The following is a 56,619-nucleotide window of genomic DNA, read 5'->3' as shown; positions in this document are numbered from 1 at the left end:
CCCGCAGCGCCCGCTGCACCTCGGGCCCCAGCGGCTCGAAGGCGTGCTCGGCCAGCTCCGCCGGGTCGATGCTCACGAGATAGCGGCCCGGGATGATGACATCGGTGTTGACGTTGTCGCCGAAGGTGATGGCGGGGCCCCCGACACGGGGCGCGGCGCCCCCGCCGTCCGGGGGCGGTCCAGGGGCGGTGATGTGTGCGGTCATGGTGCGCTCTCTCCTCCTGCCGTACGGGTCCGTGGTGCCCGGGGCGTGCGCCGCCGCGCTCACGGGCTTGTCTCCTCCAGCAGCCACTCCGTGGGCACCTCGTGCCCCAGTCCCTGCTTCTCTGCGAGCGCGAGCGCCCGCGCGCACACGGCCGCGAACTGCACGCCCATACCGGTGTTGTTGGCGAACACCGTGATGTCGTCCCGGGAGGCGCGCCCGGGGGCCTCGCCGAGCAGCAGCTCGCCGAGTTCCCTGATGTCCTCCCAGCCGAGCCGGCCACGCTCCACCGGGCCGAGGATGTCGAACTGCTTGTCGTGGTGGACCTGTTCGCGCGAGAGCACGGTGACACGGTCCGCCCGGTCGAAGGTGGTGTCGTCCAACTCCCGCCGGGTCGCGGTGCCGTCGGGCGAGGTGATCGCGGTGACATGGGTGCCCGGGTCGAGCCAGGCACCGTCGAAGCAGGGCTCCATGGCGGCCGTGGCACAGGTGACGATCTGGCATCCCGCCACCGCGTCCCTGCGCTCGTCCACCGCGACGACCCTGCGCCCGGTGCGCTCGCTCCACACCGCCGCGAACCGCTCCCGGTGCTCGGGCGTCGGGCTGTACACCCGCACCTCCTCGATCCCGGGCCGCACCAGCAGCAGCGTCTCCAGGTGCGCCTCCGCCTGCCACCCCGAGCCGAACATGCCCGCCACCGTGGCGTCCTCCCGGGACAGCTCCCTGATGCCGAGCGCGGAGGTGGCGCCCACCCGCATCTTCTGCACATAGCTGTCGTGCAGCATCGCCAGCGGCTCCAGGGTGGTGAGGCTGTACAGCGTCACCAGGCCCACGTAACGGTCCCCGGGCGCCGCCGGGATCAGCCTGCGCCGCCGCACCCCGCTGGGCAGGGTCTCCACCCCCGCCATGTCCGAGGTGATCCGCAGCGCCCACACCCCGCTGGAGACATTGCCGCCCTCCTGCGACTTGAAGCGGAAGCCGAAGCCGGGCCAGCGGTCGTCCCGCACCGGGAAGTAGGTGTGGTTGCGGGGCCGGTTGGCGCCCTCGCCGGTGGACAGCTCGCGGTACGCGGTGGCGAGGGTGTCGAGGCACTCCTCCGCCGTCAGCACCTTCTGGATGTCGTCGTTGGACAGAATCCTCACGCGCCGCCCTCCCCGCCGTCGCCCGCGGCGCCCGTGAGGCGTTCCGCGCCGTCCCGCGTGACCCGTACGGTGTCGGCGGCCTCCGCGTAGCCGCCCGCGCCGAACAGCACGTCCACCCCCACCGCCACCACCGCGCCCGCCGCCAGCGCCTCGCCCGGCGGGCGGCGGTGGTACTCGCCCGCCGAAGCCAGGTCGGCCTGGTTGGTCCAGCGCACCCGGGCGTCCGCGTCCCGCGGCAGCCCGGCGAGCGCGGGCGCCGCCGCCTCGGCCAGCGTCCGCGCGCTCGCCCCCTCGCGTACGGCGGCGACCGCCGCGTCCAGGGCCGCCCGCAGCGCGCCCGCCCAGGGGCTCGCCCCGGCGTCCGCGATCCTGGCCGCGTGCAGCCAGCCCGTCCTGAACTGCCCCGTGGCCGCGACCGTCGCCGCACCGTCGGGGGCGCCCGCCGTCACACACTTCACGTCGAGGAACCCGGCGCCGCGCACAAGGCGCTCCACCGTCGCCACCCGCTCCCGTTCCCCGAGCCCGTCGGCGGCGGCCGCGTCGACCGCGGAGCCGACGACCGCGCCGCCGCGCCGCAGCAGCGCAAGTTCCGCGGGCGACACCACCGCGCGCCTGTCCCGTACCAGCGACGGCAGTTCACGCACCGTCAGACCCGGTAGCGCCGCGCGTACTTCGGCCACCACGGGGGCGGGCCAGCGGTCCGCGTCGACCAGGCCCACCGTGGCGCCCGCGCGCCCGCCGAGCAGCGCCGACACCAGCGCGCCGAAGCCGCGCCCGCTCTCGATGCGGTCCACGGTGGAGATCCGCCGCATCCACGGGTGCACCCGGGGCGACAGCTTCGTCAGGAACACGCTCTCGCCGCTCACCGGCACCGCGAGCACGCCCTCGTTCCAGTAGATGCAGAGGTTGGTCAGATACGCGATGTCGTCGGACGCGTACACGTCCCCGTACACCAGCGCCACGTCGACACCCGCCCCGGCCAGGTCGTGGCGGAGCGTGTCCATCCGCCCCCGCCACTCGGCCCCGGGCACCTCCGCCTCGTCGAGCACCACGAGTCCGCGCTTCACGCCGCCACCCCCTTCTCGCTGTGGAACAGCCTGCGTTCGGTGTCGATCAGGACCTCGCAGCCGTCCGCCGTCACCCGCACCGGATCGCCCAGCACGTGGTAACCGGCCAGCGGTGTATAGGTGTTGGGGTGGATGATGAACACCGCGTTCTCCGGCAGCACCGTCTCGTTGCCCTCGATGATCGGGGTCTCGTCCAGGTGGAGACCGTGGCCGTGGCCGCGGACCCTGGTGTACTGGCTGGTGCAGTACTCGCCGAGGCCGTGCGCGCGGAACACGTCGTTCTGCGCCTTCGCCACGTCGTGCGCGGTCACCCCTGGCCTGGTGGCCGCGATCCCGGCCGCCACCGCCTCGTCGAAGAGCGCGAAGGAGCGGCGCTGCCCGTCGCTCGGCGGGCCCACCACGGCGGAGCGGCAGATCTGGAGCCAGTAGCCGTCCATCTGCGGGGTGAGTTCGGTACGCACCATGTCGCCGGCCTCCAGCACCCTGGGGGTGGGCGCCGTCATGCCGCGCACCTCGTCCTTGCCCGAGGCGATGAGCATGAAGTTGTCCTCGGCGCCCAGCAGTTTGATGCGCGCCTCCACCTCGGCGACGATGCGGTACTCGGGCAGGCCGGGTTCGAGGACGTCCACGAACGCCTCCCAGCCCGCCGCGCAGACCGCGGCGCTGCGCCGCATCCTGGCCAGCTCCCAGTCGCTCTTGACCATCCGCACCCGGTCCATGAGCGTGGTCGCCGACACGAACTCCACACCGGGCAGGGCCCGTTCGAGCGCGGCAGCGAGCACCGCGGGCAGCAGCTCCGCATGCGCCACCCCGACACGGCGCGTCCCGAGCGCACGCAGCGCCTCGACGAGCGGCGCCGGGTCGAACACGTCCACCTCGGCCGCGGCGTCGACCCAGCCGCGCCCCGAGAGCACCGGCAGGTCGCCACGGCGAGTCGAGAACGCGGTGACCGGAGCCCCGGGCCCCGCGGGGAAGAGCACGAGGGACGAGGAGCCCTCGGCGCGTGCGTCCGTGAAGTAGCGGACGTTCTCCCTGCGCCAGCCGGGCCCGTAGGCGAGCAGCGCGTCGAGGCCCTCGTCGGCCAGCGCGGCCCGCACCTTGGCGTGCCGCAGCGCGCGCTCGGCGGTGTCGGCAGCGTTGTCGGTGGCGTCGGGGGTGGGGGAGGCGGTCGGGTCGGTGTTACGAGACGGTGCGAGCGGTGTCGCTGCGCGAGCCGTTGACATCCTTCACCTGCCTGATTCCTGGTCGTACGGTGCGGTGAACTTCGGTGCGAGTACGGGGGGTTCAGGGGCCCTGGCGGTACGCGGCGGGCGGCCGGGCGCCGGGGCGGACGGCGACGGCGGTGCCATCGCGTCGGCGATCTGCTCGATGGTCCTGCCGCGGGTCTCGAACACGGCGAGCAGTCCCGCCGTCCCGGCGAGCGCGGAGACCACCGCGAACAGCACGAAGAAGAGGTAGCTCGACGAGTGCAGCGCCAGCACCCAGCCGATGACGGTGGGGATCACCAGACCGCCCACCTTCTGCCAGGCCGCCGCCCAGCCGAGCCCGGTCGCCCTGCGCACGGTCGGGTACAGCTCGCTGGCGTACACGAACAGGGTGCTGCCCGCGATGCCGCTGCCGAAGAACGTGGCGACGCAGCCGAGCACCACCACCGTGGTGGTGCCGTCCGCCGCGCCCCACCACAGGCAGAACCCGCCGCTGAGCAGCAGTCCGAGCGCGATGGTGGGCCGCCGCCCCGCGCGCTTGGCGGTGAGGCCCGCGAGGAGCGCGCCCAGCACCCCGGCCGCCGTGATGATCGCGGTGTAGGTGAGGCTGCCCAGCAGCCCGATGCCCTTCTTCTCCAGCACCGAGGGCAGCCAGGTGGAGAGCCCGTAGAGGAAGGCGCCCGCGCACAGCTCCATGAACCAGAGCGCCACGGTGTGCCGCAGATAGCGCCCGCGCAGCAGCGCGAGCACGGAGCCCGGGGTGTCCCGGGGGGTGTGTTCGCTGCCGGGAGCGTGGGTCGTCGCGGGGTGTGCGGTGGGTGCGGTGGGTGTGGTCCCGGCTCCGGTGGGGGTGGCCGTGGTGGGTGTGGTCCCGGTGAGTGAGGTGACGACGGTGCGGGCGCGCTCCGTCCTGCCGCTGCGCAGCAGGTAGCGCACGGACTCCGGCAGCACCGCCGGCATCACGGCGGCCACCAGCACCGGCGCGGTGCCGATCCAGAACATCGCCCGCCAGCCGAGCGGCGGCACCACCGCCGCGCCGACCAGGGCCGCCACCGGCAGCCCGATGAGCCAGGCGGCGGTGGCCGCGGTCACCAGCGGCGCCCGGTGCCTGGACGGCACGAACTCCGTGATGTACGGCAGCACGACGGCGATCTCGGCGCCGAGCCCGACGCCCTGGCAGGCGCGCGCCGCCATCAGCGAGGGGTAGTCCCAGGCCAGCGCGGCCATGACGGAGAACCCGGCGAACACCAGCAGACAGCAGGCCAGCGGGAACCTGCGGCCGAGCCGGTCGGAGAGCACCCCGGTGACGGCGGCGCCGACCAGCATGCCGAGGAAGAGCGCGGAGCTGAGGTAGCCGGCCTGCTTGCTGCTGAGGCCGAACGCGGCCACCGCGCCCGGCAGGATCACACCGGTGGTGTTGATGACGAAGCCGTCGAGGAAGTGGCCGGTGATGGCGGTGCCGTAGATGAGGGCGTGCCGTCTGGTGAACGCCGAGCCGTCGAGCGCGGCGAGCAGTTCCGGGCCTGGATCGGTTGGGGAGTGTGGGGTGGGGTGGGATGAGGTGCTGGGGTCGGTGTGCGGTGCGTCGCTGTCCGGTCCTTGACCGGCGGTGCGATCGTGCGTCACGAACGTGCCACCTCCTCGTGGCGTGCGCCCCCCGTTCAGCGGTCGTCGAGGTTTCCCTGGACGTCGGTGTAGAGCTGCCGGAGTGCCGGGAGGACCTGGTCCTGTAGCTCTCGCGGCATGTTGGTGGTGAGTTCCGAAGTGAACTTCGCCAGTGCCCCGTCGGCGGCCTCCAGGGCCGCCGTGCCCGCCTTGGTGAGTGCGAGCCGCATGGTCCTGCGGCTGGTCTCCGAGGGGGCGCGGGTCAGCAGTCCCTGGTGGACGAGCTTGTCGACGCTCTCCGACATGGTGGAGAGATTCCTCCGGGCGAGCTTCGACAGGGCCGTGAGCGAGGTGTTGCCCGCGTCGACCCTGGCGAGGATGCGGTACTGCCTGATGGTCAACGGCTGGCCGAGCGAGGCGAGGATCTCCGTCTGGAGCCTGGTCAGCCGCCCCCCGAGCGCGAGCAGCACCTCGCCAAGCGTGTCGCCCGGGGCGGGGGATGCGGGGGTGGATTCTTCACGTGCCATCAGTTTGGCTCCCGTACTGTCCGGTGCCCGAAGTATTGCCGATGCCGTGGAAGCTACAACCGCCTCGGGACGGGCGGCAAGGGGTCGTCGGCAACTTCTCGGACATCGCCGCAAGGCCGTTGACCCCGGCGGTGGGCGGGCCGACGATGGCGCCATGGCAGCACCACGAACGACGCGGGAAGGACCAGGGCACGGCGCCGCGAGCCCGTCCGTGACCAGCCGCGCCCTGCGGGTGCTTGAAGTGTTCGCGCCCAGCGCGCCGGTGCGCACCCTCACCGACATCGCCCGGCACACCGGGCTGCCGCTCACCACCGCCCACCGCCTCGTCGGCGAACTGACCCGCTGGGGCGCCCTGGAGCGCGACGGCGAGGGCGGCTACCGCATCGGGCTCAGGCTCTGGGAGGTCGCCTCGCTGGCGCCGCGCGGCCTCGGGCTGCGCGAGCTGGCCCTGCCGCAGCTCTCCGACCTGGTCCATGTCACCGGTGAGAACGCGCAGTTGGCCGTGCGCGAGGACCTGTCCGTGGTGTACGTGGAACGGCTCGCGGGGCGCGGCGCGGTGCCCGTGCTGACCCGGGTGGCGGGGCGTTTCGCGCTCACCCCCACCGGCGTCGGCAGGGTGCTGCTCGCGCACGCGCCGCCCGAGGTGCAGGAGCGCGCCCTCAGCGGCCCGCCGGCGCGCTGCACCCCGCGCACCGAGTGCGACCCCGGTGCGCTGCGCCGTGCCCTCGCGGAGGTGCGCCGTACCGGCGTCGCCATCTGCGAGGGGCAGGTCACCCTGGACAGTGTGTCCGTCGCCGCGCCGGTCCACGGCCCCGAGGGCACCGTGGTCGCCGCGGTGTCGGTGGTGGCACACCTGGGCCGGGTGGAGCCGCACACCCTGGTGCCGCTGGTACGGGTGGCGGCGCGCGGCATCTCGCGGGCGCTGGGCGCGGACACCGCGCCGGACCTCACAGGTCCAGTACGAGCCGCCCCGAGCGGCAGCGCGACACACAGATGAACATGATGTCGTTCGCGGCCCGCTCCTCTGGCGTCAGCAGCGAGTCCCGGTGGTCCACCTCCCCCGCGACCACGTCCGTCTCGCAGGTGCCGCAGATGCCCTCCCGGCAGGACGACAGCACCGGTACGCCCGCCTCCTCCACCGTCTCCAGCACCGAGCGCCCCGGCGGTACCGTCAACGTCAGCCCGGACGCGGTCAGTTCGACCTCGAAGGAGCCGTCCCCCGCGGTCGCGGAGGCGTCGGCGGGCTTCGGTGCGAAGCGTTCGGTGTGCAGCGCCCCCTGCGGCCACCCCGCGCACCGCTCCTCCACGGCCGCGAGCAGGGGTTCGGGGCCGCAGCAGTAGACCGCGGTGTCCTCGCGCGCCGGGGTGAGCAGCGCCGCGAGGTCGAGCAGCCCCGTCTCGTCCTGCGGGCACAGCTCCACCAAGTCGCCGTACATGGCGGTGAGTTCGGTGGCGAAGGCCATGGAGGCGCGGGTACGGCCCCCGTACACGAGCCGCCAGGGTGTGCAGGACGCGGCCACCTCGGCGATCATCGGCAGCAGCGGGGTGATGCCGATGCCGCCCGCGACGAACAGATAGCGGTCGGCCGTGACCAGCGGGAAGTTGTTGCGCGGGCCCCGCACCCCGACCGCGGCGCCCTCGGTCAGCGTCTCGTGCACATGCCGGGAGCCGCCCCGCCCGTCGGGCTCGCGCAGCACCGCCACCCGCAGCGCGGAGCGGTCGCCCGGGTCGCCGCACAGCGAGTACTGCCGTTCGAGCCCGGGCCCGAGCAGCAGGTCCACATGGGCGCCCGGCTTCCACGGCGGCACCGGTGCGCCGTCGGGGCGGGTGAGGGTGAGCCGTACCACCCCGTCCGCGACCGTCTCGCGGCGGGCGACCACGGCCGGGAAGCCTCCCGGACCGCCGTCGAACCCGCCTTCCCCCGGGGCCTGTTGGGTGTCCTCTGTCGCCGTGTCCGTCACCGTGCCGACCCCGCGGGGGCCGCCGCGGCGCCCGCGGTGCGCAGCCGCTCCAGGATGCGCCGGGCGGCGAGGCCCCCGGTGTCGATGTTGATGCTCAGCTCCTGGTAGGCGTCGGCCTCGGCGGCGACGGCGCGCTCCAGCACGTCGAGCGCCTCGACGTCCTGGAGGACGACGGTGCGGTTGTTGTCGTGCAGGAAGGACGAGACACGTGCGTCGCCCGGCGCGAAGTCCCGTGCCACGGCCCAGAAGTCGTGGGTGGAGTTCTCCGTCTCGGGCACGATCGCGTACACCACCTCGACGTGGAAGGCGTCCGGGTCGGAGCCGTCGGGGCCCGGCGGCGGGGTGCCGACCGGGGCGATCCTGCTGTGCAGCAGGTACAGGCAGGGCGCGTGGTACTCGATGTCCTGCCAGCGGGTGATGCGCCCGGTGATGCCGGTGGACTCGGCGTAGAACGGCGGGCAGGCGGCGTCGTCCATGTGCCGGCTGACCCGTACGATGCCGGCGGCCTCGTCGGTCTCGGTGGTGATCGGGGTCTGCGCGACCTCGGGGGTGCCGATGTAGCCGCCGTGCAGATAGGTCTCGTGGGACAGGTCGAGCAGGTTGTCCACGAGGAGTTCGTACCGTGCGGCCAGCGGCTCCATCCCGGAGACGGTGGTGTAGCCGGGGTCGGCGAGCCAGGGCGCGCGGGGGACCAGCTTCTCGTCGGCGGCCTCCCGGTCCCCGATCCACACCCATACGAACGAGTCCGACTCCACCACGGGGTACGAGGTCAGCCGCGCCGACCGCGGTACCCGCTTCTGCCCCGGCACCGCCACGCACACCCCGTCGGCGCCGTAGGTGAAGCCGTGGTAGCCGCACACCAGCCGGTCGCCGACGAGGTGGCTCGGCTGCTGCGACAGCGGGAAGCGGCGGTGCACACACCGGTCCGACATGGCCGTCACGGCACCCGCCTCGGTGCGCCACAGCAGGACGGGCTCCCCGCACACGGTCCTGGAGAAGGGCTCCCTGCCCACCTCGGAGCCGTACGCGGCCACGTACCACTGGTTGCGGATGAATGAAGACATCGGTGACATCGGTGACGTCGGTGACATCGGTTCCGCCCCTCTTTGCTGGTGTCCCAGGCTCTGCGGCGTCCCCGGCGCGGAGCGGGTCGCGCGCCGCACGGACACCTTCAGCGTGCCCGCCGGGGGCGTACCGGCCCAGGCGCACTTCCGCTCAACGGAAGCAAAGGGGGGCGGGCCCGCCTCAGGGCACCACCGCGACCGGCACCGGGCAGCGGTGCATCACCACATGGGTGGCGTGGCCGGTGCGCGGCGGGGCCATCCGGCTCCCGGAGCGGCGCCCCACCACCAGCAGCGACGCGTCCCGGGCGGCGCGCACCAGCTCCTCGCCCGGGTCGCCGTCCAGACACCGCGCGGTCACCGGGACCCCGGGGTAGCGGTGCCGCCAGGGCGCGAGCGCCACGGTGAGCCGGTCGGCCTCCTCTCTGGCGTGCCGGGCGTCGGCGTCCGGGATGCTGGTGGTGGCCGCGGCGCCGCGGCCCACCGCGACCACATGGAGCGGCGCGGAGCGGTACGCGGCCTCCTCGAAGGCGAACGCCACCACGTCGTTGCCGGGGAACTCGGCCCCGAGGCCGAGGACGACGGGCCCGTGCCGCGCCGCCTCCCCGGGGCCCTGCGGGCTGTCGGGGCGGACCAGCACCACCGGCCGCTCCCCGCGGGCCACCACGGACTGCGCCACGGAGCCGACCAGGAAGCCGTGCACCCCGCCTATCGCCCGCGACCCGAGGACCAGCAGCTCGGCGTCCCGCGCCGCCGCGAGCAGCACGGGCACCGGCGGCCCCGTCACCATTTCGGAGTGCACCCTGAGCCCCGGGTGCTCCGCGCGCAGCAGCGCGGCGGCGGTCCTGGGGGTGGCCTCGACACGGGCGCGCTCGGTGCGGGCGTCGGTCAGCGCGAGGCGGCGCGGCTGCCACTCCCAGGCGTACACCGCGTGCACCGGGAGGCCGCGGGCCACCGCCTCGTCGGCCGCCCAGCGCACCGCGGCCCTGCTCTCCGGAGACCTGTCGAATCCGACGGTGATGGAGCGCGACATGAGCGCTCCCCCTTCCCTGCGGCCGGGGATCGCGGCGACGCCACTTCCATGGTTGCGCGCCGGGCGCCCGGATGCCAGGCCGTTCGCCCCCGGGCCCGCGCCTCCCCGTCGGCAGGGGCGGGTGTCTCCCCTCTGTACGGGGCCTACCGGCCGGTACGGGAGTCGGCGCCCCGGTCCGCGGTGGCTCCGCCCGAGGCCGCTTCCTCCGCACCGACCCCCTCAGCAGCCGCCCCGGAGTCATCCTGCCCCGGGAGCGCCGCCGCCCCTGGCGGGTCGGCCACCCCCGTGTCCGCCGCCACCCCCGTGTCGGGATACAGCACCTTCCGCGCCCGGTCCGCGTCGAAGTCGCCCTCCCACTTGCCGATCACGATGGCCGCGATGGCGTTGCCCAGGACGTTGATGAACACCCGTCCCTCGTTGAGGATGCGGTCGATGCCGACGATCAACGACAGCGCGGCCAGCGGCACATGCCCCACGGAGGTGATGGTGCTCGCCAGCACGATGAACGCGCCGCCCGCGATGCCCGCCGTCCCCTTGCTGGTCAGCATCATGATGCCCACCATCACCAACTGCTGCTGCCAGGACAGGTCCACGCCCACCGCCTGCGCGAGGAACAGCGACGCCATCGTCAGATAGACCGCGGACCCGTCCAGGTTGAAGGAGAACCCGGAGGGCACCACGATGCCCACCACGGGACGCCCCACGCCCAGCGTCTCCAGCTTGCGCACCAACTGCGGCAGCACCGCCTCGCTGGAACAGGTGCTCAGCGCCACCAGCAGTTCCGCCCTGAGGAACCGCATCAGCGCGAAGAGGCCGAACCGGCACACCCGCATCACCGCGCCCAGCACCACCAGTACGTAGACGACGCAGGTGGCGGTGAACAGCACGATGAGGAAGCCGAGGTGCTTCAGGCTCTCCGCGCCGTACGTGGCCACCACCGTGGCCAGCGCGCCCAGGGTGCCGATCGGCGCGAGCCGCATCACCCACCCCACGATGCGGAACACCACCTCGGACAGCGCGCGGATGCCGCTGGTCAGCGGCGCGGCCTGCTCTCCCGTGAGGTTGAGCGCGACCCCGAAGACGATCGACACCATCAGCGCGGCCAGGATGTTGTCCCCGGTGACCGCGCCGAGCAGGTTGCCCGGGATCAGCGAGGAGACGAAGCCGGTGAAGCTGGTGTGCTCCTTCGCCTCGGCGGGCACCGCGGAGGCGTCCAGCGTCGACGGGTCGACATGCAGCCCGGAGCCGGGCTGGAAGACGTTGGCGACGACCAGCCCTATCAGCATCGACACCAGCGAGAACACGATGAAGTAGCCGATGGCCTTGACGCCGATACGGCCCGCGGCGCGGAGGTTGTCCATGGCGGCGATGCCGGTGGTGACCACGCAGAACACGACCGGCACCACGATCATCTCGACCAGGCCGACGAACCAGTCGTTGAGCGGCTTCAGCTCCTTGGCGGTGCCGGGGAACAGCAGCCCCACGGCGATTCCGACGGCGGCGGCGAGCACCACCTGGAACCACAGCTCGCCCAGCAGCCTGCGCGGCAGCGGGCGGCGCCCGGCGCCCGGGGGCGCGGCGGTGTCAGTCATCCTTGGTGCTCCCTTGCACGAGGATCGGACGGGGCCCGGCGCCATGGCGGCTCACCCCTGGGTGGGTTACTAGCTGTGCAGCGCGCGCAGCACGCGGTGGAAGGCGGCCTTGCGTTCGAGGCCGATGCCGGGGGTGTCGGTGAGGGAGACCCGGCTCCCCGACACCACCGCGTCGTCCGCGAAGCCGCCGGTGGGCTGGAACTCGCCCGGGTACGACTCGTTGCCGCCGAGCTTCAGCGCGGCGGCGATGTGCAGGGAGAACTGGTGGCCGCCGTGCGGGACGCAGCGCCGCGACGACCAGCCGTGCGCCCGCAGCATCTCCTGCACGCGCAGGTACTCCACGAGCCCGTAGCTGAGCGCGGGGTCGACCTGGATCACGTCGCGGTCGGGGCGCAGCCCGCCGTAGCGGACCAGGTTGCGGGCGTCCTGGAGGGAGAACAGGTTCTCGCCGGTGGCGATGGGGCCCCGGTAGTGCTCGGCCACCGTCGCGTTCAGCCGGTAGTCGAGCGGGTCGCCGATCTCCTCGTACCAGAACAGCCCGTACGGCTCGATGGCGCGCCCGTACTCCAGCGCGGTGGCCAGGTCGAAGCGGCCGTTGACGTCGACCGCGAGGCGTGACCCGTCGCCGCCGAGTACGTCGAGCACCGCCTCGATCCTGCGCAGGTCCTCGGCGAGCGGGGCGCCGCCGATCTTCATCTTGACCACGTCGTAGCCCTGGTCGAGGAAGCCCCGCATCTCGTCCCCGAGGTCGGTGAGGGTCTTCCCCGGCGCGTAGTAGCCGCCCGCCGCGTAGACGAAGACGGAGTCGTCGGGCGCGCCGTCGCCGTAGCGGTCGGAGAGCCAGCGGTAGAGCGGCTTGTCCGCGATCTTCGCGGCGAGGTCGAACAGCGCCATGTCCACGACACCGACCGCGACCGAGCGCTCGCCGTGCCCGCCCGGCTTCTCGTTGCGCATCATCACGTCCCAGGCCTTGGCGGGGTCCAGTTCGCCGCCCTCGTCGAGCAGGTCGTCCGGCTCCGCGGCCAGCAGCCTCGGCAGGACGCGGCGGCGCAGGATCTCGCCCGCGCTGTAGCGCCCGTTGGAGTTGAATCCGTACCCCACCAGGGGCCGGCCGTCGCGGACGACGTCGCTGACGATCGCGACGACGGAGCAGTCCATGGTGCTGAAGTCGATCCAGGCGTTCCGGATCGACGAGCTGATCGGGACGGTGCCCTCGTGGACGGCGGTGATCTTCATCGGTGGTTCCCTCATATCTTATAAGATGCGAGCGCTGTTAGGGTGGGATGATCAGTGGGAGATGTCAAGGGCCCCGTCGCGGATCGCGGGCCCGGCGCGCGGAAGGACTCGGGGCATGGCGGGCGCGAACCTCTTCCTGAGCAAGAGCGATCTTGCCTATGCGGAGCTGCGCGGCAGGATTCTCTCCGGCGCGCTCCCGGCCGGCTCCCGGCTCGCGCAGTACGACCTCGCCGAGTCGCTGAACATGAGCATCACCCCGCTGCGCGAGGCCATCAGACGGCTCAGCAGCGAGGGCCTCGTGGAGGTCGAGACCCACCGGGACGTACGCGTCTCCGCGATGAACTCGGTGGAGGCCCGCCAGCTCTTCGAGGTGCGGCTCTCGCTCGACCCGACCGCCGCCGAACTCGCCGCGACCCGCCGCACCGACGAGGACGTCGCCGTGATGCGCGCGGCGGTGAACGGACTGCTGCCGGTCACCCGGCAGTGGGGCGAGGAGGCGCTGACCGCGCACCGCGCCTTCCACCAGGCGCTCTACCGCGCCTCGCACAACGACGTCCTGATCAGGCTGCTCGACGACCTCTGGGACAAGTCCGACCGCTACCGCCGCCTCGGCCTCGAACTGCCCCCGGGCGACGAGCCGCGCACCCGCGACCTGGACGAGCACCACCGTCTCGTGGACCTCGTCGTCGAGGGCCGCGCGCGGGACGCGTCCCGGCTGATGCGCGCCCACGTCGCGAACAGCCTCACCGCCTCCGCCATCAGCGCCCTTGAGGACCGCGAGGGGCGTGGGGACGGGTCCCGGGCGGGGTGAGGAGACTGGCCCCTGGGGACCGGGTCCCCTGACGTCCACGCGAAGGAGCGCCGGAATGGGCCTGTTCGGACGCAAGCGCCCGTCGTCGAGGAGCGCGGGCCAGGGCGGTGACGCCATGGCGGTACGGACGTTCGACCGGGCGAAACGGGAGTTCCTCGCGGGCCGCTTCGAGGCCGCCGCCGCGCTCTTCCGCGAGGTGGTGGCCCTCGCCCCGGACTCGCCGAACTCCCAGTACCTGCTGGGTGCTTCGCTGTTCAAGGCGGGCGACTCCGGTGCCGCGGCCGCCCCGCTGCGCCGCTCCGTCGAGATGCGCCCCGAGCACGCCGAGGCGCGGCTCGTCCTGGGCATGTCCCTCGGCAGGCTGGGCGAGTTCGCGGAGGCCGAGGTGCACATGGCGAAGGCCGCCTCGCTCGGCGACCGGCAGGCGCGGGGGCTGCTGCCGGGGATCGGCATCGACTACTGCCGGGCGTGCGGCGGCCCGGCACACTTCCGCGCGGGCGACAACGGCGACGGGGGCGACGGCGAGGGCGGCGAGGGTGTGGGTGGCGAGGGCGGCGGGGGGCCCGCCATCATCGTCACGGACATCAACGCCGGTATGAGGTGCGCGCGTTGCCACACGGTGCGCTGCGGCCCCTGCGCCACGGGCGGGCGGCTCGGCCCGATGATCCTCGACTGCCCCGACTGTGGCGGCCCGCTCGAAGTGCTGACGCGGTGAACACCGCGGCTGTACGGCGCTGAGCGCGCAGGGGCGCGGGGGAGGGGTCGCCGACCGCGCCCTGTCCTCCACGCCGCGTTCTGATAGAAAACCGCTGTCCACATACTTGTCCCTGCACCGCGCCCAAAGCTAGCCTCATTTCGGAAAGCGGAAGAACAGTTCAGCCACGCGAAAACCTTCTGCCGCATCGAGGAAGGCACGTACGTGAGGGAGAAGCCGCTCAGCCGTCGCACTTTCCACCAGTTGGCCGCCGCCACCTCGCTGGCCGCGGCCCCCACGGTCCCCCTGCTCGCCACACCGGCGCGGGCCGCGGAGCCCACGGGGGCGCACATCACCCGGGCCCGGGTCCGTACGGCCATGCGCAGAGCCGCAGTTCACATGGATGAACAGGTGTCCTACCGTGGCGCCTACGTCTGGAACTACCTGCCCGACCTGTCCGTCACCTGGGGCGAGATGGAGGCGCGGCGCACCATGTGCTGGGTGCAGCCGCCCGGCACCCCCTCCGTGGGCCACAGCCTGCTCGACGCCTACCACGCCACCGGCGACGCGCGCTTCCGCAGGGCGGCCGAGCGCACCGGGCTCGCCCTCGTCGAGGCCCAACTCCCCGTCGGCGGCTGGAACTACATCCACGACTTCGCGGGCGAGGAGTCCCTGCGCGACTGGTACGCGACCATCGGCGCGAACGGCTGGCGTCTTGAGGAGTTCCAGCACTACTACGGCAACGCCACCTTCGACGACGCCGGCACCTCCACCGCCGCCCAACTCATCCTGCGGCTCTACGTGGAGCGCCGCGACCCCCGCTTCAAACGCTCCCTCGACCGCGCCATCGCCTTCGTCCTCGCGGCCCAACTGCGCGGCGGCGCGGCCGACGGCGGCTGGCCGCAGCGCTTCCCCGCGCACCCCGGCTCCGTCAGCCGCACCCCCTGGCCCGAGCACCGCCCCGACTGGCTGCCGCGCGACGCCCAGCACGGCATGGAGGACGGCGACTACACCGGGTACGCCACCTTCAACGACGACGTGCTCGGCGAGAACATCAAGTTCCTGCTGATGTGCGTCTCCGCGCTCGGCCGCCGCGACCTGATCGCCCCCGTGCGGCGCGCGATGGAGTGCCTGCGCCGCCTCCAGCAGCCCGCGCCACAGGCGGGCTGGGGCCTCCAGCACCTCTCACGGGCGCGGGGCGGCAGGCCCGCGGGCGCCCCTGCGGGGGCACGCTCGTACGAGCCGAGGGCGCTCGCGAGCCACACCACCCAGACCAACGTCCAGCAGCTCTTCCATTACTTCCGGCTGACCGGCGACCGCACCTACCTCGACGGGGTGCCCGCCGCCCTGGACTGGCTGGACACCTGCGAACTGACCGCACGTCAGATCACGGAGAACCCGCTGCTCGCCGGGAACACCCACCCCACCTTCGTCGAACTCGGCACCAACCGCGCCAAGTTCACCCACCGCTTCGGCTCCGGCATCCGCAACGGCGCCTACTACTACGACTACGACCACCACGACACGCTGAGCCACTACTCCTCGGGCCGCAAGATCGATACCGCGGGCATGCGCGCCACCCACGAGGAGCTGGCCGCGCTCAGCGACGCCGAGGTCGCCGAACTGCGCGCCCGCTCACCGCTGACGGGCCACGGCCGCATCCCGCTGCCGCGGTACTACTCGCTGCGCGACATCACCCTGTCCGACCTGCTCAGGGACGCCCCCCTCGACCCGCCCGAGGTCCCGGCGGCGGAGGCCGCGGAGCTGGTGGCGGGACTCGGCGACCGCGACTACTGGCTCACCCCCCTCGACCAGATCACCAACCCCTACCGCGGCCCCGGCACCACGAAGCCCTACGACGGCCGCGCCTACATGAGCAAGAACGTCGGCGACACCCGGGACACCTCCCCCTACGACCCGAAGGACCCGCCCACCGAGCGCCCCTACGAGCCCGCCGACCCCCCACTCGGCATCAGCACCGAGGCGTACGCCGCCAACATGGCGCGGCTGATCGCGTACGTCGACCGGCACTGATCGCCTGCGGCGGCCGGCACCGAGCGTGTATGTCGACAGGCACCTGGCACCCCTCGCCCCGGCGCCGGGCGCAGCGCGCCGGGGCGTTCGGAACCGAGGGGCCCCGGGCGCCCTCGGCCGCGGCCCCCGGCACCGGGCGTAGTAACTTGAGGTCCTGCCCGGGGCCGGGCACTGCCGACGCCGCGGTACGCCCCCGTCCCGCCCCGCCTCACGCCGCGCCGCGCCGACCGGAGACCGCCATGGACCGCACCACAGCCGCCACCGCCGAGCGTGCCGAGTACCCGCGGTGGCGGGACGCCGTCTCCCCGGCGGCCCAGCGCGAGCAGGCCCGCGCGGACGCGCTCGCCGCGGTGGCGGGGGAGCGGGCGGCCGTCGAGGAGCGCTTCGCCGCGGACTGGGGCTTCGCACTCCCCGACTCCCTCTTCACCTACCGCGCCTTCCTGCACGCCTGCGGCCCGCTGGAGACGGAGGTCCTGCACGACCTGGACCTCGCCCCGTACGGGATCATGGACCTCTTCGACGCGCCGGGCCGCGAGCCCAGGGACGGTGTCGACGTGCGCGTCCACGGCCGCTACTACCGCGACCCGCCGGAGTTCCTCACCTTTATGCACGGCGGCAGCGACGGCCTCCACTACGGGCTCTGGTACGACGACGGCCGCACCAGCTCGGGCGTCGTCTCGTACTACAACAACGACGGCGGCGGCGTGGGACTGCCCGCCGGCACCCCGCTCGAAGCGGTGCGCGAGCGGCTTGAGCGGCACTGGCGCGACATCACCGACGCGCGATACGTCGACCCGGACGGCAGGGACGTCTACGGCACCCTTCCCGGCGAACCGGAGTGGGCGCAGCGGCGGCACCGGGTGCGGCTGCTGCGCGAGGTCCTGATGGCGTTCGACACCGGCGACCGCCCCGAGGAAGGCGCCGCCTACCACGAGCGCCACCGCCCCTCGCCCGAACTCTTCGCCCACGGCCACCCGGACCGCGCCGAGACCCTGGACGGCGCGGGCGCCCTCGCCCCCGGTGACACCGTGGCGCCCCGCGGCCGCCAGCGCCCGTACGACGACCACGCCTTCTGCTCGCAGTTGCGCAAGGAGCTGTGCGAGGACGCCGCCGCCCGCGAGGCCCGTACCGCCGAGGCGCTGCGCGCGTGCGCGGCAGGCCACCCGGCGGAGGCGCTGGCGCTCGGCCGCGACCTGCACTGGCTCAGCGGCGTGGGCGAGGGTTTCCAGACCGCCGCCGGTGAACTGCTGGCCGCCGCCTACCGCGCACTCGACCGCCCCGCCCTGGCCGCGATAGCCGGGGCACACCACCGCCACCGCGACCTGCCGACGGTGGACGCGCTCAGAGCGGAGTGAAGGGGCAAGTCGACAGGAAGGCGAACCGGCGCAATGACGAACCCGGCAAGCCGGCACCGAGGCAAGTGAGGGAGAACCCCGTGCCACACCCCACGTCCCCCGCCACCTTCGTGGTGGTCGACCTGGAGTTCACCACCTGGCCCGACGCGCTCGTCACGGACTGGGCGGGGCCGGGCAGGCGCCGCGAGATCGTCCAGATCGGCGCGCTCAGGCTGGACGCGCGGTGCACGGTCGTCGAGGAGTACGAGGCCCTGGTGAAGCCGGTCGCGAACCCGCGCCTGTCACCCTTCTTCACCGAGCTGACCGGCATCGACCAGCACACCGTCGACCGCGAGGGGCTGGAACCCGCGCAGGCGCTCGGCGACTTCCTCGGCTTCTGCCGCGGCCAGTCCGTGCTCTCGTACGGCAACGACATGATGGTGCTCGCGGAGAACACCGCGTGGGCGCGGGCACGCGGCGAGGAGATCAAGAACGGCTTCCTCGACCCCGCCTTCCTGAACATCCGCCCCTGGCTCAACACCCTGGCCCCGGCCACCGCCACGGCCAACTCGGGCCGCCTCTGGCAGGCGCTCGACCTGCCGCGGCCCGCAGAGGGCGCCGAGCACTCCGCCCTCTTCGACTGCTACTCCCTCGCGGCCGCCCTCGGGCATCTGCACACCCTCGGGCACCCGCTGCCACCGGGATGCGTACGGCCCACGGCCGGATGAGAACCGCTCCCCACCGCTCCCGCGGCGCCGCTCGCGCCGCGCCATGCTCACCGCTCCCGCTGTGAGGCGGCGAGGCCCCGGTGCAGCATCGGGCGGATGTGCTCGTCGAACTCCCCGTCCGCCGCGCCCTCGACCACCAGCGAGGCGACCTTCCTGACCTTGGTGTTGGTGTGCATGGACACTTCGCGCAGCACATCCCAGCCGTCCTCGGGCGAGACGCCGCCGAGAGCCACCAGGACGCCGATGGCCTGGTCGATGGTGGCGTGTGAGACCACCGCCTGTTCGAGCTGCGCCACCTTGTCCAGAAGGGCGAGACAGGTGGTGCAGGAGGGGGCGTCGCCGGGGGAGCAGGGACCTTTCACATCGCACACGGGTTGTGTAGTCACCTCTCCCAATGTGCTCCCCGGAACCGCTTCTTACAACCGTGTACCCCCCTCGATCCCCCTCGGACCTCCCTTCACCCGTCCTCCGATCGTGCCCTTGGCGTGCACGTTTCGCCGAATGTCACACTCTCCCGGTTTCACCTCCGCCGCGCTGGATAGTCGACCTGCACCGTGCCGTCGAGGGCGGCACGGGCGCGTCCCACCGGTTGGGCAGTCAGCCGGTGGGACGCGCACACTGTCCTGCCCCGCCCCGGGCACCAACTCCACCCGCCGACCGGCCCGTTCCCATGCCGGTCGGCCAACTGTCGTGTCACCGGGGCCACTTGCGCTGTCAGCCGGTCAACTCCGGCGTCTGCCAGTCGCGCCACTGGCCCAGGTCGCCCGACTTGCCCGCCGAGACCCTGAACACCCCTGGCGCGCTACCCGTGTTGAGCAGGAACTTCTGGATGCTCTGCTGAAGCGGCGCCTTCCACTCGCTCCTGACCGCGCAGTGCGTGCCGTCCTGGATATCGGACCAGTACGAGATGTTCGCACCGGCGCCGAGCGCCTTGTAGACCTCCGCGCCACCGAGCGCCGCCACGCTCCCCGACCTCGCGCCGAGCCAGTCGATGTGGGGGTTCTCCATGAGGAAGAGCCCACGCGGCGCGACCATCCCGATGATCTCGTGGGTGTCCACCGGCAGCCCGTTCGGGTTGCCCGTGTACGGGTTGAACGCGTCGCCGAACCAGGGCTGCTCCGAGTAGGCGCTGCTCAGCGGCTGGGACCCGCTCTCCCCCGGGATGCCGCGGAAGATCGGCGCGCCCGCGGTGCCTGACTCGATTGGCATGGTCAGCGCGATCCGCTGGTCGAAGGCGCCGGTGACGAAGGCGCCCTTGCCGTAGCGGGAGCAGCCGGTGACACCGGTCGCGCCCGCGTCGAGGACGCTGCCGTCGGACTGCTCGATGACGTCGATGATCCGGCTCACACCCCAGGCCCACGCCATGAGCAGCCCGGTGCTGCTCGACGAGCCGTAGAGGCTGTAGTAGGCGCCCTGCTTGTTGTTGCGCGGGGTGCCCTCCTTGCCGACGGCGAGCGGGTCGTAGTTGATGACGGCGGCACCGGAGGCGAGGATCGTGGCGGTGTCGGCGCCGAACCCCCCGAACACCACCACGGCCGGGAACGGCCCACTGCCGCTCGGCAGTTGCACACTGGCCGAGAAGCCGGCGCTCTTGCCCTGGTCGGAGACGTTCACACTGATGCCGGTGCGGCTGACACTGCCGCTGACGCTCTGCGGCGCACCGTGCTTCTCGCCGTAGACATAGGTCTCGGCGAGCTTCTTGATCTCCGACCGGCGGCAGCGCCAGTCGTCCTTGGTGGTGACACGGGTGCCGTCGATCCTGGTGAAGGGGTCGGGCAGCTTGGCGTTGCCGCCCGGATTCCCGGGACTCGGCACCGCACAGTCCGCCCCGTCGTCCTCACCGCCGACAGTCGGTACTGCGGCCTGCGCCCCGACGGCGGTCGTCATCAGACTCGCGACGCCCAACAGGGCGGCGACCATGAGCATCCGGGGCCGGTATCTCTGAAAACGCATGTGGGGGTCCTCTGTGAGAGGGCACGACCGGAACGATGGCCCCTGGTGAACGCCAGACCGACAAGCACGCCATGCCCCTGACAACCCTTGCCACCAAAGAGAGGCACAGCCATCAGAGCCCCAAACGCACCCACCGACCCCGCCCACACGCCCCAACCGCAACCCGGTGTGTATGGGAGCGCTCCCAATGTAGGGGGGTGGCGGAGGGGGCGGCAAGCGGGCGTTTCGGCCCAACCCTTGGTACCAGGCAACCGCCGCCACCGAACGCATCCCCCACCGCCTCGACCAGGACGACGATCAAGCCTCCCAGGCCCACCTCACCGCCCTCGGTGAAGCCCTCGATGCCCTCCCGCTCCTCGCGCCCCAGGCGCTGCGGCCCCAACTTCGTGAGGCGGCGACCGCATTCGAGCGTGCCACTCGCTCCCGCATCCAGGCCGAACACCATCACGCCCGCGCACTGCGCGGCGCCGTGCGGGCGATGGTCCGCGCACCGGCACCCAAGGACGGCGCCATCCTGGCGATGCTCCTTGACGCCGCGCTCCTCGTCGTGATCGCCGCCGCCCGCTGGCACCAGCTCCGCCAACACGACCAGCAAGTCGCCGCCGCCCAGCAGACCCTGCTCCACCTCCAGGCCGCCTACGACCAAGCCGCAGCCGCACCCCTGGCCGCTCTCGCGCAGCGCCAGCCACCCCATCAGGCCGTGGACCGGCACATCCGCCGCCTACGCCAGATAGTGCCCGAGCACGCGGAGCAGATCATCGAAGACCCCGCTTTCGCAGCCCTCACCACCGCCCTCGCCGAGGCAGAAACAGCCGGACACGACCCGGAACGGCTCCTCCAGCAGATCGCCGACCAACGTGCCCTGGACGACGCCCGCCGCCCCGCACGAGTCCTGACCTGGCGCATCCAACGCCTCAGCGCAAGGCCGGCACCCAGCGCACGAGCCCGTGCAGCACAGGCCCGAAGCACCACACAGCGCCCCACCGCCCCGGTCCACCCGGCAGCCGCCGTCCCAGCCCCGCAACCGTCGCACACACGGCGGCGCTGACCACGACCCCGTGGAAAGCCTGGGACTCCGGCGGCCTGACCCCATAGGCCACTCTCCATCCCCGCACCAGCGGCCCCGGTCTCCCCTCCCCCAAAGGCCCGGGGCCGCTGCCTTGTGCGAGGGCCCCGAACATCCTCCATGGGGAGAGCGGACAACCGGGATCCGAGCTACGGACGACGCCACGAGGGGTGGAAAAGGCGGCCGGTCCAGGTCTACTGCCAGCCGTGTTCTGTGAGAGGGCCGCTGTCGTCGAGGTAGCCGCGCAGGCCGGCCTCCGGGTACTCGATGATGTCGTCGGGCAGGTCGTGCACGGTGAACCACTCAAGGGCGAGGCACTTCTCAGGCTCCTTGTTGACGGGCTGCCCTTCCCATTCGGTGGCCTCGAAGAAGAAACCGATCCGCTCCACCTGCGTGTCCTGCCGGTGGTGCACGGTCTGGACCAGGCGAAGGTGAACCGGGTCGACGGTGATGCCGGTCTCCTCGTACAACTCCCGGGCGGCGCCGTCGGGAAGGGGCTCGCCTTGGTCGAGCTTGCCCGACGGCATGTGCCATCGGCCGTGACCGTAAGGGCCGCCACGTTGCGAGAAAAGGATTTTGTCGCCATCGCGGAGGATGACGTGGGTGTCGATGACGGGCTGTGCCGGTTGTCCGCTCATGTTCCCTGGGGGGTTGGATGGGTGGGTGCGGTGACCGACGCTATCGGCAGAGCCGGGATGGCGTCGGCGATTCGGCGTGCTACGTCCGATGGGGTGGCATTGTCGGTTTCGAGAAGCAGCACCTTTACCCCCTGCCTCGTCAGCTGGGATGCGGTATCGGCGTAGAGCTCGACTTCCCGGCCGGGCGCCGAGGGGTCGAGATGGAAGCGGTGGGTGACGCCGCGCGTTGCGATGCGTTCGGTGATGAGTCCCGGTTCCGCGGTGAGGATCACAGCGAGGTCCGGCAGCAGCGCGTGACGGTTGATGTCGAGCAGGAATTCCGAGGGCACCCCGTCGAGTCGTTGCAGGACCAGCGTCGAGGACAGGTAGCGGTCACTGATGATCAGTTCGCCGGCCTGCAGCGCAGGTTGTATCTCGCTCTCGATGTGCTCGTAGCGGTTGGCGGCCACCAGGCAAGCGAGCGCCAGGCCGTGGATCTGGTCGGCGTGGCTGCGGATGAACTGGCCCAGGTCGCTGGTGGTCGGTTCGACCGTCCGCCGTGCGGGACGCCCCTGGGCGGTGAGATGGTCGTGGAGCGCCTTCACCGTCGTGGACTTGCCGACCCCGCTGGGACCGTCGATCGTCACGAACCATCCTGTGCGCCTGCCCGTCACGCGGCGGCTTCCTTGGCCCCCTGGTTCCGGTCGTGCTGCTCTCTCGTGAGCATCGCCAGCGTCGCCCGGATCCGCTGGAGCGGCACGTCACCGAACTGGATGCCGACGGAGAAGTTGAACTCGTCGCGCTGTCGCATCGACTCGTCGGCGCCGTCACCCGTGAGATCGACGTCGCCGTATGCGAGGAGGGCTTCCGGGTCGTGGCCGGTCTGGATGAGGGTCTGCCAGATGGGCGTGCCCGGGTAGGGGCGGAATTCGAAGACACTGGCGCGCACGTCACCCGGGTGCTGGTCGGAAATCTGCCACAGGTTGCGGATGTGGCGGACGGTCGCGTCGAGGTCTTCCTGGCTTTCACCGGGAAAGCCCAGGATGAAGTAGCCCTTGACGCCGATGCCGTGTTTGACCAGGCGGCTTGCGACGCGCTCGGTCATCTCGGCGTTGATCCGCTTGTCCATCGCCTTCAGGATGCGGTCACTGCCTGATTCGATACCGAGGGCCACTTCGCGCAGCCCGTTGGAGACGAGGCGTTCGAGCTCGCTGTCGGAGACCCGGTCAAGGACGTTGATGCGGCCGGTGGCGTCCCACACGTACCGCTCGCCGATCCGGTGCCGGGTGAACGCTTGCATCTGCTCCTCGATGACGTTGCGCACGCCCAGGAACAGGTCATCGACGAACCGGAAGGCGGTCACACCGTACTTGTCGTGCAGCTGGTCGAGTTCGCCGATGATGTTCTCCGGGCTCCGGACCCGGATCGTGACGTCGGGGTTGGCGCTCCAGGCGGCACCGCAGAAGGTGCAGTTGTAGGGGCAGCCACGGCTGCCGACGATGTTCGCCTCCATGTGCCCGCTGCGGGCAGCGACCTGAACCCAGTCGGCGGGGCGGCGGGCAGCGAGGCGCCGGTCGGTTGCAGTGGGCGCGGCCTGGTAGGGGTCCTGGGGGAGGAAGGCGCGGTTGACGTACGGCAGGGCGTTGATGTCCGGGCCGAGCATCTGGGCGCTCGTCTTCGAGTCGGCGATGCCCGCGGCCCGGGTGCCGAGCAGCGGGTCACGCCAGAGCACGCCGGGCAGCTCCCGCCGACGCGTTCCATCCTCCAGGAGCGCAGTGACGCGCAGCTCCCCTTCGCCGAGGACGAGTGCCCGGAGGTTGGCCATGCGTGGGTCGGCCAGGACGCGGTCCGGCATGGCCTTGGCGTGGTGCCCGCCGACCATGAGAGCAATGGCGGGGTCGATCCGGGTGGCGATCCGGGCGGACATCTCGTAGGTGGGTGCGAGGAGGTTCATCGCGGCCCACCGGGGCTTGGCCCCGTTCACGATCTGCGCGGTCTCGTCGATGCCCAGACCGTGCGCCTCAGCGTCGAGGACGCCGACGTTGAAGCCGGCCTGCTGGGCGTAGGTGGCGATATAGGCCATGCCCAACACGGGAAGCGTGTAGTCGTTGGTGCGCGGTCGCAGGGTGTAGTCGCGCAGCGGCGCGTTCACGAACAGCGCGTCGAGCTCGCAGTTGGTGTCGGCGCCCGTGATCAGCTCTAACTGCCGCATGGATCCTCCAGGTCATGGGGCATGTGAGCCCCAGGTGAGGGTGGAGAGAGTCAGGGTGTGCAGGGCAGTGCGGTCGGTTCCGGCCCATCCGGTCCACAGCGGGCCGAACGCCTTGTCTTTCTTGTCGGGCCACGGGTGATCGGGGGCGATCTGAGCGGCCCAGGTGCGCACGGCGAGGTCGTCGTGCGGGTAGATGCTGAAGTCGCCGGTGAAGTCGGCGGTGGCCGCAGCGGCGGTCCACGGACCGATGCGGGGGATACCCGTCAGCGCGGTGACCAAATCGGCGGCGTCCAGGTGTTCCCACTCGGTGTGTTGCTGCTCGTAGTCGGCAGCCGCGGCCTGCAGGGCGGTGCGGTGGAACTTTGCTCCGACGCCGGTGAACTCTTCGTCGGCCAAGGCCAGGACGTCGGCGGGCGTGGGTGACACGGCGAACTCACCGAACGGACCCTGGACAGTCGTACCGAACGTGCGGCACCAGGCGCGGTACAGCTTGCGGGCCTGGTCGGCGCGTACCACCTGCCGCAGGATCGCGGTGCTGATCGCGTCCCACAGCCATGGGTTCGCCAGACGCTGGGTGACGCCGAGCTCGTCGAGTCCGGCCCGCAGCGCAGCGGGGACTGTGGCGGGCAGGCAGGCGGGGTCCGTTGGGACGAACGTGGGCTTCACGTCTTCGGTGCCCTGCACACACTGCATGTGCAGGCCCTCCCTGTCGTGGGACAGGACCCAGATACCGGAGGCCGTACGGACGGCACGCGCGAGTGTGCCGTTCTCCTGCGAGTGCCAGGCGGGGTGATCGGTCGTCAGGACGCCGGTCATCGATCGCTCCTCGTGTTGTGCTTTGTTTCGCCGTAGCCTCTCGCACCACGGGGGTTCGGGGCGCCACAACCAGCACAGCCCTGTCCCTGGCTCTGCTGCTCGCCGGATCCGTTCTCGTCTGCCATGTGGCGTTCCCTTCGTCAGAGGCGGTCGGCTGCCGCCCCCTGAAGTAAGCGAGCGCCTGCAGCTTGAGGCGGTCGAGGCTCTGCTCGCACGCGTAGAGCGGGACGCGTTGCCCACCCCACCGCACCGGGCCGAGCCAGATCACCAGGACACCGGTACGCCCGCAGCCGAGCCAGCAATCACCGGTGATCCACGGCCACTCCATGGAAGGACATCCCCTTTCTCATCTGGTCGGGATAGTCGATCTGGCGGCCTGGCAGTTGGGAGCGCAGGCCCAGAGCTGAAACGGCAGGCCCCGGTGGCGTATCTCGCCCAGCCGTCGACCGCTCGCTCCCAGTGGCCGGGCACAGAGAGCGCAGTCCATGGCCATCTGCTGGCGGGGCCGGAGTCGGGCCAGATCCGGAAGGGGCGAGGGTGCCGTCGCCGGGATGCTCACTTGCCGCCCTCGGTACGGAGTTCCGCCCAGACCTCTTTGCCCCAAGGGCGTCTGTCCGAGCCGTGCAGGTCATCGCCGCATGCCGCCCAGTCCCGCGCCGACGCCCGCCGGCCACGGCCAAGGCACTGCGAACGGGCCGCACGATGCGCAGGTCGCACCGCCAGTCCTATCGGCGCCGGCCCCGCATGGCCAGGGACATGGCGATGATCAGCGAACGGCCCGCCGAGGCCGCCGACCGGGCCGTCCCGGGGCGCTGGGAGGGCGACCTCATCACTGGATGCTGTCGCACCCGAGCTGAACAGCCGACCGCGCAAACGCTCGGCTGGGAAACCCCAGCCGAGCGTCTTGCTAAGCCCTGGCAACAGCCAGTTGGTCAACTTGTGTTGCAACGACCCCTGGAAGACGCAGAGGGCGGAGGGGCCTGCGGCGTGCAGCGCACATATGGCACACATGCGCCTGTGCCCATCCCTGTGGGAGCTGCGCCCGGGAGATGGCCGGATCGTCGGCGTCACAGGCGGGATGTCACGCTCGTGATCTCGCGGCTTGTGCTGCTCGTCTCTGATTCCGGGCTGCCCAGGCCGGAGCCCTCGACGTCGAGGTCGGGCAGGGCACGCGCGAGTGAGCGGGGCAGCCACCAAGCGCTCTTACCGGCGAGTGCGAGCACGGCCGGTACCAGTGTCATCCGTACGAGGAAGGCGTCGAAGAGGATTCCTGCGGCGAGGCCGAGCGCGATGGGTTTGAGGGTGAGGTCTTCGGTGGTGGCGAAGCTCGCGAACACGGAGAACATGATCAGTGCGGCTGCGGTGACGACGCGCGAGGCGTGACGTGATCCGGTGATCACCGCTTCGTGGTGGCTTCCGGTGCGGACGTACTCCTCGCGCATACGGGAGACGAGGAAGACCTCGTAGTCCATCGCCAGTCCGAACAGGACGGCGATCAGGACGATCGGCATGAAGCTGAAGACGGGCCCGGTGGTAGTTACGCCGAACAGCCCTGCGAGCCAGCCCCATTGGAAGACGGCGACGACGGTGCCGAGTGCCGCGCCCAGCGAGAGCAGGAAGCCGATGGCGGCCTTGACGGGGATGACGAGCGAGCGGAAGACCAGGAGCAGCAGGAGCAGTGCGAATCCGACGACGACCGCGCCGAACGGCAGCAGTGAGTCGCGCAGCCGGTCGGATACGTCGATCGCGGCGGCGGTGGAGCCGGTGACGAGGATGTCGGCGCCCGCCTTCGCGCCCAGGGCCGGGATCGCGGAGCGGATGTCGCGCACGAGCTGTTCCGTCTCCTCCTCCCGAGGCCCTTTCTCAGGGACGACGGTGAGGATGGCGGTACGACCGTCCGTGCCGATCTGCGGTGCGCCGATGGAGGCGATCCCCGGCAGACCGAGCTGCTTGAGGCCGGCCGTGACGTCGGCGGCCGCGGGTTTCGGGTCACCGTCCGTGGGCTGGACGAGGACGAGCAGTCGCCCGTTGTTGCCGGGCCCGAAGGAGTCGGAGATCTGGTCGTATGCCTTTCGTTGAGTGGAGTCGGGCGCAGCGGTGCCGTTGTCCGGCATGGCCAGGGTGAGTTGGAAGGCCGGAATCGCGAGGACGGCAAGGCCGAGGACGATGGTCAGCACGGTGGCGAGGGGGCGGTGGGTGACCAGGCGGGCCCAGCGCTCGCCGCCGTTGCGCCCGTCCCCGTTGCTGCCGCTTCCGGTCGCGTTCCGTTCCCGCCGGTCGGCCCGCGACCCGGGTCTTGGCCGTATGCGCTCCCCGGCCATTCCCAGCAGCGCGGGCAGCAGAGTGATCGCCACCGCCACGGCCATCAATACGGTCCCCGCCGCCGCCAGACCCATGACGCTCAGGAAGGGGATACCGACGACCGTCAGCCCCGCCAGCGCGATGACCACGGTGAGCCCCGCGTAGACCACGGCGCTGCCCGCGGTCGCGGTCGCACGGGTCGCCGATTCCTCGGCCCCCATCCCCCTGGCCAGTTGTTCACGGTGCCTGGACAGGATGAGCAGCGCGTAGTCGATGCCCACGGCGAGGCCGACCATCAGTGCCAGGCTCGGTGCGGTGGAGGAGACGGTGGCGATGTTCGACACCAGCAGCAGCCCCAGCAGCCCGGTGACCAGCCCGATCAGCGCGGTCAGCAGGGGAAGCCCGGCCGCCAGGAGCGACCCGAAGGTGAGAGTGAGCACGAGGACCGCGACCGCGAGGCCGATCACCTCGCCGATGCCGGGGGACATGCCTGCGGTGCTGTAGACGGTGCCGCCGACCTCGGCGCGCAGGCCGCTGGTCCGTGCCGACTCGGCGATTTCCTCCAAGGCGGTGACGCTGGAGTCCTCCAGCGCGTCGCGCTTGATCGGGTAGAGCACCTGCGCGAGCGCCGTACGGCCGTCGTCCGACACGCTCTTGGCCCGGAACGGGTCGACCGCGCGCTCGACCTGGGGCGCCTTCGCCGCCTCCCGCACCGCCTTGCGGATGACGGCGCGATGGGCAGGGTCCTCGACCGTCTCGCCCTTCGGGGCCACGAAGACAAGTTGCGCGGTGACTCCGGTGGAGGACGGAAGCGACTTCTCCAGTACATCGATGCCCTCCTGCGACTGCGAGCCCGGAATGGTCGCCTCGCTGTCCAGATGCGAGCCGAACACCCCTAGTCCGCCGCCAACCAGCGCAATCAGCAGCAGCCAGCAGGCGAGGAACCGTCCACGGTGACGGAATGCCGCCCTGCCGAGGGAGTGGAGCAAGGTGGCCATCAAAGGTCCTTCGGTCGTGAGCCCTGGTCAGGAGGGTCGATCAGCGCGGCGAGGACCGCGGACAGGGCCTGCTCCACAGCCTCGACGCCGACTTCCTCCGGGTCGGCGAGGTGTTCCATGGACAGGCCGTTGGTCAAGCAGTGCAGGATCAGCCCGGCCAGCTCCGGGCTGACGGCGGGCTGGGCTCCGGTACGTTCGACGACTTCGTCGACGGACCTGGCCGCCGCTGCCCGCTGGGCACGTCGCATCGGGGTGACGACGTCCCTGGCCTGTTCGTCATGGGCTGCACGCGCCGCGAGTTCCAGCCCGAGCCGGCCCCGTTCGGTGTCCCCGACGATCCGCCTCGCGACCAGCCGGGCCGCCACGCTTACTGCCGCGGCTGGTTCGTCGATGTCACGGACCTCGCCCAGCACGGTGGCGTGTTCACCGTCGGAGCCCTCACCGAGGATCGCGCCGAAGAGTCCCTGCTTGCTGCCGAAGTTGGAATAGACAGCGCCCTTGGTGAAGCCCGCCGCATGGGCGATGTCCTCTACCCGGCTGTCCTCGTAGCCCCGCTCGGCGAACACGCGCGCCGCGGCTGCCAGCAGTCGACGGCGTACCTCCTCGCGGCGAACGCGCGGGGTCGGGCCCGATGGATGCGTTTCCGTCATACCCGACAGCATGGCATACCTTGAGTATTGAGTACCACTGGTACTCAATACTTTCAGTACTGAATGCTGTTAGGGTCGCGCTCACGTTCTGCACCGCCCCTGATTCCCGGAGGCATCCCGTGGCCACGCCCCACCGCACGACACGCATACTCCTTCTCGGCGGAGGCGCCTTCCTGGCGCTGTCGTTCGCCGCGCTCGTGGCGAGCGGTGGCTCGGTGGACGACGAAGGGCCGGAGAAGCGCAGCTTCAGACCGCCCGGTGAGCGGCTCACCATCGCCAAGGGGGACGGCGACATCGATATCCGCCCCGCCGACATCGACGAGATCGAGGTGACGCGCCGGTTCTCCGGATGGGCCACACTCGGTTCCCCCGAAGCGCATTGGGAACTCAGGGACCACACCCTCACCCTGGCCACCGACTGCGGGCCCGTCGGACGGTGCGAGGCGCACTACGAGGTACGCGTACCAGAGGACATCGCGCTGACCGTCGAAGGTGACAGCGGAAAGATCACCGCTTCCGGGTTCGGCACCCCCTTGCACATCCGCTCGGACAACGGCGCGATCTCCGCCAACGACATCTCGGGCCGCCTCACCCTGGCCACCGACAGCGGCGAGCTGCGCGGCACCGGGATCACCTCGCGCCGTGTCCAGGCCGACTCCCAGAACGGAGACGTCCACCTCTCCTTCGCCCGAGTCCCCGACCAGGTGAGAACGGAGACGGAGAACGGCGCGGTAGAGGTGGAGGTACCGGACACGGACGCCGTGTACAAGGTCAGGACCGCGACGGACAGCGGCGACGTACACACCGGCATACCCAAGGACGCGAACAGCCCCCACGCGCTTACGGTACGGTCCGAGAGCGGGGCGATCACATTGCGCACGGCTGGCAAGTAGGACCCCGGTGGAGAGAACGTGTCACTGCCGCCCTGCTCGATGATGTCCAAACCTTCCGCGGTGCTTACCTCCCCACCGGCGGGGTCTCACCCCCCACCCCCTCACCGCCCCCAGGCGCTCTCGAACTCCTCCGCCGAAATCGCTTCCAACGGGTCTTCGTCGGGGTCTATTGCCTGGTCTGTCAGGGTGCCGTGTCTGTCGAGTGCTCGGTAGTAGGCCCTGGTCGCTGCCGTGATGCGCTCTTGGTCGTGCGCGCGTTCATGGTGGCAGGGGTGGGGCGGTGGCGCAGTAGCCTGGGGAGGAGAGGGTGGGGTTTGTGGGGATATGTCGCCCTTCGGGCGACCCGGGTAGAAGGAGTGGGTGATGGAGGTGGTGGGGACGCTCATTGCGCTTGCGGGGCTCATCGTGCTCGTTTTTGTGGGGGTCGTGGTGATTCACCTGCTCAACGGGCAGCGGGCCGGCATGATCGCCGAGCATCGGTTCTGGCGTGCGCGGCGCGCGCCCGCGGGGGCCAGTACGCGTGGCTGGGACGCGCCCACGCGGCACTCGCGCCTCCGGCTGCCCTCGCGGCACGGGCGTCGCGCCTCATGAGTACGCCCTCCGGGGTGTGTTGACGTATCGGACGTCCGGGGCGAGAACCGTGCGAACCGCCCACGCGTAGTCCGCGAACCCGTGTTCCGACCCTTGACGGCCGCTTTGGTCTAGTCCAAATATGGGACGCACGCCTGCCGCTTCCGTGGCTCGGGCGGGAGTCGCCTTCCGCCTCGCGGGGCGGCGGTCCCCCCACGCTTGTCACGGAAGGAAACGAACGTGCGTCCCTTTTCGTTTGGCATGTCCACATCCAAGAAGGCTTCCCGGGTCGCTGTCGGCGCCGCGGTTGCCGCGCTGGCCGCCGGTGCCACCTTCGCGGCCATGCCCGCCGCCTCGGCCGCCCAGGACGGCGCCCAGGTGACGGCGGGCAGCGGCTTCGCCCCGTACACCGACATGTCCAACAGCAACGAGGGCCTGCTGGACACCGCCATCACGGGCCACGGTGTGAAGTCCTTCACCGCGGCCTTCGTGCTCGGCTCCGGCTGCGACCAGATCTGGGGCGACACGCTCCCCGTCGGCGACGACTCCGTCACCGACCCGCTGATCGAGAAGGCGCAGGGCGAGGGCGCCGACGTGATCATCTCCTCCGGAGGAGCCGCGGGGCTCCCGCTGGCCTGGACCTGCACCGACCAGGACGCCATCGTGGCCGGCTACCAGAAGATCATCGACTCCTACGGTGTCGACTCCCTGGACTTCGACATCGAGGGCGGCGCCATCGCGGACACCGCCGCAGCGACCCGGAACATGGAGGCGCTGAAGACGCTCAAGGCCGACAACCCCGGCCTCACCTTCTCCGTCACCCTGCCGGTGCTGCCCGACGGCCTCACCGCGGACGGCGTCAACGTCGTCAAGGCGGCGGCCGACGCGGGCGTCAAGATCGACGTCGTGAACATCATGACGATGGACTACTACCAGGGCGACCAGGACATGGGCCAGGCCGCGATCTCGGCCGCGCAGGCCACCATGGACCAGATGAAGTCCGTGGACTCGTCGTACGGTTACGGCAACCTCGGCATCACGCCGATGATCGGCGTCAACGACGACAACTCGACCTTCACCCTGGACAACGCCTCCACGGTGGCGAGTTGGGCGAAGTCCAACGGTGTCGGCCGGCTCTCGTACTGGTCCGCCAACCGCGACACCTCCTGCGCCGCCGCGAAGGCCGAGCACCCCTCGATGAAGATCGACGCCTCGTCGACGTGCAGTGGCGTCGACCAGGCGGAGCTGGCCTTCGCGGACGCGTTCAACGGCTGAGCCGTCCCGCCCACCTCGGCGGTCGTCGGGGTACGGCACCGGGGCGCACCCCCAGTTCGGGGTGCGCCCCGGCCACATCTGAACCCCGGCGGGTCAGCCGCAGGCGCCCTCGTCTTCCCAGGCGCCCCACTCACCGGTGCTGCCCGGCTGCTCGCCCTGGCTCCACCACTTGGCGCGCCAGGTGTGACCGCCGTATGTCACCTCCTGGTCCGCGGTGTACGCGGTCGCGGAGTCCCACGCCGCGGCGGAGCAAGTGCCGCTGCCGGGCGGGTCCGTGGGGCCGGTGGGCGGCTGGTCGGGCGGGGTGGCCCCGGCGAACTCGGCGCTGTACGCGGCGAACTCCCACGCCGACTGCGGCACACTGCTGCATGTGCCCGAGGTACGGCCGCCGTTGTCGGGCGGGCTGCACTGCCGGTCGCGGTTGAGGGACCAGAAGGTGAAGCGGGCCATGCCGTGCGAGGTGGCGTAGTCGAGGACGGTGCGGAAGGCGTCCTGGGGGAACATCTCGCCGGTGTCGCTGCGGCCGTTCATGCCGGAGAAGCCCTCGTGGGCGTAGGCGGTGGCCTCGTCCCAGCCGAAGGTGGAGCGCAGCAGGCCGTTGAACGCGGTGAGCGCGGCGGTCTGCGCCGAGGCGCCCTCGAAGCCGCCGTCGAACGGCATGATGGAGAAGTTGCCCGGCGTGAAGCCCTGCGCCTTGGCCTCGTTCAGCATCTGCTGGCCGAACCAGCCGGTGCCGGCCGCGGTGCCCGCGGTGGTGACGGAGACGTAGAGGCCGGGGTTGTTCTGCTGGAGGATCTTCGCGGCGCCGATCTCGTTGTGGACCGCGGCGGTGTTCTCGTACTCCGGCTCCTCCAGGTCGAAGTCGATGGCGTGCAGCCCGTACTTGGTGATGACCTGCTGGTACGCGGCCGCGGTGTCCTCGGGGGTGGAGCACGCCTGGCCGAGCTTGGTGCCGTTGTAGCCGCCGATGGAGATGGAGACGTCACCGCCCTTGGCGCGGATGGCGTCGATCACCCCCGCGACGGCGGTGTCGTCGGCGACGGGCGCGGTGCCGTCCCAGGTCGGGGTGCAGCCGCCGCCGTTCGGCGCGAGGATGAAGGCGAGCTGGAACGCCTTGAGGCCGCTCGCGTCCATGATGGCGGTGGCGCTCGGCGGGTCGTTGTCGAGCGGCATCAGATACGGCGCCGCTGCGTACCAGCGGTCGGGCAGGGGGTCGGCGGCGGCGTGGCTGTCGGCGGCGAGCCGGTCGCCCGCGGTGTGGCCGTCGCCCGTGCCGGCCGCCGCGGCGATTCCGCTGACCCCGGCGGCGGCCAGGGCGAGCGCGGAGAAACCGGTGAGAAGGGAACGCAGACGTCTCATGTCCATGTCTCCCGGGAGGGGTGAAGGGGCCCTCAGCATCCGGGAGTTGTCTAGACCAAGTCAAGAGTCAGGTCCAGACCAGATGGGGAGACGGGGGCGGCGCGGGGTGTGCGGGGTGCGTGCGGTTCAGAGTTGCTGGAGGTCCGCGCCCTCCGCGAGGCGCGGCAGGGCCGCCGCGGCGGCGTTCTCCACATGGCGGCGGCAGAGTTCCTCCGCGCGGGCGCCGTCGCCCGAGACCGCGGCGTCGCAGATCGCCTGGACCTCCGCGATGGACTGCTTGGCGCGCCCCGGCTCCAGCAGGGAGACCACGCGGACCAGGGTGACCCGGCGGTTTATCGAGTCCAGGATCTGCTTCAGCTCGATGTTCTGCGCGCCGCCCACCAGGACGCCGTAGAACTCCGTCTTGGCGATGGAGAGTTGGCGGGTGTCGTCGGCGACCTCCTCCAGGTGCAGCAGCGCCGCGCGCAGGGTGCGCCGCTCCTGGTCGCTCGCGCGCTCGGCGAACAGCCGCCCCGCCATGCCCTCAAGGGCCGAGCGGACCTCGTAGATCTGGCGGGCGTCCTCGACGGAGAGGGTGGCGACCACGGTGCCGCGGCCGTTGGTGGAGGAGACGAGGCCCTCCGACTCCAACTGGCGCAGCGCCTCGCGCACGGTGGCACGGCTCGCCGTGGTGGTCTCGCAGAGTTCGCGCTCGACGAGCACCTGTCCTGGCATCAGGCGCAGTTCGGTGATCGCTTCGCGGATCTGGGCAGCGACCTGGTCACGGATCAGTGCGGGCGGGCGGGCGACGGCGGTACCAGAAAAGCTCACCCCAGGATGATGACACAGATCTGACGGACAAGAGAACGCTTCTGTCCGTTGTAGGACAGGTCGGGTGGCTGGCTTGATGTCGACCGTCGAAGGGTCGCCTCCGGTGCCGCCGCGGCCGCGGCCCGCTCCGCCCTGATGCCGGCCCATGCGGGCTGGACACCGGGCGCGAGGGGTCGCCCACCCTGTGTGCGTGGCCGCCCTGACGTGCGGGTCCGTTGTGTTCTGGCGGGGTTACGCGCAGGTTTTTTCCTGACGTCGGCTATTGACCTGTCAGATAGCTAACGACAGACTGACTCATCTCCAGAGCACCTGTGGTTCAGGTCACGCCAGGGTGCCGGTCGGCCGGACGCTTCGGGGTAAACCGGATGAAACGGTCGGTCCGGGCAGGCTGTGCGCGTCCGGTGAGAACCAGGGCAAGAGCCGAGACAAAGGGAGGTCGTCGGAGTGGAGGAGGCCAGTGCGCCGGCAGCGGCGGGGGAGTGTTCCCCGGCCATCACGCCGCACCACGTCGTCGAGGGCAGGTCGGGCGGGGGAGTGCCGACCGTGCTGATCCACGGCGTGGGCTCCGACCTCGGCCGCTGGGACGCGGTCGCGGCGGCACTGGCGCCGTACGGTCCCGTCGTCCGCTACGACCTGCGCGGCCACGGCGCCTCGCCCAGGCCGCCGGGCCCGTACACCATCGACGACTTCGCCGCCGACCACATGGCGCTGATGGCCAGGCTCGGCATCCGACGGGCCCATGTGGCCGGGTTCTCGCTCGGCGGCCTCATCGCGCAGAAGGTCGCGCTCGACCACCCGGAGTCCGTCGACAGGCTCGTCGTCATCAGCGCCGTCGCGGGCCGCACCCCCGAGCAGCGCGAGGCCGTACGCAAGCGCCTCGAAGCCGTCGAGGAGGGCGGTCCCGGGCTCGTCGCCGACGGCGGCGCGCGCTGGTACACCGACCGCTTCAGGGCCGAGCACCCCGAGGTCGTCCGCGCCCACCTCGACCGCTTCCGCGGCAACGACCCCGCCGCCTACGCCGCCGCCTTCCGGGTCCTCGCCACCACCGACCTGGTGGACGAGCTGCCCGGGATCACCGCGCCGACGCTCGTCATGACCGGCTCGCTCGACGTCGGCTCACCGCCCGCGATGGCCGAGGCCATGCACGCGCGGATCGCGGGCTCCCGGCTGCTGATCGTGCCCGGCGTCAAGCACGCCATCTTCGAGGAGGCACCGCGGACCGTCGCCGACGCCGTCACCGGATTCCTCCACCCGCAGCCGCCAGGCGACGCCTGACCCACCCCGCCCCCCACGGTCGAAACCGCATCAACCCACTCCCCGAGAGGTGAAACCAGTGGCACGTCACAACGAGCCCGTGGAGGGGGCGCGGCCGTCGGGGCCCGGCCGCCCGCTCAGCAGGCGGGCCGTGCTGCACGCGGGCGGTGTCTCCGCGCTCGGGCTGCTCATCGCCGCCTGCGGAAGCACCGTCGACGCCTCCGCACCGCTGCGCGACTCCCAGCCGAGCGGCCCGCCCCGCCGCGGCGGCGAACTCACCTTCGCCACCAGCATGGACATCGCCACGCTCGACCCCGCGTTCTCGCAGAACGTCAGCGAGCGGTTCGCCTACTACGCGATGTTCAACACCCTCGTCGGCTACGACCAGAACTTCAACATCGTCCCCGAACTGGCCGAGCGCTGGGACCTCAGCGACGACGGCAAGGCCCTCACCCTGCACCTGCGCCGCGGTGTGAAGTTCCACGACGGCACCCCCTTCGACGCGGACGCCGTCAAGTGGAACCTCGACCGGCTCCTCGACAAGAAGACCAACTCACCGCTGCGCGGCCAGCTCACACCCCCGCTCAACGAGGTGCGCGTCGACGGCGACGCCACCGTCACCCTCGTCCTCGCCACCGCCTGGCGCCCGCTGCTCGCCGCGCTCGGCGAGCGCCCCGGCTTCATGATGTCGCCGACGGCCGCGCGCAAGTACGGCAAGGACATCGGGGTGCACCCCGTCGGCACCGGGCCCTTCGAGTTCGTCAGCTTCACCCAGGACAGCCAGCTCAGGATGCGGCGCTTCCGGGACTACTGGGACCCCGACAGCGTCCACCTCGACGCCATCACCATCACCAACACCCCCGAGCAGCAGGTGCAGTTGACCATGCTGCGCACTGGTGAGGCGCAGCTCTGCGACGAGATCAACCCGCAGCTCGGCACCACGCTCCAGGACGACCCCACCGTCGCCCTCGCGCACGCCGCCACCGGCAACTGGTACGCGGTCCAGATGGACTGCGACAAACCCCCCTTCGACAAGCCCGAGCTGCGCAGGGCCATCGCCTACGCCACCAACCGCGAGGGCGTGCAGAACGCCATCTACGCCAAGCGCGCGCGGGTGGCGACCGGGCCCATCGGCATCGGCTGGGCGTACCCGGAGCAGGGGCCGCCGCCCGCGTACCCGTACGACCTGAAGAAGGCCAGGGCGCTGGTCAAGCAGGCCGGTGCCGAGGGGCTGAGGGTCGACTACATCAATTCGAGCGACTCCGACTACCAGGCGGTGGCCCAGCTCCTCCAGGGCGACTACGCGAAGATCGGGCTCAGGGTGAAGGTGGGCACCGTCCCCGGCAGCGACTACTACAACCAGGTCATCGCCGACAAGATCGGCTGGTCGCTGACGGAGTGGACACCGCGCGCCGACCCGGACGGGCTGCTGCGCCTGCTCTTCCACTCCAAGGGCGGCCAGAACTCGACCGGCTACCGCAACCCGGAGGTCGACAAGCTGCTCGACCAGGCCGCCGGGATCGAGGACACCAAGGCCGCCGCACCGATCTACCAGCGGATACAGCGCATCGTCGAGCGCGACGCGCCCTATGTCTTCGTGGTCTGGCCCGACGCGCTCGTGCCGCACAGCAAGAAGCTCGGCGGGGTGCGCCTCTACCCGGACGCGGTCTACCGGCTGCGCGACATGTGGATAGCCGAATGAACCGCCCCCGTGAGCCGAAGGTGAGGAGCTAGCCGTCATGGCGTGGCACATAGCGAAACGGCTGGGGGCGGCACTGGTCGTCATGGTGGTGGTCAGCCTGCTGACCTTCCTCGTGACCCGGGTCCTCTTCCCCGACCCGGTCCAGTCGATCCTCGGCGGCCAGGGCTCCAGCGCGACCCCCGAGCAACTGCACCGGCTGACCCATGAACTCGGCCTCGACAAGCCCCTGTTCGTCCAGTACTTCGACTGGATCGGCGGCACCCTGCACGGCGACCTCGGCCGTTCCTTCCGCACCCCCGTGGGCGTCGGCGGCGCCATCTGGGACCGGCTGCCCGTGACCATCGAGCTGATGGTGCTCTCGCTGCTCGTGGCGCTGGTGCTCGGGACCCTGCTCGGCGTCCTCGCGGCGCTCTTCCGCGGGCGCTGGGTCGACACCGTCGCCTCCGCCCTGTCGGTCCTCGCGCTCTCGCTGCCCAACTTCTTCCTCGGCATCCTGCTCGTGTACTGGTTCGCGCTGAAGTTCCGGCTGCTGCCGAGCAGCGGCTACGTGCCGTTCCTCGACGACCCGCTCGGCAACCTGAAGCTGATGATCCTCCCGGCGCTCACCCTCTCCATGGCGTACGTGGGCACCTTCGCCCGCTACGTGCGCACGCTGATGCTGGGTGTGCTCTCCGAGGACTACGTGCTGCGCGCCCACGCCAGCGGCCTCGAACCGCGGCGCGTCGTCGTCAGGCACGCCATGAAGAACACCGCGATCCCCATGGTCACCGTGGTCGGCCTGAACGCCGCGGGGCTCGTCGGCGGCGCCGTCGTCACCGAGAGCGTGTTCTCGCTGCCCGGCCTCGGCACCCTGCTGACCACGTCCATCCTCGGCAAGGACTTCCCGATGCTCCAGGGCCTCATCCTCGTCATCACGATCGGCGTCGTCGTGCTCAACCTGCTGATCGACCTCGTCTACGGGGCGCTCGATCCCAGGATCAAGGTGAGTTGAGATGGCCGCCACCACCACCGCCTCCGCCCTGCCGCGCACCCGCGCCCGCAGCGGCGCAGGGCGCCGCGTCGCCACCGCCCTCGCGGCCTACCCGCGGCTGACCATCGGCGCCGTGCTGCTGGTCGCGCTGCTCGTACTCTCCCTGGGCGCACCGCTGTTCACCGGCCACGGCCCGCTCGACCAGCACCTGATCTCGGTGCTCAAGCCGCCGGGCCACGGATTCCTGTTCGGCACCGACCAGTTGGGCCGCGACGTGTTCAGCCGCAGCCTCTACGGCGGCCGTCTCGTGCTCGCCGTCGCCGTGGTCTCGGTGCTGATCGCGATGGTCGCGGGGGTGCTGCTCGGCCTCGTCTCCGGATATCTGCGCGGCTGGGCCGACGCCCTGGTGATGCGGATTATGGACGGGGTCATCGTCTTCCCCGAGCTGATCCTCGCGCTCGCGATCACCTACGCGCTCGGCCCCAGCTTCTGGACCGTGGTCGCCGCCATCTCCACCGTGAACGTGCCCAAGTTCGCCCGGGTCGTACGCGGCCAGGTACTCAGCCTGCGGGAGCGGGAGTTCATCTCCGCGGCGAAGGTGTCCGGCGCCTCCACCACCCGGGTGCTGCTGCGCCACCTGCTGCCGAACGTGCTGGAGGTCACCGTCGTGCAGGCGGCCCTCACCGGCGGCATGGCCATCTTCACCGCCGCCAGCCTCAGCTTCCTCGGGCTCGGCCTGCCCGCGCCGCAGCCCGACTGGGGCGGCATGCTCAGGGACGGCTACCCCTACCTGGGGCAGGTGCCGATGATGTCGCTGGTGCCCGGCGGGTTCATCTTCGTCGCGATGCTCAGCTTCAACCTCATCGGCGACGGCCTGCGCGACCTCTTCGACCCCAGGTCCCACGGCCGCACCGGACGCCGCCGCACCCGCGCCGCGGCGGCCCCCGCGCCCGTAACCGCCATCCCGGCAGGCGCGGACACCACCGGCGCGCCCGCCGCGGCGCCCGCGAAGACCCCCGGCACCCCGAGCGGAGGCACCCCCGATGACCACTGAGACGGCCACGGCGGCCGAGGCGGCGGCGCCCGTGCTCGACGTGCGGGAGCTGAAGGCGGTGTACGACTCCCCGCGCGGCCCGGTGCGCGCCCTCAACGGGGTCTCGTTCAGCGTCCGTTCCGGCGAGGTGCTGGCGCTCGTCGGCGAGTCGGGCAGCGGCAAGTCGGCGTCCGCGCTCGCCATCATGGGCCTGCTGCCGCGCACCAGCGGCCGGGTCACCGCGGGGCAGATCCTCTTCGAGCGGCGCGACCTGCTCGGCCTGCCGGAGAAGGAGCTGCGGGCGCTGCGCGGCGACGAGATCGCGCTCGTCTTCCAGAACCCGATGACCACCCTCAACCCCACCCGCACCGTCGGCGCCCAACTGCGCGAGGTCATCCGCCACCACACCGGCAGGACCCGCCGCGAGGCCGACGCGCGTGCCACCGAACTCCTCGGCCTCGTCGAGATCCCGGACCCCGCGGCGCGGCTGAAGTCCTACCCGCACCAGCTCTCCGGCGGCATGCGCCAGCGCGTCATGATCGCCCTCGCGCTGAGCTGCGACCCCCGCCTCCTCATCGCCGACGAGGCCACCACCGCCCTCGACGTCACCACCCAGGCCCAGGTGCTGCACCTGCTGCGGCGGATCACCGCACGGCTCGGCACCGCCATGGTCGTCATCACCCACAACATGGGGGTGGTCGCCGGGCTCGCCGACCGGGTCGCGGTGATGTACGCGGGCCGCATCGTGGAGACCGGCACCGTCGAGGAGATCTTCTACGAGGCCCAGCACCCGTACACCGTCGGCCTGTTGGGCGCCATCCCGCGCATGGACACCCCGCGCGCCACGGAACTGGCGTCCATCGAGGGCCGCCCGCCCTCGCTGCTCGACCTGCCCCCGGGCTGCGCCTTCGCCGACCGCTGCGGGCACACCATGGACATCTGCCGCACCGAGGAGCCGGCGCCCGTGACACCCGAGCGGCACACCGCGGCCTGCTGGGCGGACCCCGCCGAGGTGCGGGCCGCCGCCGCCCCGGCCGGGGAGACCCCGCGGGGAAAGGCCCCGTCCACCCAAGGAGAGGAGGCCGTATGACCACGGCCACCGCCCCGGCCAAGGCCCCGCTGCTTGAGGTCGAAGCGCTGCGGGTGCACTACAGGTCGCGCGCCAGGGGCCGCCTCGGCTACCCGGTGCGCGCCGTCGACGGCGTCTCGTTCAGCATCGCGCCGGGCGAGACTTTGGGCCTCGTCGGCGAGTCAGGGTGCGGCAAGAGCACCACGGGGCGCGCCGTGCTGCGCCTGGTCAAGCCGACCGGCGGCGCCGTCAGGTTCGACGGGCACGACCTCGCGGGCGCCGACCGGCGGCGGCTGCGGGAGCTGCGGCGCGGTATGCAGGCGGTGTTCCAGGACCCGTACGACAGCCTGAACCCGCGCATGACCATCGGCGACCTCGTGGGCGAGCCGCTCACCATCCATGGCATCGCCCATGGCGATCAGCGCCGGACGAGGATCGGGGAACTCCTCGAACTCGTCGGTCTCAGCCCCGAGTTGGCGTCCCGGCGGCCGTCCGAGCTGTCCGGCGGGCAGCGCCAGCGGGTGTGTGTGGCACGGGCGCTCGCGGTGGGCCCCCGCTTCATCGTCTGCGACGAGGCGGTCTCCGCGCTCGACGTCAGCGTCCAGGCCCAGGTGCTCAACCTGCTCGGCCGCCTCCAGCGCGACCTCGGCCTCTCGTACCTGTTCATCGGCCACGACCTGAGCGTGGTGCGGCACGTCTGCGACCGGGTCGCGGTGATGTACGCGGGACAGCTCGTCGAGTCCGCGGCGAGCGAGCCGCTGTACGAGCGCCCCTACCACCCGTACACCGTCAGCCTGCTCGCCTCGTCGCCGGTCGCCGACCCGCGTGTGGAGCGTGCCAGGCCGTTCGCGTCCGCCACCGGCGAGCCGCCGAGCCCGGCGCGGATGCCGGCCGGCTGCCGCTTCGCCTCGCGCTGCCCGCTGGCCCGCGACCGATGTCGCGCCGAGGCCCCCGTATACGAGGAGGTGGCGCCGGGGCGGCGGGTCGCCTGCCACTACTGGCGGGAGGTCGCCGACGCCCCGGCGGCCACCGCGGGAGCCCCCGCGTGACGGGCGTCGAACCCGCCGCGGGGCGCACGGAGCAGGGCCCGCCGCCGACCGGCGCGCTCGCCGCGGTGTGGGCCGCGCTCTCCCCGGAGGAGCGGGCGGTCTACGAACGCGCCGGATACCACAGGACGTTCGGCCTCGGCGCCCGCCCCGCGCTGCTCGTCGTCGACGTCGAGTACAACTTCACCGGGGACGTCCCCGAGGAGCCCGTACTCGACTCGGTCGCCAAGTACCCGGACAGTTGCGGCCCCGCCGCCTGGCGCGCGATCCCCGCCATCGCCCGGCTGCTCGCCGCCGCCCGCGCCGCGGGCGTGCCGGTGGCGCACACCCACGGCACCCCGCGCGCCGACCGGCCTGGCGCACCGCGCCGCGGCACCGACATCGTCTACGAACTCACGCCCCGCGCGGGCGAGTTCGTCGCCGCCAAGGCGGCCGCAAGCCCCTTCCACGGCACGGGCCTCGCCGCCCACCTCAGGGCGCTCGGCGTCGACACCGTCATCCACACCGGCTGCACCACGAGCGGCTGCGTCAGGGCCGGGGTGGTGGACGCGGCGGCCCACGGGCTGCGCGGCGCCGTCGTCGAGGAGGCCGTCTTCGACCGGGCCGAACTGCCGCACCGGCTCAGCCTGTTCGACATGGACGCCAAGTACGCCGACGTGATCTCGCTGGCGGCCGCCGAGACCTACCTCGCCCACCACTGAACGCGGGCCCCCGCGCGGGCCCGGAAAGGATCGATGCGATGACGACGGCGCCCAGCGGGGTCCGCGTGCCGGAGTGGGTCTACGCGGAGCTGTCCGACGAACTCGGGCGCGAGGTGCGCGCGGCGGCCCCCCTGATGCGCCCGCCCGCCGAGGCCATGCACCCCGGGACGCTGCGCGCGATGACCGCCACCCGGCTCAGCTTCGCCCAGACCCTGGTGCGCCGCATGGCACGCGAGCGGTGGCGGATCACCCTGGAGCGCTGCGACGTCGCCGAGGACGGCACCGGCTTCCTGGCCTACGACATCCGGGCCGGGCAACTGCGTCTTTGCTTCGGGGTGTTCGTCTACCCGCCGCTACCACTCGGCCACCAGCGCCTCTTCCGCGACACCCGGGTCGAGTTCCTCGGCATCCTGCTCGACGGGCCCTTCGGACCCGAGGCGGAGGAGCGCTTTTGCCGTGAGCGCGCCGAGTTCGACGCCCACCTGTGGCGCGGCAGGACCGGCCCCGACGTCTACGGCTGGACCATCGCAAGCCGCGGCACCCGCACCTTCGAGGACGTCGTCGCGGCCCTGGCCCGCGGCGAACAGCCCCCGCTCGCGGGCCTCGACGCGGGCGGCGGCTACATCCTGCGCAACGGCGGCTACTACGGCAACGGCCGCATGGGCACCAGGGCCTGGCAGAGCTACGCGCGCGACGGCGGCCCCCTCGGCATGCCGTACCACATCGACCTGTTCTGCGTGTACCTGTGGCGCCTTGTCAGCCTCGACCTGGTGGAGGCCACCGCACGCGCGCGCAACCCCGACGCGGTGCCGCTCGACCCCGTGGTGCGGCGGCACACCGGCATCGGCAACTCCTCCGGGCTCGGCACCATCGCCGCGCTCATCCGCTGGCCCGCGCGGCTCTCCGCGTTCGTCCTCACCAGGGAGCTGGCCTTCGCGCTGTCCGCGGCGCGCCCCCTCACCCCGGAGCGCGCCGGGCGCCTCGCGGCGCTCCTCGCCAACGCCGCCGCCGCGTACCGTGCCGCGCCCGAGGCGCCCCCCGAGCTGATCGAGCCCCGCGGCGGGGTCGCGGACGCCCTCGACGCCACCCGCGCCGCGCTGACCGCCTGGAGCGCCGCGGGCGCCGGGAGCGGCGGCGGGCGCACCGGCGCCGACCTGCTCGCCGAGGCCGCCGCGCACGGCAGCCCCGAGGCCACCGAGGTGCTGCGCGCCCTGCTGCCCGAGCTGTACCCGGAGACCTCGGAACTGGAACGGATCACCGCGGCCGGTACCCGCCTCGCCCCCGAGGCCGACCCGCTGATGACCGTCGGCGAGCTGCGCGCCCTGCTCGCCGGGCACTTCGGCTGGGTACGCGCCCTCGACCTGGAAGGCCCTGGCGCCCGCGAGTTCTTCTGGTACCGCTCCGAGGAGAACGGCGAGAACCGCCGCGGCGAGCGCTCCGTCGACGTCGGCGTCGAACGCGAGACCTTCGTGGACGTCGCGGGCCTGGTGCGCCGCCTCGACGACTTCCTGACCGGGCTGCCCGACGACATGAGCACCGGCAGGTTCCTCCTGGAAGACCCCGAGCACACCCTCGCGGTGGCCCGGGTGCAGGCCGCCGCCGCGGCCCCGTACAGCGAGCTGGGCGCGAGCGTGTGCGACGCGTCCTTCCTCGCCAGCAACGGCATCCGCTGCTTCCTCGCGCTGCTCGGCATCGAACTGCCCACGCCGCACAGCGGGCGCTGGGTGCGCGGCCTGTTCTACCGGGACGCGCCGCTGCCCGCCGACCTCGCGCGCGGCGACGAGGGTGTGTGGGGCATCGGCGCCCCGGCCGCGGCGCCGACCGCCCGCGACGACGACGCGGCCGTGAGGGTGTGAGGACCATGGCCGCCATCGCGGTACCCGAACTGCGGCGCTACGCCCCCGACGCGCTGCGCATGGTCGGCATCCCGCTCGGCCAGGCCGACGAGTGCGCCGACATGCTGGTGTGGACCCAGGCGGTCACCGGCGGCGCGCTCGCCTGGCTCGCCGCCCACCGCGCCCGGCTGAGCTGGTACCCGCGCCCCCGCGCCCGCGTCGTCGCCGAGTCCGAGTCCGCGGCGGTCGTCGACGCGCGCGGCGGCAGCCTCCTCGAACTCGGCGTCAGGATCGCCGACTTCGCCCGCGCCGAGGCCGCCGCCCACGGCACCAGGGTGGTCAGGGTGCGCCAGGTGTACGGCACGGTGTTCCTGCCGTACCTGATCGCACGCGCCGCCGGGCGCGGCACCCGTATCGAGGCCGACGCGCCCGCCGCGCCGCTCCCCGGCGCCCATGAGCCGCGCGGCGAGCTGACGCTGCGCGCCACCGCCCCCGTGGAGCCGGGCGAGGGCCTGGACACCGCCGCCTACCGCGCCGCGGTCGACCGCGGCATCGCCCTCGACGACGCCGACTTCACCACCGTCACCTCGCTCTTCGAGATGCTGCGGGTGCCCACCTCTGAGCGCTCGCGCAGCCACGCTGGCTGACACCGCCACCACCGCACCACCAAGGAGGAAGCAGTACCCATGGACCACACCCGCCTCGGCGCCACCAACCTGTGGATCTCGCGCATCGGATTCGGCGCCATGGGCGTGGGAAGCCCCGACTGGCGCTCCTGGGTGCTCGACGAGCGCGCTTCCCTCCCCGTGATCGAGCGCGCCGTCGAGACGGGCGTCACCTTCTTCGACACCTCCGACTTCTACTCCGGCGGCGAGAGCGAACGCGTGCTCGGCGCCGCCCTCAAGCGGCTGCTGCCCAGGGAGGACTACGTCCTCGCCACCAAGGTCGGCAACCCCATGGGCAAGGCGCCCACCCGCGGCGGCTACTCGCGCAAGCACATCCTCGCCGCCGTCGACGACTCGCTGCGCCGCCTCGGCACCGACTACATCGACCTCTACCAGACCCACGTATGGCGCGAGGAGACCAACGTCGAGGAGGTACTCGCCGCTTTCGACACCCTCGTCGACTCCGGCAAGGTGCGCTACATCGGCGCCACCGACATGCCGGTGTGGCAGTTCGCCCGGTTCGTGTACGAGGCCAGGCGTCTTGGCAGGCCCGCGTTCGCCACCATGCAGTGCCACTACAACCTGGTGTGGCGTGAGCACGAGAGCGAACTCCTGCCGATGTGCCGGGCGGAGGGCATCGGACTGCTGCCGTACAGCCCGCTGGCGCGCGGCTTCCTCTCCGGCGACCCGCGCGGCCACGACCGGGACACCGAGCGCGGCCGCACCGACGACCACTCCCGCAGGTGGTTCGGCCGCGACAGCGACCGTGCCGTGCTCGACGCGCTGCTGAAGGTCGCGGGTGCCCGCGGCGCGAGCCCCGCCGCGGTGGCGCTCGCCTGGGTGCTGGCGAGGACGCCGGGCGCCACCCCGCTGCTCGGCGCCACCAGCGCCGCCCAACTCGACGTCGCCCAGGAGGCGTCGGCCCTCACCCTCACCCCCGAGGAGACGGCCGACCTGGAGGCCCCGTACGTGGCGAGGCTGCGGTACGGGCACTGAGCGGCGGCGCGGCGGTGCCGCGTGCCGCCCGGGGGAGGGCGCGCGGCGCCGCCGCACGGCTGCGCGGCAGCGCCGCACGCGCGCCGGGCCCGCGCCTTCTGGCGTGCGGTGTGCGCCGCCCCCGGGCGTGAACGGGGCCCGGGGGCGGGCCCGTTCAGCCCAGGTTGGTGTACACGGACGTCGTCTCAAGGAACAGGTCGAGCCCCTCGGGGCCCAACTCCCTGCCCCAGCCGGACTCCTTGAAGCCGCCGGTGGGCATGGTGACGTCCGGCAGGCCGTGCACGTTGACCCCGACCCGGCCCACCCGCAGCCTTGCGGCCACCCGGTGCGCCTTGCCCACGTCCCGCGTCCACACCGACGCCGCGAGGCCGTACGGGGTGTCGTTGGCCTTCGCCACCGCCTCCTCCAGGGTGGAGAACCGCATCGCGGCGACCACGGGCCCGAAGATCTCCTCGCGCACCGCGCGCATCTCGGGCCTCGCGTCGCCGAGCACCGTCGGCTCCACGAAGAAGCCGGGCCCGCCGGAGCGCCCGCCCGCGAGCACCGAGGCGCCCTGGGTGACCCCCGACTCGATGTAGCCCATCACGGTGTCCCGCTGCCCGGCGGAGATCAGCGGGCCCATCTCGGACTCCGGGTCGAAGCTGTGGCCCACCTTCAGGGACTCGGCGCGGCGCGCCACCCCCGCCACCACCTCGTCGTACACGTCCTCGTGGACCAGCAGCCGGGAGCCGGCCGTGCACACCTGCCCCGCGTTGGAGAAGATCGCCGCGGAGGCCCCGGCGACCGCCGCCTCGACGTCCGCGTCGTCGAGGACGAGCACGGGGGACTTGCCGCCCAGTTCGAGGGAGACCTTCTTCAGGTTCCCGGTGGCCGCGCGCACGATGGACTTGCCGACCGACGTGGACCCGGTGAACGCCACCTTGTCGACCAGCGGGTGCTGTGCGAGGTGCGCCCCGACCACGGCGCCGTCCCCGGTGACCACGTTGAGCACCCCGTCGGGCACCCCCGCCTCCCGGGCGATCTCGGCCAGCAGCAGGGTGGACAGCGGGGTCAGCTCGGCGGGCTTCACCACACAGCTGCACCCGGCGGCGAGCGCGGGCGCCACCTTCCACGCGGCCATCACCAGCGGGGAGTTCCACGGTGTGATGAGCGCGACGACGCCCACCGGCTGCTTGAGGGTGTACGCGTGCAGCTCCATCCCGCGGCGCTGGAGCTGGAGCGCGCGGCCGGAGACCTTGTCGGCCCAGCCCGCGTAGTAGCGGAAGATCCTGGCCGCCTCGGGCACGAAGCCCTGGCGCACGCCCCGGTGCGGCGAGCCCTGGTTCAGGGCCTCCACCAGCGCGATCTCGTCGGCGCGCGCGTCCAGCAGGTCGGCCATCCGCCACAATGCGCGGGCGCGCTCGTCCGCGGGCAGGTCGCGCCAGGCGCCGGTGTCGAAGCTGCGGCGCGCCGCGGCCACCGCGAGGTCGGCCTCGGCGATGGCGGCCTCGGGGACGGACGCGATGACGGCGCCGGTGCCCGGGTCGAGGACGTCGCGGTGGGTGTCGGCGCCCACCTCGGCGCCGTCGATCACCATGTGCCAGTCGCGCCGCGACCACTCGGGGGCGTGGGCCTGGCTGTCGGGGAGCAGTGGCAAGGTGCTTCGTCCCTTCTCGGGGGAGGGGGGTTCCCCTCAGGCTAGCGATGTGTCGGCTGTCTGTCAGCACTCAGATTCGGGCGGTCTCCACATATTGATCGCTCCATTGACACTGATAGACGGCGCCAACTAGCGTGACTGACACCTAGCAGACAGCGGATAGCAGGTCGTATATGGCATCGGAGTCCCCCCGCCCCCCGCGGGTGACCGACGAGTTCGCACCCCGCACGGCGGCGGTGGACGTCCACCACGAGACCAGGGGCGACCTCGCCTCCGGCACCCCGCTCGTCCTGGTGCACGGTGTCGGCAGCGGTCTGCACGGCTGGGACGGGGTGCTCGCGGGCCTGCCGGACGACCTGCCGGTGATCCGCTACGACCTGCGCGGCCACGGCCGCTCCCCGGCGCCCGAGGGGCCCTGGAGCGTGGACGACTTCGTGGCCGACCACCTGCGGCTGCTCGAACGGCTCGGCGTCGCCTCGGCGCACACCGTCGGCTTCTCGCTCGGCGGCCTCGTCGCCCAGCGGCTCGCCGCCACCCACCCGGCGGCGGTGCGCACCCTCACCGTGGTCGGCGCTGTCGCGGGGCGCAGCGAGCAGGAGCGCGCGGCGGTGCTCGCGCGTCTGGAGATGGTACGGGCCGAGGGGCCGGGCGGCGCCGCCCGCCGCAGCGTGGAGCGCTGGTACAGCAGGCAGTACCTCGACGCGCACCCCGGGACCCCGCAAGCGGTCGTCGCCGCGATGGACCGGCTCGACCGCACCGCCTACACCCACGCCTACCGGGTGCTCGCCACCACCGACCTCGCGGACCGCCTCGGCGACATCCGCGTCCCGGCGCTCGCCGTCACCGGCGAGCACGACGCCGGCTCACCGCCCCGGATGTCCCGGCTGATCGCCGAGCGCACCGGCGGCAGGTGCGTGGTGGTGCCCGGCGCCCGGCACACGGTCCTAGAGGAACGCCCCGCAATCGTCGCGAAGGAGATCGCCGCACATGTCCGCTGACATCGAGTCCGGCAAGGACCTCTACGAGGAGGGCATGCGGGTACGCCGCAGGGTCCTCGGGACCGAGTATGTCGACCGGGCGACCTCGCACGCCGACGAACTGACGGTGGAGTTCCAGAAGTTCATGACCACGTACTGCTGGGGCGGGGTGTGGACCGACGACCGCCTCGCCCCGGCGGACCACAGCCTCCTGGTGCTGGGCATCACGGCCGCCCTCGGCAAGACGGGGGAGTTCGAGGTCCACTCGCGCGGCGCCCTGCGCAACGGGGTCACCCCCGAGCAACTGACCGCGGTCATGCGGCAGATCGCGGTGTACGCGGGCGTGCCCGCGGCCGTCTCGATGCTGCCGGGCGTGCGCAAGGCGATAGCCGAGCACGAGGCGGAGCAGGCGGCGGGCCGCGAGTCGGCCTGAGCGCCTGACGTCACGTCAGGCGTGCCCCGGGGCCGCGGTGTTCCCGCCCGCGGCCCCGGTCCTGTCAGTAGCCGTCGAGCGGCGACGGAATCCGCTGCTGCTGTAGCCCGATCAGGCCGTCGGTGCCGCCCAGTACGTTGTTGGTGGCGCGCAGCGACAGGGTCTCGCCGCCGAGCCGGTTCAGCAGCGCCGTCACCTGGTCGTGCCAGGTGCTCTTGGCCTTCGTCAGACCGTCCGCCGTGTCCCAGCCCTCGGCGTCGCGCGGCCCGAACGCCTTGATCGCGGCGTCGCTGGTCTCGTCCGCCAGCTTCCCCGCGGCGCGGGCGTCGGGCTGAATGTGCTTCTCGATGGCGTCCGCGGCCTTCTTCTTGTCCGCGGCCGACGAGGCCAGATAGCGGCCGCCGCCGTCCTTCGGCGTGGCGGCGTCGTTCAGCCGCGTGCCCACCGTGTGCTCCGGTGCGCCCCCAGCGTTCATGGTGCTCCCCCTGTGGTGTCGGTGCAGTGCGCCGCGGCGCGTGCCGCCGTGCCGAACGTCCTGGCGAAACCGGCCGGTTCCGGCAGCCGGGTGGCCGCCCTCTCGTCGTCGTCCATGTGCCTGAGGTCGTAGGCGAACACGGTCTCCCGGCCCGCGCACCGCGCCCGGGTGAACCCCCGGCCGTCGAGGGCGGCCGCGAACGCGGTGTCCCCGACGACCGCGACCCGCGCGAACGGCCCCTCCCGGTCGCCCTCGAAGGCCAGGTCGCAGTACAGGCCGCGCTCGGCGGTGCCGGTCACGCTCTCGCGCACCGGCTCGCCCTTCGGGCCGCGCACCCCGCGCAGCGCGAAGCCGTCGATGCCGCACACCCTCCCGAGGTCCGCGGCCCGCTCGGGGGCGGGCGCGGTGTCCCGGGTCGCGGGGTGCTTCCCCGACCCGTCGCAGCTCTCGCCCGACAGCCGCTGCCCTGCCGCCGTCAGCAGCCGCCCCAGGTCCGCGGGGTGCTCCGCGGGGCCGCCCTCGGTGATGTCCGCGGTCAGCGCCCGGCCGCGGTCGTCGCCCGCCCGGTGCCCGTCGCAGGAGCGCGGCAGCAGCACCCACCCCCGGCTCGCGCCGTACGCGCCGTGGGTGCCGCCCGACAGCACGTGCCGGGTGCCGGAGACCTCCCAGTCGCCCGCGTAGAAGGGGAAGGAACCGGGCTCGGGCGCGCGCCGCAGCACCAGTTCGCCGCCGGTGCCCTGGAGCCAGCCGTGCCGGCGCACCGTACAGGTGTCGGGGGAGTCCTCCGACGCCGTCACCCGGCCGGGGCCGCCCCCGCCGAGCACGGCGGCGGCGTCCGAGGTGCGCACCCAGCCGTGGCAGATGCGCCCGGGCGTCCCCACGTTCGTGTTGAAGTACACCGCCACCCCGGCCACGACCACCACCACGGCGGCGGCCACCACGGCGGCCAGCGTCCCGCGCCCGAGGGCACGGCCCGCGCGGCCCGGGGCACCGCGCCGCCCGGTGTCGGCACGCCCCGCGTCGCTCTGCCCCGCCCCGGTCCGGCCCTCGTCGGCCCGGTCCGTGTCCGTCACACCCGTCACTCCCATCCGAGGTACACGGCGGCGTCGCCGCGCGACGAGGTGTAGGACTGCTTCGCCTCGTCCCGCATCGCCTGGTAGACCGTCCAGTTCGGGTCGTTCTTGGAGTTGTCCTCGTCGTGGATGTCGACGCCGCGGTCCTGCGCCCACTGGTCGATCAGGCTGTAGGTGCCGGTGACGCCCGACCCGTAGTGGTCGGAGTCCTTCTCCTCGGCCTGCGCGTTGGCCGCGTCGATGACGTCCTTCGACCACTCGTACGTCCCGGCGTCCACCATGCGCTGCGCGGCGTCGCCGATGACGGGCAGCGCCGTGATGGGTGCGCCGATGCCGTGGTAGGCGTAGCGCGCGATGTCGTTGGCCGCGGCGGTCCTGTCGTCGCGGTCGTCGAGGATGACGTCCGAGCCGATCGAGTTCATCGCGCCCGTCACGGCGCCGAGGTCGCGCGCCGGGTTCTTCCAGGCGTCGCCGCCGGGGCCGCCGGAGTCGGGTGCCTGGGCCAACTGGTCGAAGGCGTACTGCCGTTGGGTGTCCTGGAGCAGTGCGTAGGTCTGGTGGTCGGCGGAGACGCCGCGCATCACCCGCAGCAGCGCGTCCTTGCCGACGGTGATCCCGGCGTCCTTGCCGTCGGTCCAGATGGCGTCCTTGCCCTCCGGGCTGCCGTACTTGGCGCCGTTCTCCGCGAGGATGTTGTGGTTGTCGGCGGCGTAGTCGGCGAGGGCGTGGCCCAGCGGCTTCTGGAGGTTCGCGGGCACTTCCTCGCCCTTGGCGCCGTCGTCGAGGAGGCCGATGGCGCTCTGCATGACCCGCGCCTGCCCCGCGCTGTGCGGGCCCGGCCTGTCGCCCGGCTGGCCCTCGGCCAGCGGCTCGTGCCCCGTGGTCGCCGCCTCCAGGGCGTGGCCGAGCCCGATGCGGCTTGTCGGGTCGTCGAACTCGGTGACGCCGTAACCGGTGATGACGTTCTTCGGCCACTCCCTGGCGCCGTCGCCGTGCCCGAGCAGGTACTTCAGGTGGTCGTTGCCGACGTGGTCGCCGCCCGAGCCGTTGCCGTCCGGGTCGAGGAAGGCGGTGGCCGCGTCGGGGTTGTGGCTCATCACGTCGAGCACACCGTCGACCGCGTCCGTCTCGATGCCGTCGTGCCCGGGGCCCCACATGGTGAAGATGCCGGGGTGGTCCTTCTCGGCCTGGATGGTCTGGTCGCCGAGGTCGTACAGGTACTGGTCGTCGAAGTCCTTGTCGGCGTGCTCCATCAGGCTGACGTACGACTGGTAGCCGTAGAGCGGGTTGGTGTTGGGGCCGAAGTTCTTCGTCCCCTCGCTCTTCATGCTCGCGGTCCACTCCTTGTAGAACGCGCCGTCCTTGCTGTCCAGCCACGCCTGGAACTTCGGCGACCCGGGCGGCATGTCGCGCACGCTGCCGGGGACGGTGGTGGCGGTGGCCAGGGAGTCCGCGAAGTTCCGCTGGACCTCGGCGAGTTGTGTCTTCTCGCTGCCGTCGGCGTGCTGGAGCCTGTCGTTCAGCTCGTTGCCGAGCCTGATGGTGTCGTGGGCCCCGATGTCGTGCAGCAGCTCCTGGCTGAACGCGGTGTCGTCCTTGTTGTCGCGCAGCGCCCGCTGCAACTGGGCCATCTCCTCGGGGGAGATGTCCTTGCCGTCGGCGAACCGCTTGGCGATGTCCTGCACCGCGTCCGCCTCGTACACCTCGATGTCGCCCTTGGCGCCCGCGTTGAAGCCGCCCGGCATGCCGTGGACCGGGTCGCTGTCCTTGACGACGGCGGTGAGCGCGATCTTCACACCGTCGTCCGCGTCGCACACGGCCCGCACGGCGTCGCTGATGTGGTTCGTCCAGGTCTGTTCGCTCTCGCGGAGCCCGGGGTCGTGGTGGGCGGAGAACGCGGCGTTCTCGTCGAGCTTCGAGAAGTCGAGGGAGCAGGTGCCCTGGTCGGACACCTTCATCCCGGCCTTGACCGCGTCGTCCCTGGCCCCCTCGACCTTCTTCTTCAGGTCGGTGAACTGGGTGTGCGCGTCCCGCAGCAGCGAGGCGATCGCCTTGGCCTCCGTCTGGGCGGCCTGGATCTCCTTGTACGTGATGTCGAAACGGGAGTTGGCCGCCTGCGCGGAGTAGCCGAGCCACAGGGGTTCGAGCGTGATCCCGTGCACGTCGTCCCGGTAGCGCGGCTCGACCTTGTCGTGCAGGTCCTTCGCCATGGCGTCCCATTTGTCGGCCGCTGTGGTCAGGGTCGACAGATCCGTGGCCAGTATCTCGTGGTAACTCGGCATCCCGCTTCCCCCGGCAGAGACGATCACGGCATGTGCGCTGGGCAACTTTAGTCACTTTTGGAGGAGGACGCGGACGTACGGGACCCGGTTGCGGCCCCGCCGCCAGGACCCGTACCACCCCGCGCCTTGACCTCCATCCCGCTTGAGGTTCTACGTTCGTCTCCCACCAGGGTGTTGCGGAGGGGGCGGAGCCCCGGCCGCCGGGCGGCGTACGGGTCAGGGGGCGAGTTCCGCGGCCTGTCCGTCCACGGACGCGGACGCGGGTTCGGGGGCGCGCTCACGGCGCGGCAGCAGGAGCGGGGTGGCCAGCAGCAGCACCCCGGCGCAGGCGATCGCGGTACGGGGCCCGAGCGCGGCGGCGAGCAGCCCCCACAGGGCGGTCACCGCCGCGATGGCGGCGCTGGTGCCGACCGACCATGCGGAGAGGGTGCGCGCGACCCGGTCGGAGGCGGTGTGGTCGAGCCGGTATGTGGCGAGCAGCGGGTTGAACACCCCGCAGCAGGTGACGAGGCCCAGTTGCACCCCGACGACCAGCACCATCCCCGCAACCCCCGGCCGTACGAACGCGAGCCCCACCGGCCAGCAGGCCCGCAGCGCCCCGGAGGCGACGAGCACCCGGTGCCTGCCGAAGCGCCGCGCCAGCGGGTGCGCGAGCCGCGAGCCGACAAGACCGCCCACACAGGGCACCGCGAACACCAGACCGTACTGCCAGGGTGTGAACCCGAGGCGGCCGAGCAGCAGCACCGCCATCAGCGGCTCGCCCGCCATGATCAGCCCGTTGACCAGGAGGGCGTTGCAGAACAGCGGGCGCAGCACGGGGTGGGTCAGGAGGTGCCGCCACCCCGCGAGCAGATCGCCCGCGCGCAGCCGCGCCGCGCCGGTGCGCGCGGGGCGCGGCTCCGTACCGCCGATGGCGCGGATGCCGAGCGCGGACAGCAGATAGCTGCACGCGTCCACCAGCACCGTGGTCACCGGCCCCAGCAGCCCGATCGCGGCGCCGCCGAGCGGAGGGCCCACCACGGACGCCGTCCAACTCGTCGACTCAAGGCGCCCGTTGGCGATGAGCAGATCGTCCCGCGGCACCAGCGCCTTCAGATACGCGCCGCTCGCCGCCCTGAAGGTGATGTCCGCCGAGGCGACGACGACGGACACCAGCAGCAGGTGCGCGAAGCCGAGCAGCCCGAGCGCGTACGCGGCGGGCACGCTGATCAGCGCGGCGCACCGCACCAGGTCCGTCGCCACCATCACCGGCCGCTTGCGCCGGAACTCCACCCAGGGGCCGAGCGGCACCGCCACCGCCGCGCCCACCGCACGCCCCGCGGCGGCGAGCGCGGCCACCTGCGCGGGGCCCGAGTGCAGTACGACCACCGCGATCAGCGGAAACGCGCCGAACCCGAGCCAGGTGCCGTACGAGCTGACCGCGAACGCCGCCCACAGCCACCCGAACCCCCGCCCCAGCGCCCGTCTGCCCGCCATCCGCGCCCCACCCCTCCCCGCACGCGCCCTCGCACGCCCTACGGCGCCCGCACCCCGACCCCGCGCATCCAAGCCGGGACGGCCACCGCCGATCAAACAACCGATCCGCGAGACGCACACAACCATCGGTTGTGAGAGCGGTTCGGGAGCAGCCTAGGCTGCTCGCTGTGGATCTGGACGCCGTACGCACCTTCGTGGCAGCCGTGGACGCGGGCCGGTTCCAGGACGCCGCCGCGGACCTGTCGATCACCCAGCAGGCCGTGTCCAAGCGGGTGGCGGCGCTGGAACGGAGCCTCGGTGTGCGGCTGTTCGCGCGCACCGCGCGGGGCGCGCGGCTCACGGCCGACGGCCGGGCTTTCCTGCCGCACGCCCGCGAACTCCTGCGGGTCGAGGAGCGCGCGCTGGGCGCCCTGCGCCCCGGTGGCAGGCCGCTGCGGGTGGACGTGATCGGGCGCCGCCTCGGCCCTGCCGCGCTGCTCGGCGAGTTCCACCGCGCCCACCCCGGCCTCGACCTCGACGTGGTGACCCTCGCCGACGCCGACACCGCGGTCGACGCCCTCCGCTCCGGCACCCTCGACGCGTCGTTCCGCGCGGTCACCATGCCGGGCCGCAGGCTGCCCGACGGCATCGCGGCCACCCGGGTGTGGGACGAGCCGATCGAACTCCTCACCGGCCCCGCCCACCCGCTCGCGTCGGCCCCCGAGGCCGCCCCCGCGCGGCTCTGGGGACACCGCATCTGGATGCCGGGACTGACCCCGGGCACCGAGTCGACCGCCTACTACACGGCGCTCGCCGAGGAGTTCGCCCTCACCCTCGAACTGACGGGACCCGACTTCGGCACCGCGCCCCTGCTCGACACCCTCGCGGCCTCCGCCACCCTCGCGACCTTCGTCGGCGCCCGCACCCACCTCGTCTGGCCCCCCGCCCACGACCTGCGCCGTATCGCGCTGCGCGGGCCCGAAGCGGTGTACGCCCACTCCCTCGTCCACCACCGCGACAACCCGCACCCCGGTCTTGCGGCCCTCCGCGACCACCTGCGCGACGGGCGGTTGCTGAGACCGGGGGCGTGGGTGCCGCGGTGGGCGAGGGGGTCGGCCACGGCACCGGGCGGGCGCGCCGCTGTGTAGGGTCCTGCCGCATGGCAGACCTGTACGAGACCCACGTCACGGCCGAGCTGTCGCCCGACCTGACGGAGCCCGAACTGGCCGAACTCCGCTGGCACCTGGGCCTCGGCCCGCGCCCCGGGCGGCTTGTCATCGTGGTGGACGGCTGGCCGGTGGTGACGGCCGACGAGGACGGCGAGCCGCTTCCCGAGGACCGGTGGGAGAGCGACGCGTACCCCCTCCTGGCCCAGCGGGGCCCCGCCGACCCGAGGATCGGCGGCATCGCCTTCGCCGGACTGACCCGCCGCGACGGATCACCCGACCAGGCCCGTTGGGCACTCTCCGCACGCCAGGTCATCCACCCCGACGACGGATGGCCGCTCGACCAACTCCTCGCCTGGATGCGCCGCCGCGCGTCCGGCCACCACGGCGGCCCGCCCGAGGTCCGGTTCCACCAGCGCTTCCACGAGGACGGCCCGTCACTGACGGATTACCTGCCGGGCGCTGAACCGGGGGACGGGGGAGAGGCGTGAGACGGGGGCAAGGGGCCGGGTGGCCATGCCCGGTCAACCGGTGCGCGGCACGCGGCCGGTGCGCGGCCCGCGGTGTCCTGACCGGTTCCCGGCGACGTTCCGGATCTTCCTGGTACGCCCGTACTCGGCGATCAGGGCGAGCAGTTGCGGCGACGCCGACGTGTCGGCAAGGGTGCGCTGCATCCAGTCCGTGACGTCCGCCAACTCCTCCGGCGTGGGCAACTCCCCTGCCCTGACGGACAGATAGCACAGCCAGTCGCGGACACGGCGGTGGATGAACTCACGGTGGCCCTCGGCCCTGAGCCGGTCGAGTTCCGGCAGAATCCCCGCCGACCACTGCCGGAACTCGGAGGCGGTCGTGGCCTTCATGGCGACCCTGTCGACGAGGTCGACCACGGCCGACTTGGCCACCATCTCGGCCGGTTCGCGCAGAAGCACCGCCACCAGCGCGCGGTCGCCCGCGCGGCTCCGGGCGGCGGCGGCCACGGTGACGATGCGCCGATACGCCCGATAACGCATGTGCTCGTCGCGGACGGCATCGTCGACGTCGATATCGATGATTCCGGCTCCCCCGAGCAGTCCGCCGAGATCACTGCGCAGCGTCATCGCGGCACGCCTCTCACACCCATCCCTCCGCCCGCCTCCACTCGCCGGGCCCACGAACCACGATACGGAGGAACAGCCCAGGGGCCGAGCCCACCGCAGGCGGCCACCGTGCCCGGCTCCGCGTTCCGTCCGCAGCCAGCACGGTGTCCTTGTCGGCCGCCACCTCCCCCGGAATTGTGAACATCACGCAAAGCCTCGGCGGAGCCCGCGCCCGCCGCCCCCTCGGCCCTCCTGCCCCTGCCACGGCCGGAGTTGGGCCGCAGGCCGCCCGCTGCCGGCCCCCGTCTCCCGGGGCGAAGCGCCAGGAAAGCCCCACCCCTGAAGCCTGCTCGCATGCTTGACGGGTTCCTGCTGCCGGGGTTGTGCTCTGGGGTAACACCCGCCTCCCGTGTCGCGAACGAGTGAGGGACCCATGCGTGTTCGTACCACCGCCGTGTGCCCGTCGCGGCGCATACCGACTGCCCGGGGGGCGCGATGAGCGGCGGGGAGGGGAGGCCGGGGCCCGCGGCGGCGGGGGAGGGGGCCGCGGGCGGTGGCGGCGGGATCGACGCCGGGCGGCTCGGGCGGGTCTTCCGCGTCGTCGAGCGGGCCGGCGGGCGCATCCCGCACCCCTTCCTCCTCTTCCTCTATCTCCTCATCGTCCTCGCCGTCGTCTCCGCCGTCCTCGCGGGGGTCGGCGCCGACGCCCGTATTCCCGGCGCCGCGCACGCCACCGCCGTCCGCTCCGTCCTCTCCCTCGACGGGGTACGCCAACTCCTCAGCACCTTCGTCGACAACTTCATCGGCTACCCGCCCCTCGGCGTGGTCCTCGCGATGCTCCTCGGCGTCGGTGTCGCCGAGCGCGCCGGCTTCCTCTCCGCGGTCGTCTCCGCGGTCCTCTCGCGCGTCCCGCGCGGCCTCATGCCGTACGCCGTCACCTACATCGCCGCGCAGGGCCACGTGATGGGCGACGCCTCGATGGTGATCCTGCCGCCGCTCGCGGCCCTCGCGTTCCGCGCGGTG

General features: G+C 72.3%; 51 protein-coding genes and 2 pseudogenes (2 of these 53 only partly in view). 26 read left to right on the top strand and 27 right to left on the bottom strand.

Annotated features, from left to right (window positions below):
* The 6 genes in view from leuD to ACIBIW_RS02340 are tightly spaced (at most 59 nt apart) and all read right to left on the bottom strand, a layout consistent with a single transcriptional unit that may run on beyond the window.
* A protein-coding gene (leuD, locus tag ACIBIW_RS02365; protein WP_399331019.1) for a 3-isopropylmalate dehydratase small subunit crosses the window boundary here: on the bottom strand, positions 1-205 show its beginning. The gene continues 392 nt to the left of window position 1, outside the view; 205 of the gene's 597 nt are visible here — the first part of the coding sequence; its start codon is at positions 203-205; the stop codon falls past the left edge of the window.
* Positions 206-264: 59 nt separating this feature from the next.
* Positions 265-1,344 carry an ornithine cyclodeaminase family protein gene (locus tag ACIBIW_RS02360; protein ID WP_399331017.1) on the bottom strand — a complete coding sequence of 360 codons (1,080 nt, stop codon included), beginning with the start codon at positions 1,342-1,344 and terminating at the stop codon, positions 265-267.
* Positions 1,341-2,411 (bottom strand): hypothetical protein, encoded by a 1,071-nt coding sequence (locus ACIBIW_RS02355; protein WP_399331015.1) that lies wholly within the window; start codon positions 2,409-2,411, stop codon positions 1,341-1,343. Before ACIBIW_RS02355 ends, ACIBIW_RS02360 begins: the two co-directional genes overlap by 4 nt.
* Entirely contained in the window at positions 2,408-3,634 is a 1,227-nt protein-coding gene (locus tag ACIBIW_RS02350; protein WP_399331013.1) for a M24 family metallopeptidase, read from the bottom strand. Before ACIBIW_RS02350 ends, ACIBIW_RS02355 begins: the two co-directional genes overlap by 4 nt.
* Positions 3,635-3,637: 3 nt before the next feature.
* Positions 3,638-5,242 (bottom strand): MFS transporter, encoded by a 1,605-nt coding sequence (locus ACIBIW_RS02345; protein ID WP_399331011.1) that lies wholly within the window; start codon positions 5,240-5,242, stop codon positions 3,638-3,640.
* A 35-nt stretch (positions 5,243-5,277) separates the two neighbouring features.
* Positions 5,278-5,748 (bottom strand): MarR family winged helix-turn-helix transcriptional regulator, encoded by a 471-nt coding sequence (locus tag ACIBIW_RS02340; protein ID WP_399331009.1) that lies wholly within the window; start codon positions 5,746-5,748, stop codon positions 5,278-5,280.
* A gap of 154 nt (positions 5,749-5,902) precedes the next feature.
* Between ACIBIW_RS02340 and ACIBIW_RS02335 the strand changes: the two genes are divergently transcribed.
* A complete protein-coding gene (locus ACIBIW_RS02335; RefSeq protein WP_399331007.1) occupies positions 5,903-6,745 on the top strand; it encodes an IclR family transcriptional regulator in 843 nt (280 codons plus the stop codon).
* Here ACIBIW_RS02335 and ACIBIW_RS02330 read toward each other — a convergent pair.
* The 5 genes from ACIBIW_RS02330 to ACIBIW_RS02310 all read right to left on the bottom strand — a co-directional run bounded on the left by ACIBIW_RS02330 (position 6,696) and on the right by ACIBIW_RS02310 (position 12,646).
* Positions 6,696-7,628, bottom strand: a complete 933-nt coding sequence (locus tag ACIBIW_RS02330) for a PDR/VanB family oxidoreductase (RefSeq protein ID WP_399331005.1) — start codon at positions 7,626-7,628, stop codon at positions 6,696-6,698. The two genes, ACIBIW_RS02335 and ACIBIW_RS02330, sit on opposite strands and share 50 nt — an antisense overlap.
* Before the next feature lie 77 nt (positions 7,629-7,705).
* The gene (locus ACIBIW_RS02325) at positions 7,706-8,782 is read right to left on the bottom strand and encodes a Rieske 2Fe-2S domain-containing protein (protein WP_399331875.1); all 1,077 of its coding nucleotides are present in this window, start codon (positions 8,780-8,782) and stop codon (positions 7,706-7,708) included.
* 172 nt (positions 8,783-8,954) lie between these two features.
* The gene (locus ACIBIW_RS02320) at positions 8,955-9,803 is read right to left on the bottom strand and encodes a universal stress protein (protein WP_399331003.1); all 849 of its coding nucleotides are present in this window, start codon (positions 9,801-9,803) and stop codon (positions 8,955-8,957) included.
* Between the two features lie 143 nt (positions 9,804-9,946).
* Positions 9,947-11,395, bottom strand: a complete 1,449-nt coding sequence (locus ACIBIW_RS02315; protein WP_399331001.1) for a cation:dicarboxylate symporter family transporter — start codon at positions 11,393-11,395, stop codon at positions 9,947-9,949.
* Positions 11,396-11,464: 69 nt separating this feature from the next.
* Positions 11,465-12,646 carry a mandelate racemase/muconate lactonizing enzyme family protein gene (locus tag ACIBIW_RS02310; RefSeq protein ID WP_399330999.1) on the bottom strand — a complete coding sequence of 394 codons (1,182 nt, stop codon included), beginning with the start codon at positions 12,644-12,646 and terminating at the stop codon, positions 11,465-11,467.
* A gap of 100 nt (positions 12,647-12,746) precedes the next feature.
* Here ACIBIW_RS02310 and ACIBIW_RS02305 point away from each other — a divergent pair, with 100 nt between their 5' ends.
* From ACIBIW_RS02305 to ACIBIW_RS02285, 5 genes are all read left to right on the top strand, one after another.
* The gene (locus tag ACIBIW_RS02305) at positions 12,747-13,442 is read left to right on the top strand and encodes a GntR family transcriptional regulator (protein ID WP_399330997.1); all 696 of its coding nucleotides are present in this window, start codon (positions 12,747-12,749) and stop codon (positions 13,440-13,442) included.
* Positions 13,443-13,497: 55 nt separating this feature from the next.
* Complete coding sequence (locus tag ACIBIW_RS02300) at positions 13,498-14,157, top strand: tetratricopeptide repeat protein (protein WP_399330995.1); 660 nt, start codon at positions 13,498-13,500, stop codon at positions 14,155-14,157.
* Between the two features lie 204 nt (positions 14,158-14,361).
* Positions 14,362-16,170: a pectate lyase gene (locus ACIBIW_RS02295; RefSeq protein ID WP_399330993.1), complete on the top strand. Its 1,809-nt coding sequence runs from the start codon at positions 14,362-14,364 to the stop codon at positions 16,168-16,170.
* Positions 16,171-16,409: 239 nt separating this feature from the next.
* Positions 16,410-17,525: an ADP-ribosylation family protein gene (locus tag ACIBIW_RS02290; RefSeq protein ID WP_399330991.1), complete on the top strand. Its 1,116-nt coding sequence runs from the start codon at positions 16,410-16,412 to the stop codon at positions 17,523-17,525.
* Between the two features lie 80 nt (positions 17,526-17,605).
* A complete protein-coding gene (locus ACIBIW_RS02285) occupies positions 17,606-18,232 on the top strand; it encodes an exonuclease domain-containing protein (RefSeq protein WP_399330988.1) in 627 nt (208 codons plus the stop codon).
* A gap of 47 nt (positions 18,233-18,279) precedes the next feature.
* Here ACIBIW_RS02285 and ACIBIW_RS02280 read toward each other — a convergent pair whose 3' ends face one another.
* Complete coding sequence (locus ACIBIW_RS02280; RefSeq protein WP_399330986.1) at positions 18,280-18,618, bottom strand: ANTAR domain-containing protein; 339 nt, start codon at positions 18,616-18,618, stop codon at positions 18,280-18,282.
* Between the two features lie 328 nt (positions 18,619-18,946).
* On the bottom strand, positions 18,947-20,185 hold the full coding sequence (locus ACIBIW_RS02275) for a cellulose-binding protein (protein ID WP_399330984.1): 1,239 nt from the start codon (positions 20,183-20,185) through the stop codon (positions 18,947-18,949).
* Positions 20,186-20,411: 226 nt separating this feature from the next.
* On the opposite strand from ACIBIW_RS02275, the pseudogene ACIBIW_RS02270 reads away from it, so the two are divergent.
* Positions 20,412-21,233, top strand: a pseudogene (locus tag ACIBIW_RS02270) (mobilization protein); the annotation flags it as partial.
* 212 nt (positions 21,234-21,445) lie between these two features.
* Here the strand turns inward: ACIBIW_RS02270 and ACIBIW_RS02265 are convergent.
* From ACIBIW_RS02265 to ACIBIW_RS02250, 4 genes are read right to left on the bottom strand one after another with little or no spacing between them, the layout of a single operon-like run.
* The gene (locus ACIBIW_RS02265; RefSeq protein WP_399330982.1) at positions 21,446-21,889 is read right to left on the bottom strand and encodes an NUDIX domain-containing protein; all 444 of its coding nucleotides are present in this window, start codon (positions 21,887-21,889) and stop codon (positions 21,446-21,448) included.
* Positions 21,886-22,515, bottom strand: a complete 630-nt coding sequence (gene tmk / locus ACIBIW_RS02260) for a dTMP kinase (protein WP_399330980.1) — start codon at positions 22,513-22,515, stop codon at positions 21,886-21,888. Before tmk ends, ACIBIW_RS02265 begins: the two co-directional genes overlap by 4 nt.
* A gap of 23 nt (positions 22,516-22,538) precedes the next feature.
* A complete protein-coding gene (locus tag ACIBIW_RS02255; RefSeq protein ID WP_399330978.1) occupies positions 22,539-24,080 on the bottom strand; it encodes a B12-binding domain-containing radical SAM protein in 1,542 nt (513 codons plus the stop codon).
* 12 nt (positions 24,081-24,092) lie between these two features.
* A complete protein-coding gene (locus tag ACIBIW_RS02250; protein ID WP_399330976.1) occupies positions 24,093-24,896 on the bottom strand; it encodes a hypothetical protein in 804 nt (267 codons plus the stop codon).
* Positions 24,897-25,571: 675 nt separating this feature from the next.
* Here ACIBIW_RS02250 and ACIBIW_RS02245 point away from each other — a divergent pair.
* A pseudogene (locus tag ACIBIW_RS02245) lies at positions 25,572-25,745 on the top strand (IS30 family transposase); the annotation flags it as partial.
* A 218-nt stretch (positions 25,746-25,963) separates the two neighbouring features.
* Here the strand turns inward: ACIBIW_RS02245 and ACIBIW_RS02240 are convergent.
* Entirely contained in the window at positions 25,964-28,195 is a 2,232-nt protein-coding gene (locus ACIBIW_RS02240; RefSeq protein WP_399330974.1) for an MMPL family transporter, read from the bottom strand.
* On the bottom strand, positions 28,195-28,845 hold the full coding sequence (locus ACIBIW_RS02235) for a TetR/AcrR family transcriptional regulator (RefSeq protein WP_399330972.1): 651 nt from the start codon (positions 28,843-28,845) through the stop codon (positions 28,195-28,197). Before ACIBIW_RS02235 ends, ACIBIW_RS02240 begins: the two co-directional genes overlap by 1 nt.
* Positions 28,846-28,964: 119 nt before the next feature.
* On the opposite strand from ACIBIW_RS02235, the gene ACIBIW_RS02230 reads away from it, so the two are divergent.
* From ACIBIW_RS02230 to ACIBIW_RS02220, 3 genes are all read left to right on the top strand, one after another.
* Positions 28,965-29,738: a DUF4097 family beta strand repeat-containing protein gene (locus tag ACIBIW_RS02230; RefSeq protein ID WP_399330970.1), complete on the top strand. Its 774-nt coding sequence runs from the start codon at positions 28,965-28,967 to the stop codon at positions 29,736-29,738.
* A 363-nt stretch (positions 29,739-30,101) separates the two neighbouring features.
* Positions 30,102-30,329 carry a hypothetical protein gene (locus tag ACIBIW_RS02225; protein ID WP_399330968.1) on the top strand — a complete coding sequence of 76 codons (228 nt, stop codon included), beginning with the start codon at positions 30,102-30,104 and terminating at the stop codon, positions 30,327-30,329.
* A gap of 240 nt (positions 30,330-30,569) precedes the next feature.
* Positions 30,570-31,583 (top strand): chitinase, encoded by a 1,014-nt coding sequence (locus tag ACIBIW_RS02220; protein WP_399330966.1) that lies wholly within the window; start codon positions 30,570-30,572, stop codon positions 31,581-31,583.
* A gap of 93 nt (positions 31,584-31,676) precedes the next feature.
* Here ACIBIW_RS02220 and ACIBIW_RS02215 read toward each other — a convergent pair whose 3' ends face one another.
* Positions 31,677-32,942, bottom strand: coding sequence for a carbohydrate-binding protein (locus tag ACIBIW_RS02215; RefSeq protein ID WP_399330964.1), 1,266 nt, complete (start codon positions 32,940-32,942; stop codon positions 31,677-31,679).
* A gap of 126 nt (positions 32,943-33,068) precedes the next feature.
* Entirely contained in the window at positions 33,069-33,752 is a 684-nt protein-coding gene (locus ACIBIW_RS02210; RefSeq protein ID WP_399330962.1) for a GntR family transcriptional regulator, read from the bottom strand.
* Positions 33,753-34,196: 444 nt separating this feature from the next.
* On the opposite strand from ACIBIW_RS02210, the gene ACIBIW_RS02205 reads away from it, so the two are divergent.
* Genes ACIBIW_RS02205 through ACIBIW_RS02160 form a run of 10 tightly spaced genes read left to right on the top strand, consistent with a single transcriptional unit; the run spans position 34,197 to position 45,023 of the window.
* Entirely contained in the window at positions 34,197-35,027 is an 831-nt protein-coding gene (locus ACIBIW_RS02205; RefSeq protein ID WP_399330960.1) for an alpha/beta fold hydrolase, read from the top strand.
* A gap of 58 nt (positions 35,028-35,085) precedes the next feature.
* Positions 35,086-36,708, top strand: coding sequence for an ABC transporter substrate-binding protein (locus ACIBIW_RS02200; RefSeq protein ID WP_399330958.1), 1,623 nt, complete (start codon positions 35,086-35,088; stop codon positions 36,706-36,708).
* A gap of 37 nt (positions 36,709-36,745) precedes the next feature.
* Entirely contained in the window at positions 36,746-37,699 is a 954-nt protein-coding gene (locus tag ACIBIW_RS02195) for an ABC transporter permease (protein WP_399330956.1), read from the top strand.
* Position 37,700: 1 nt separating this feature from the next.
* Positions 37,701-38,732: an ABC transporter permease gene (locus tag ACIBIW_RS02190; RefSeq protein WP_399330954.1), complete on the top strand. Its 1,032-nt coding sequence runs from the start codon at positions 37,701-37,703 to the stop codon at positions 38,730-38,732.
* Positions 38,722-39,801 (top strand): ABC transporter ATP-binding protein, encoded by a 1,080-nt coding sequence (locus ACIBIW_RS02185; RefSeq protein WP_399330952.1) that lies wholly within the window; start codon positions 38,722-38,724, stop codon positions 39,799-39,801. Before ACIBIW_RS02190 ends, ACIBIW_RS02185 begins: the two co-directional genes overlap by 11 nt.
* Positions 39,798-40,829: an ABC transporter ATP-binding protein gene (locus ACIBIW_RS02180; protein ID WP_399330949.1), complete on the top strand. Its 1,032-nt coding sequence runs from the start codon at positions 39,798-39,800 to the stop codon at positions 40,827-40,829. Before ACIBIW_RS02185 ends, ACIBIW_RS02180 begins: the two co-directional genes overlap by 4 nt.
* The gene (locus ACIBIW_RS02175) at positions 40,826-41,527 is read left to right on the top strand and encodes an isochorismatase family protein (RefSeq protein ID WP_399330947.1); all 702 of its coding nucleotides are present in this window, start codon (positions 40,826-40,828) and stop codon (positions 41,525-41,527) included. Before ACIBIW_RS02180 ends, ACIBIW_RS02175 begins: the two co-directional genes overlap by 4 nt.
* A 38-nt stretch (positions 41,528-41,565) precedes the next feature.
* Entirely contained in the window at positions 41,566-43,383 is a 1,818-nt protein-coding gene (locus ACIBIW_RS02170) for a hypothetical protein (RefSeq protein ID WP_399330945.1), read from the top strand.
* A 5-nt stretch (positions 43,384-43,388) separates the two neighbouring features.
* Entirely contained in the window at positions 43,389-44,009 is a 621-nt protein-coding gene (locus tag ACIBIW_RS02165; protein ID WP_399330944.1) for a hypothetical protein, read from the top strand.
* A gap of 39 nt (positions 44,010-44,048) precedes the next feature.
* Complete coding sequence (locus ACIBIW_RS02160) at positions 44,049-45,023, top strand: aldo/keto reductase (protein WP_399330942.1); 975 nt, start codon at positions 44,049-44,051, stop codon at positions 45,021-45,023.
* Between the two features lie 154 nt (positions 45,024-45,177).
* Here ACIBIW_RS02160 and ACIBIW_RS02155 read toward each other — a convergent pair whose 3' ends face one another.
* Entirely contained in the window at positions 45,178-46,659 is a 1,482-nt protein-coding gene (locus tag ACIBIW_RS02155; RefSeq protein WP_399330940.1) for an aldehyde dehydrogenase family protein, read from the bottom strand.
* A gap of 173 nt (positions 46,660-46,832) precedes the next feature.
* On the opposite strand from ACIBIW_RS02155, the gene ACIBIW_RS02150 reads away from it, so the two are divergent.
* Together ACIBIW_RS02150 and ACIBIW_RS02145 are read left to right on the top strand one after the other, a co-directional pair.
* Positions 46,833-47,657, top strand: coding sequence for an alpha/beta fold hydrolase (locus ACIBIW_RS02150; protein ID WP_399330938.1), 825 nt, complete (start codon positions 46,833-46,835; stop codon positions 47,655-47,657).
* Complete coding sequence (locus ACIBIW_RS02145) at positions 47,647-48,069, top strand: carboxymuconolactone decarboxylase family protein (RefSeq protein WP_399330936.1); 423 nt, start codon at positions 47,647-47,649, stop codon at positions 48,067-48,069. The genes ACIBIW_RS02150 and ACIBIW_RS02145 overlap by 11 nt, the downstream gene beginning before the upstream one ends.
* A gap of 64 nt (positions 48,070-48,133) precedes the next feature.
* On the opposite strand, the gene ACIBIW_RS02140 is transcribed toward ACIBIW_RS02145, so the two are convergent.
* From ACIBIW_RS02140 to ACIBIW_RS02125, 4 genes are all read right to left on the bottom strand, one after another.
* Positions 48,134-48,544 (bottom strand): hypothetical protein, encoded by a 411-nt coding sequence (locus ACIBIW_RS02140; RefSeq protein WP_399330934.1) that lies wholly within the window; start codon positions 48,542-48,544, stop codon positions 48,134-48,136.
* Complete coding sequence (locus ACIBIW_RS02135) at positions 48,541-49,617, bottom strand: hypothetical protein (RefSeq protein ID WP_399330932.1); 1,077 nt, start codon at positions 49,615-49,617, stop codon at positions 48,541-48,543. The genes ACIBIW_RS02140 and ACIBIW_RS02135 overlap by 4 nt, the downstream gene beginning before the upstream one ends.
* 5 nt (positions 49,618-49,622) lie before the next feature.
* Positions 49,623-51,899, bottom strand: coding sequence for a hypothetical protein (locus ACIBIW_RS02130; protein WP_399330930.1), 2,277 nt, complete (start codon positions 51,897-51,899; stop codon positions 49,623-49,625).
* Positions 51,900-52,115: 216 nt separating this feature from the next.
* Positions 52,116-53,375, bottom strand: coding sequence for an MFS transporter (locus ACIBIW_RS02125; protein WP_399330928.1), 1,260 nt, complete (start codon positions 53,373-53,375; stop codon positions 52,116-52,118).
* A gap of 167 nt (positions 53,376-53,542) precedes the next feature.
* On the opposite strand from ACIBIW_RS02125, the gene ACIBIW_RS02120 reads away from it, so the two are divergent.
* Together ACIBIW_RS02120 and ACIBIW_RS02115 are read left to right on the top strand one after the other, a co-directional pair.
* On the top strand, positions 53,543-54,502 hold the full coding sequence (locus tag ACIBIW_RS02120) for a LysR family transcriptional regulator (protein WP_399330926.1): 960 nt from the start codon (positions 53,543-53,545) through the stop codon (positions 54,500-54,502).
* Between the two features lie 11 nt (positions 54,503-54,513).
* Positions 54,514-55,011, top strand: a complete 498-nt coding sequence (locus tag ACIBIW_RS02115) for a hypothetical protein (protein WP_399330924.1) — start codon at positions 54,514-54,516, stop codon at positions 55,009-55,011.
* 33 nt (positions 55,012-55,044) lie between these two features.
* Here the strand turns inward: ACIBIW_RS02115 and ACIBIW_RS02110 are convergent, their stop codons facing one another.
* On the bottom strand, positions 55,045-55,617 hold the full coding sequence (locus ACIBIW_RS02110) for a hypothetical protein (protein ID WP_399330922.1): 573 nt from the start codon (positions 55,615-55,617) through the stop codon (positions 55,045-55,047).
* Between the two features lie 474 nt (positions 55,618-56,091).
* Here ACIBIW_RS02110 and ACIBIW_RS02105 point away from each other — a divergent pair, with 474 nt between their 5' ends.
* Positions 56,092-56,619 carry the beginning of an AbgT family transporter gene (locus ACIBIW_RS02105; protein ID WP_399330920.1) on the top strand. The gene runs 1,152 nt beyond the window's last position, so 528 of the gene's 1,680 nt are visible here — the first part of the coding sequence; the start codon lies at positions 56,092-56,094; the stop codon falls past the right edge of the window.

Origin of the sequence: Streptomyces sp. NPDC050560, from assembly GCF_044457285.1 — a bacterium.
Taxonomy (GTDB): Bacteria; Actinomycetota; Actinomycetes; order Streptomycetales; family Streptomycetaceae; genus Streptomyces.
Note: the sequence above shows the minus strand (reverse complement) of the source record. Positions and strands in the feature narration are given on the sequence as shown.

Coding starts and splice junctions, on each gene's coding strand:
- ACIBIW_RS02340 (WP_399331009.1), bottom strand. CDS start 5,748: ATGGCACGTGAAGAATCCACCCCCGCATCCCCCGCCCCGGGCGACACG.
- ACIBIW_RS02235 (WP_399330972.1), bottom strand. CDS start 28,845: ATGACGGAAACGCATCCATCGGGCCCGACCCCGCGCGTTCGCCGCGAG.
- ACIBIW_RS02215 (WP_399330964.1), bottom strand. CDS start 32,942: ATGAGACGTCTGCGTTCCCTTCTCACCGGTTTCTCCGCGCTCGCCCTG.
- ACIBIW_RS02140 (WP_399330934.1), bottom strand. CDS start 48,544: ATGAACGCTGGGGGCGCACCGGAGCACACGGTGGGCACGCGGCTGAAC.
- ACIBIW_RS02315 (WP_399331001.1), bottom strand. CDS start 11,395: ATGACTGACACCGCCGCGCCCCCGGGCGCCGGGCGCCGCCCGCTGCCG.
- ACIBIW_RS02325 (WP_399331875.1), bottom strand. CDS start 8,782: ATGTCACCGATGTCTTCATTCATCCGCAACCAGTGGTACGTGGCCGCG.
- ACIBIW_RS02290 (WP_399330991.1), top strand. CDS start 16,410: ATGGACCGCACCACAGCCGCCACCGCCGAGCGTGCCGAGTACCCGCGG.
- ACIBIW_RS02265 (WP_399330982.1), bottom strand. CDS start 21,889: ATGAGCGGACAACCGGCACAGCCCGTCATCGACACCCACGTCATCCTC.
- ACIBIW_RS02170 (WP_399330945.1), top strand. CDS start 41,566: ATGACGACGGCGCCCAGCGGGGTCCGCGTGCCGGAGTGGGTCTACGCG.
- ACIBIW_RS02160 (WP_399330942.1), top strand. CDS start 44,049: ATGGACCACACCCGCCTCGGCGCCACCAACCTGTGGATCTCGCGCATC.
- ACIBIW_RS02195 (WP_399330956.1), top strand. CDS start 36,746: ATGGCGTGGCACATAGCGAAACGGCTGGGGGCGGCACTGGTCGTCATG.
- ACIBIW_RS02150 (WP_399330938.1), top strand. CDS start 46,833: ATGGCATCGGAGTCCCCCCGCCCCCCGCGGGTGACCGACGAGTTCGCA.
- ACIBIW_RS02240 (WP_399330974.1), bottom strand. CDS start 28,195: ATGGCCACCTTGCTCCACTCCCTCGGCAGGGCGGCATTCCGTCACCGT.
- ACIBIW_RS02350 (WP_399331013.1), bottom strand. CDS start 3,634: ATGTCAACGGCTCGCGCAGCGACACCGCTCGCACCGTCTCGTAACACC.
- ACIBIW_RS02220 (WP_399330966.1), top strand. CDS start 30,570: ATGTCCACATCCAAGAAGGCTTCCCGGGTCGCTGTCGGCGCCGCGGTT.
- ACIBIW_RS02180 (WP_399330949.1), top strand. CDS start 39,798: ATGACCACGGCCACCGCCCCGGCCAAGGCCCCGCTGCTTGAGGTCGAA.
- ACIBIW_RS02275 (WP_399330984.1), bottom strand. CDS start 20,185: ATGCGTTTTCAGAGATACCGGCCCCGGATGCTCATGGTCGCCGCCCTG.
- ACIBIW_RS02320 (WP_399331003.1), bottom strand. CDS start 9,803: ATGTCGCGCTCCATCACCGTCGGATTCGACAGGTCTCCGGAGAGCAGG.
- ACIBIW_RS02145 (WP_399330936.1), top strand. CDS start 47,647: ATGTCCGCTGACATCGAGTCCGGCAAGGACCTCTACGAGGAGGGCATG.
- ACIBIW_RS02125 (WP_399330928.1), bottom strand. CDS start 53,375: ATGGCGGGCAGACGGGCGCTGGGGCGGGGGTTCGGGTGGCTGTGGGCG.
- ACIBIW_RS02250 (WP_399330976.1), bottom strand. CDS start 24,896: ATGACCGGCGTCCTGACGACCGATCACCCCGCCTGGCACTCGCAGGAG.
- ACIBIW_RS02255 (WP_399330978.1), bottom strand. CDS start 24,080: ATGCGGCAGTTAGAGCTGATCACGGGCGCCGACACCAACTGCGAGCTC.
- ACIBIW_RS02185 (WP_399330952.1), top strand. CDS start 38,722: ATGACCACTGAGACGGCCACGGCGGCCGAGGCGGCGGCGCCCGTGCTC.
- ACIBIW_RS02115 (WP_399330924.1), top strand. CDS start 54,514: ATGGCAGACCTGTACGAGACCCACGTCACGGCCGAGCTGTCGCCCGAC.
- ACIBIW_RS02130 (WP_399330930.1), bottom strand. CDS start 51,899: ATGCCGAGTTACCACGAGATACTGGCCACGGATCTGTCGACCCTGACC.
- ACIBIW_RS02190 (WP_399330954.1), top strand. CDS start 37,701: ATGGCCGCCACCACCACCGCCTCCGCCCTGCCGCGCACCCGCGCCCGC.
- ACIBIW_RS02310 (WP_399330999.1), bottom strand. CDS start 12,646: ATGAGGGAACCACCGATGAAGATCACCGCCGTCCACGAGGGCACCGTC.
- ACIBIW_RS02305 (WP_399330997.1), top strand. CDS start 12,747: ATGGCGGGCGCGAACCTCTTCCTGAGCAAGAGCGATCTTGCCTATGCG.
- ACIBIW_RS02165 (WP_399330944.1), top strand. CDS start 43,389: ATGGCCGCCATCGCGGTACCCGAACTGCGGCGCTACGCCCCCGACGCG.
- ACIBIW_RS02225 (WP_399330968.1), top strand. CDS start 30,102: ATGGAGGTGGTGGGGACGCTCATTGCGCTTGCGGGGCTCATCGTGCTC.
- ACIBIW_RS02300 (WP_399330995.1), top strand. CDS start 13,498: ATGGGCCTGTTCGGACGCAAGCGCCCGTCGTCGAGGAGCGCGGGCCAG.
- ACIBIW_RS02335 (WP_399331007.1), top strand. CDS start 5,903: ATGGCAGCACCACGAACGACGCGGGAAGGACCAGGGCACGGCGCCGCG.
- ACIBIW_RS02110 (WP_399330922.1), bottom strand. CDS start 55,617: ATGACGCTGCGCAGTGATCTCGGCGGACTGCTCGGGGGAGCCGGAATC.